The organism is Rhodanobacter sp. B05 (assembly GCF_002001085.1).
Classification (GTDB): domain Bacteria; phylum Pseudomonadota; class Gammaproteobacteria; order Xanthomonadales; family Rhodanobacteraceae; genus Rhodanobacter.
This window is the reverse complement of sequence record NZ_MUNU01000015.1, coordinates 287,402-345,072: the sequence shown is the minus strand read 5'-3', so window position 1 is coordinate 345,072 and position 57,671 is coordinate 287,402. Positions and strand designations below refer to the sequence as shown.

General features: G+C 63.1%; 48 protein-coding genes (2 of these 48 running past the window's edge). 22 read left to right on the top strand and 26 right to left on the bottom strand.

The features are described from left to right. On the top strand, positions 1-722 hold the 3' portion of the coding sequence (locus B0E47_RS10250; protein ID WP_254422890.1) for a M90 family metallopeptidase. Its footprint begins 136 nt before the window's first position; only the last 722 of its 858 coding nucleotides appear in the window; the start codon falls outside the window, past its left edge; the stop codon is at positions 720-722. Positions 723-894: 172 nt separating this feature from the next. On the opposite strand, the gene B0E47_RS10245 is transcribed toward B0E47_RS10250, so the two are convergent. Then, the gene (locus B0E47_RS10245; RefSeq protein WP_077514141.1) at positions 895-2,202 is read right to left on the bottom strand and encodes a hypothetical protein; all 1,308 of its coding nucleotides are present in this window, start codon (positions 2,200-2,202) and stop codon (positions 895-897) included. A 201-nt stretch (positions 2,203-2,403) separates the two neighbouring features. On the opposite strand from B0E47_RS10245, the gene B0E47_RS10240 reads away from it, so the two are divergent. Next, positions 2,404-3,081 (top strand): polymer-forming cytoskeletal protein, encoded by a 678-nt coding sequence (locus B0E47_RS10240; RefSeq protein WP_077514140.1) that lies wholly within the window; start codon positions 2,404-2,406, stop codon positions 3,079-3,081. 77 nt (positions 3,082-3,158) lie between these two features. On the opposite strand, the gene B0E47_RS10235 is transcribed toward B0E47_RS10240, so the two are convergent. From B0E47_RS10235 to B0E47_RS10215, 5 genes are all read right to left on the bottom strand, one after another. Next, positions 3,159-3,896, bottom strand: a complete 738-nt coding sequence (locus B0E47_RS10235) for an NAD(P)H-binding protein (RefSeq protein WP_254422889.1) — start codon at positions 3,894-3,896, stop codon at positions 3,159-3,161. Positions 3,897-4,143: 247 nt separating this feature from the next. After that, positions 4,144-4,752, bottom strand: a complete 609-nt coding sequence (locus tag B0E47_RS10230) for a hypothetical protein (protein WP_077514139.1) — start codon at positions 4,750-4,752, stop codon at positions 4,144-4,146. Continuing rightward, positions 4,749-5,366 carry an SCO family protein gene (locus B0E47_RS10225; protein WP_077514138.1) on the bottom strand — a complete coding sequence of 206 codons (618 nt, stop codon included), beginning with the start codon at positions 5,364-5,366 and terminating at the stop codon, positions 4,749-4,751. The genes B0E47_RS10230 and B0E47_RS10225 overlap by 4 nt, the downstream gene beginning before the upstream one ends. After that, positions 5,338-6,837: a cbb3-type cytochrome c oxidase subunit I gene (locus tag B0E47_RS10220; RefSeq protein WP_077514137.1), complete on the bottom strand. Its 1,500-nt coding sequence runs from the start codon at positions 6,835-6,837 to the stop codon at positions 5,338-5,340. The genes B0E47_RS10225 and B0E47_RS10220 overlap by 29 nt, the downstream gene beginning before the upstream one ends. 2 nt (positions 6,838-6,839) lie before the next feature. Continuing rightward, the gene (locus B0E47_RS10215) at positions 6,840-7,385 is read right to left on the bottom strand and encodes a cytochrome oxidase (RefSeq protein ID WP_077514136.1); all 546 of its coding nucleotides are present in this window, start codon (positions 7,383-7,385) and stop codon (positions 6,840-6,842) included. A gap of 519 nt (positions 7,386-7,904) precedes the next feature. On the opposite strand from B0E47_RS10215, the gene B0E47_RS10210 reads away from it, so the two are divergent. Beyond that, positions 7,905-8,795, top strand: a complete 891-nt coding sequence (locus tag B0E47_RS10210) for a hypothetical protein (RefSeq protein WP_254422888.1) — start codon at positions 7,905-7,907, stop codon at positions 8,793-8,795. Positions 8,796-9,020: 225 nt separating this feature from the next. Beyond that, positions 9,021-11,231, top strand: a complete 2,211-nt coding sequence (locus B0E47_RS10205) for a glucoamylase family protein (protein ID WP_139351422.1) — start codon at positions 9,021-9,023, stop codon at positions 11,229-11,231. 135 nt (positions 11,232-11,366) lie between these two features. On the opposite strand, the gene B0E47_RS10200 is transcribed toward B0E47_RS10205, so the two are convergent. The 4 genes from B0E47_RS10200 to B0E47_RS10185 all read right to left on the bottom strand — a co-directional run bounded on the left by B0E47_RS10200 (position 11,367) and on the right by B0E47_RS10185 (position 18,030). Next, positions 11,367-12,422: a 2-oxoacid:ferredoxin oxidoreductase subunit beta gene (locus B0E47_RS10200; RefSeq protein ID WP_077514134.1), complete on the bottom strand. Its 1,056-nt coding sequence runs from the start codon at positions 12,420-12,422 to the stop codon at positions 11,367-11,369. Between the two features lies 1 nt (position 12,423). After that, entirely contained in the window at positions 12,424-14,274 is a 1,851-nt protein-coding gene (locus B0E47_RS10195) for a 2-oxoacid:acceptor oxidoreductase subunit alpha (protein ID WP_077514133.1), read from the bottom strand. Between the two features lie 189 nt (positions 14,275-14,463). Next, positions 14,464-16,314 (bottom strand): FAD-dependent oxidoreductase, encoded by a 1,851-nt coding sequence (locus B0E47_RS10190; RefSeq protein ID WP_077514132.1) that lies wholly within the window; start codon positions 16,312-16,314, stop codon positions 14,464-14,466. Between the two features lie 477 nt (positions 16,315-16,791). Beyond that, positions 16,792-18,030, bottom strand: coding sequence for a GGDEF domain-containing protein (locus tag B0E47_RS10185; RefSeq protein ID WP_077514131.1), 1,239 nt, complete (start codon positions 18,028-18,030; stop codon positions 16,792-16,794). 39 nt (positions 18,031-18,069) lie between these two features. On the opposite strand from B0E47_RS10185, the gene B0E47_RS10180 reads away from it, so the two are divergent. Then, the gene (locus B0E47_RS10180) at positions 18,070-18,774 is read left to right on the top strand and encodes a transposase (protein WP_077514130.1); all 705 of its coding nucleotides are present in this window, start codon (positions 18,070-18,072) and stop codon (positions 18,772-18,774) included. Between the two features lie 162 nt (positions 18,775-18,936). Here the strand turns inward: B0E47_RS10180 and B0E47_RS17250 are convergent, their stop codons facing one another. The 5 genes from B0E47_RS17250 to B0E47_RS10165 form a co-directional block, all read right to left on the bottom strand. Next, positions 18,937-19,737 carry a transposase gene (locus tag B0E47_RS17250; protein WP_343124530.1) on the bottom strand — a complete coding sequence of 267 codons (801 nt, stop codon included), beginning with the start codon at positions 19,735-19,737 and terminating at the stop codon, positions 18,937-18,939. Positions 19,738-19,896: 159 nt separating this feature from the next. Beyond that, on the bottom strand, positions 19,897-20,610 hold the full coding sequence (locus B0E47_RS16860) for a hypothetical protein (RefSeq protein ID WP_139351421.1): 714 nt from the start codon (positions 20,608-20,610) through the stop codon (positions 19,897-19,899). A 398-nt stretch (positions 20,611-21,008) separates the two neighbouring features. After that, complete coding sequence (locus B0E47_RS16855; RefSeq protein ID WP_139351420.1) at positions 21,009-21,365, bottom strand: hypothetical protein; 357 nt, start codon at positions 21,363-21,365, stop codon at positions 21,009-21,011. Further along, positions 21,352-21,939 carry a hypothetical protein gene (locus B0E47_RS16850; RefSeq protein WP_139351419.1) on the bottom strand — a complete coding sequence of 196 codons (588 nt, stop codon included), beginning with the start codon at positions 21,937-21,939 and terminating at the stop codon, positions 21,352-21,354. Before B0E47_RS16850 ends, B0E47_RS16855 begins: the two co-directional genes overlap by 14 nt. A 47-nt stretch (positions 21,940-21,986) precedes the next feature. Then, positions 21,987-25,586 carry a methylmalonyl-CoA mutase family protein gene (locus tag B0E47_RS10165; protein WP_077514128.1) on the bottom strand — a complete coding sequence of 1,200 codons (3,600 nt, stop codon included), beginning with the start codon at positions 25,584-25,586 and terminating at the stop codon, positions 21,987-21,989. A gap of 178 nt (positions 25,587-25,764) precedes the next feature. Between B0E47_RS10165 and B0E47_RS10160 the strand changes: the two genes are divergently transcribed. From B0E47_RS10160 to B0E47_RS10145, 4 genes are all read left to right on the top strand, one after another. Beyond that, positions 25,765-26,100 carry a YXWGXW repeat-containing protein gene (locus B0E47_RS10160; RefSeq protein WP_077514127.1) on the top strand — a complete coding sequence of 112 codons (336 nt, stop codon included), beginning with the start codon at positions 25,765-25,767 and terminating at the stop codon, positions 26,098-26,100. A gap of 105 nt (positions 26,101-26,205) precedes the next feature. Next, on the top strand, positions 26,206-26,559 hold the full coding sequence (locus B0E47_RS10155) for a hypothetical protein (protein WP_254422887.1): 354 nt from the start codon (positions 26,206-26,208) through the stop codon (positions 26,557-26,559). Positions 26,560-26,803: 244 nt separating this feature from the next. After that, positions 26,804-27,907, top strand: coding sequence for a Glu/Leu/Phe/Val dehydrogenase dimerization domain-containing protein (locus B0E47_RS10150; RefSeq protein WP_077514126.1), 1,104 nt, complete (start codon positions 26,804-26,806; stop codon positions 27,905-27,907). Positions 27,908-28,030: 123 nt separating this feature from the next. Beyond that, positions 28,031-29,188 carry an isovaleryl-CoA dehydrogenase gene (locus B0E47_RS10145; protein ID WP_077514251.1) on the top strand — a complete coding sequence of 386 codons (1,158 nt, stop codon included), beginning with the start codon at positions 28,031-28,033 and terminating at the stop codon, positions 29,186-29,188. A gap of 163 nt (positions 29,189-29,351) precedes the next feature. Here B0E47_RS10145 and B0E47_RS10140 read toward each other — a convergent pair whose 3' ends face one another. After that, entirely contained in the window at positions 29,352-32,198 is a 2,847-nt protein-coding gene (locus B0E47_RS10140; protein WP_077514125.1) for an autotransporter serine protease, read from the bottom strand. 237 nt (positions 32,199-32,435) lie between these two features. On the opposite strand from B0E47_RS10140, the gene B0E47_RS10135 reads away from it, so the two are divergent. From B0E47_RS10135 to B0E47_RS10120, 4 genes are all read left to right on the top strand, one after another. Beyond that, positions 32,436-33,620: a thiolase family protein gene (locus B0E47_RS10135; RefSeq protein WP_077514124.1), complete on the top strand. Its 1,185-nt coding sequence runs from the start codon at positions 32,436-32,438 to the stop codon at positions 33,618-33,620. A 164-nt stretch (positions 33,621-33,784) separates the two neighbouring features. Further along, the gene (locus B0E47_RS10130; RefSeq protein WP_077514123.1) at positions 33,785-34,156 is read left to right on the top strand and encodes a hypothetical protein; all 372 of its coding nucleotides are present in this window, start codon (positions 33,785-33,787) and stop codon (positions 34,154-34,156) included. Between the two features lie 154 nt (positions 34,157-34,310). Further along, positions 34,311-35,918 carry a carboxyl transferase domain-containing protein gene (locus B0E47_RS10125; RefSeq protein WP_077514122.1) on the top strand — a complete coding sequence of 536 codons (1,608 nt, stop codon included), beginning with the start codon at positions 34,311-34,313 and terminating at the stop codon, positions 35,916-35,918. Between the two features lie 128 nt (positions 35,919-36,046). Beyond that, complete coding sequence (locus B0E47_RS10120; RefSeq protein ID WP_077514121.1) at positions 36,047-36,871, top strand: sel1 repeat family protein; 825 nt, start codon at positions 36,047-36,049, stop codon at positions 36,869-36,871. 105 nt (positions 36,872-36,976) lie between these two features. Here B0E47_RS10120 and cgtA read toward each other — a convergent pair whose 3' ends face one another. The 4 genes from cgtA to B0E47_RS10100 form a co-directional block, all read right to left on the bottom strand. Continuing rightward, positions 36,977-38,056, bottom strand: coding sequence for an Obg family GTPase CgtA (gene cgtA / locus B0E47_RS10115; RefSeq protein WP_077514120.1), 1,080 nt, complete (start codon positions 38,054-38,056; stop codon positions 36,977-36,979). A gap of 201 nt (positions 38,057-38,257) precedes the next feature. Further along, the gene (gene rpmA, locus B0E47_RS10110) at positions 38,258-38,515 is read right to left on the bottom strand and encodes a 50S ribosomal protein L27 (protein ID WP_077514119.1); all 258 of its coding nucleotides are present in this window, start codon (positions 38,513-38,515) and stop codon (positions 38,258-38,260) included. Positions 38,516-38,534: 19 nt separating this feature from the next. Continuing rightward, positions 38,535-38,849, bottom strand: a complete 315-nt coding sequence (gene rplU / locus B0E47_RS10105) for a 50S ribosomal protein L21 (RefSeq protein ID WP_077514118.1) — start codon at positions 38,847-38,849, stop codon at positions 38,535-38,537. Positions 38,850-38,995: 146 nt separating this feature from the next. After that, positions 38,996-39,508 (bottom strand): DUF2059 domain-containing protein, encoded by a 513-nt coding sequence (locus B0E47_RS10100; protein WP_077514117.1) that lies wholly within the window; start codon positions 39,506-39,508, stop codon positions 38,996-38,998. A gap of 178 nt (positions 39,509-39,686) precedes the next feature. Between B0E47_RS10100 and uvrA the strand changes: the two genes are divergently transcribed. Genes uvrA through B0E47_RS10085 form a run of 3 tightly spaced genes read left to right on the top strand, consistent with a single transcriptional unit; the run spans position 39,687 to position 43,741 of the window. Continuing rightward, on the top strand, positions 39,687-42,617 hold the full coding sequence (gene uvrA, locus B0E47_RS10095; protein ID WP_077514116.1) for an excinuclease ABC subunit UvrA: 2,931 nt from the start codon (positions 39,687-39,689) through the stop codon (positions 42,615-42,617). Further along, complete coding sequence (locus tag B0E47_RS10090; RefSeq protein WP_077514115.1) at positions 42,617-43,060, top strand: thioesterase family protein; 444 nt, start codon at positions 42,617-42,619, stop codon at positions 43,058-43,060. The genes uvrA and B0E47_RS10090 overlap by 1 nt, the downstream gene beginning before the upstream one ends. A gap of 6 nt (positions 43,061-43,066) precedes the next feature. Then, positions 43,067-43,741, top strand: coding sequence for an AraC family transcriptional regulator (locus B0E47_RS10085; RefSeq protein ID WP_077514114.1), 675 nt, complete (start codon positions 43,067-43,069; stop codon positions 43,739-43,741). Here the strand turns inward: B0E47_RS10085 and B0E47_RS10080 are convergent. Further along, positions 43,702-43,887, bottom strand: coding sequence for a hypothetical protein (locus B0E47_RS10080; RefSeq protein ID WP_077514113.1), 186 nt, complete (start codon positions 43,885-43,887; stop codon positions 43,702-43,704). The two genes, B0E47_RS10085 and B0E47_RS10080, sit on opposite strands and share 40 nt — an antisense overlap. 71 nt (positions 43,888-43,958) lie before the next feature. Beyond that, positions 43,959-45,350 (bottom strand): MBL fold metallo-hydrolase, encoded by a 1,392-nt coding sequence (locus tag B0E47_RS10075; protein WP_077514112.1) that lies wholly within the window; start codon positions 45,348-45,350, stop codon positions 43,959-43,961. 73 nt (positions 45,351-45,423) lie between these two features. Between B0E47_RS10075 and B0E47_RS16845 the strand changes: the two genes are divergently transcribed. The 3 genes from B0E47_RS16845 (at position 45,424) to B0E47_RS10065 (ending at position 50,870) form a co-directional block, all read left to right on the top strand. Beyond that, positions 45,424-45,639 carry a hypothetical protein gene (locus tag B0E47_RS16845; protein ID WP_139351417.1) on the top strand — a complete coding sequence of 72 codons (216 nt, stop codon included), beginning with the start codon at positions 45,424-45,426 and terminating at the stop codon, positions 45,637-45,639. Between the two features lie 13 nt (positions 45,640-45,652). Continuing rightward, positions 45,653-48,208, top strand: coding sequence for a magnesium-translocating P-type ATPase (gene mgtA, locus B0E47_RS10070; RefSeq protein ID WP_077514111.1), 2,556 nt, complete (start codon positions 45,653-45,655; stop codon positions 48,206-48,208). Between the two features lie 289 nt (positions 48,209-48,497). Beyond that, complete coding sequence (locus B0E47_RS10065) at positions 48,498-50,870, top strand: phosphoketolase family protein (RefSeq protein WP_077514110.1); 2,373 nt, start codon at positions 48,498-48,500, stop codon at positions 50,868-50,870. A 66-nt stretch (positions 50,871-50,936) separates the two neighbouring features. On the opposite strand, the gene B0E47_RS10060 is transcribed toward B0E47_RS10065, so the two are convergent. After that, complete coding sequence (locus B0E47_RS10060) at positions 50,937-51,269, bottom strand: high-potential iron-sulfur protein (protein WP_077514109.1); 333 nt, start codon at positions 51,267-51,269, stop codon at positions 50,937-50,939. Positions 51,270-51,498: 229 nt separating this feature from the next. Between B0E47_RS10060 and B0E47_RS10055 the strand changes: the two genes are divergently transcribed. After that, complete coding sequence (locus tag B0E47_RS10055) at positions 51,499-52,887, top strand: cytochrome C (protein WP_077514108.1); 1,389 nt, start codon at positions 51,499-51,501, stop codon at positions 52,885-52,887. Between the two features lie 25 nt (positions 52,888-52,912). On the opposite strand, the gene B0E47_RS17140 is transcribed toward B0E47_RS10055, so the two are convergent. The 3 genes from B0E47_RS17140 to B0E47_RS10045 form a co-directional block, all read right to left on the bottom strand. Next, positions 52,913-53,305 (bottom strand): hypothetical protein, encoded by a 393-nt coding sequence (locus B0E47_RS17140; protein ID WP_217318916.1) that lies wholly within the window; start codon positions 53,303-53,305, stop codon positions 52,913-52,915. A gap of 62 nt (positions 53,306-53,367) precedes the next feature. Continuing rightward, a complete protein-coding gene (locus B0E47_RS10050; protein WP_077514107.1) occupies positions 53,368-54,558 on the bottom strand; it encodes an acetate/propionate family kinase in 1,191 nt (396 codons plus the stop codon). Positions 54,559-54,561: 3 nt separating this feature from the next. Continuing rightward, positions 54,562-55,992: a bifunctional enoyl-CoA hydratase/phosphate acetyltransferase gene (locus B0E47_RS10045; protein ID WP_077514106.1), complete on the bottom strand. Its 1,431-nt coding sequence runs from the start codon at positions 55,990-55,992 to the stop codon at positions 54,562-54,564. A 236-nt stretch (positions 55,993-56,228) separates the two neighbouring features. On the opposite strand from B0E47_RS10045, the gene B0E47_RS10040 reads away from it, so the two are divergent. Together B0E47_RS10040 and B0E47_RS10035 are read left to right on the top strand one after the other, a co-directional pair. After that, positions 56,229-56,981, top strand: coding sequence for a response regulator transcription factor (locus B0E47_RS10040; protein ID WP_077514105.1), 753 nt, complete (start codon positions 56,229-56,231; stop codon positions 56,979-56,981). An 8-nt stretch (positions 56,982-56,989) separates the two neighbouring features. Further along, a protein-coding gene (locus tag B0E47_RS10035; RefSeq protein WP_077514104.1) for a PAS domain S-box protein crosses the window boundary here: on the top strand, positions 56,990-57,671 show its beginning. The gene runs 1,352 nt beyond the window's last position; only the first 682 of its 2,034 coding nucleotides appear in the window; it begins with the start codon at positions 56,990-56,992; its stop codon lies beyond the right edge, outside the window.

The window sequence follows — 57,671 nt, the reverse complement described above, 5'->3', positions numbered from 1 at the left end:
GCATCGTTGCTCGGCGCCCGATCGTCGAATCGCTCTGGCGGGACGCGCTGCGGCGCTGTGCCCCGGCGCGTCGGCTGGGCGCTTCCGACCAGGCCACGTTGCGTGTGCTCGCCACGCTGTTCCTGGAGAGCAAGTCGCTGGAACCGACCAAGGGCTTGCATCTCGACGACGCCGACCGTGTCTTGCTCGCGGCGCATGCCTGCGTGCCCATCCTGAAACTGGGCCTTGACTGGTACGACGGTTGGCACAGCGTCATCGTGTACCCGGATGCGTTCATTCCACGTCGCCAACAGATGGATTCAGCCGGCGTGGTTCACCAGACCAGCACCGTGATGGCCGGCGAAGCATGGGGGCGCGGGCCAGTGATTGTGTCTTGGGCAGACGTGCTGAATGGCGAGAAGAAACCGGGACACAACGTGGTCATCCACGAAATGGCGCACAAGCTCGACATGCTCAACGGGGACGCCAACGGCTTTCCGCCGCTGCACCGGCGCATGGATCGCCGCGTGTGGTCGAAGGTCTTCTCCAGCGCGTGGGATCAGCTGAAGGAAGAACAACGCAACGGGGACGAGTTGCCGATCGACCCGTATGCCCTGGAAAGCCCGGCCGAATTCTTTGCGGTGGCCAGTGAGCAATTCTTCGAGGGGCCGGCAACCTTGCGCCAGCATTTGCCGGACGTCTATCGGCAGCTCGAGCAGTTTTACCGGCAGCACCCGTTCTGAGCGCGCAGTGTTCAAGCGCGAACGTCAGAGGGTACGACAGGTAATCTGACGCCGCCCCAGCCCGCCAATCCGCCGCGCCCTGCCCATCAGGCGACGTCCTTTACCAGGTCAGCCAGCCCAAACCATGCGCGCAAGGGGCTCCGGCTGCGGCGATGGCTTGTTCGACGTTGCCTCAGTTTCCCCACTCCGGATAAACAGCGAGTGCGTCCAGATAGTTATGGATCACGTCGGTGTGCGCGTCTTCCTGCCAACCGCCCGGCGTTGCGTTCTTGATGAGATCGCGTGGACGGCCTTGTTCATCGATGGCGTATTCCGTGAAGTTCAGTGCTTCGCGCGCTTCCCGGGCAAGCAAGGCGGATTGGGTCGCCTTGGCATACATCGCGAGTACGGCGCCGTAGGTCGAATTGATGCCGCCCCACGCATCATGGTCTTCGTCCTGCTCGTGACACACGGTCACCCCGAATTCCTTGTGGGTGAAATTCCTGCGCACGAATTCAATCAGGGTTGACGCGTCTGCGCGCCAGTCCGGATCGATCGCCTCGCGTTTCTCCAGCAGGTAACGCGCCAGATTCAGCGGTGCCCAGGCATTGCGATTCGTCGGTGTGTCGTGATCTTCGAAAAATTGTGCGAAGCGCGCGCCATCCGTTTTTGCGCTCGGAATCTGCTGCGTCTTGATCCACCGCCACAGCGCGGCGCGCGACGGCTGGAACTCCGTGTAGCCGCGCGCAAGCAGCACGTCGTAGAGACGCAGGATGTACGTCATGTCGCTGGAGATGGGGCCGCGCGGGGCGCCGGTGCGATGGTCGGCCCGGAAAGGCCACGGCGAATGCGTGGCGTCACCGGTCCGCTGACTGGCCATCAATACGCGGGCATCGTGAAGCGCCTGGGCGAAGTACTTTGGCTCCTTCGTGGCATCGGAGAGCAGGACCAGGGCGTAGCCGGAGATACCGCCCTTGTCCGGTTCGATTTCGTAGGGGCGATCGGATTGCGAGCCGCTGTTCGCCGGCTGGGGGAACTGGTCGCGACGCCCTGTCGAATGTGGAAAGCGCGGGTATTTTCCGGAATCGGGCGTGAGACTTTCCTTGAGCAGGTAATCGCCCATCAAGCGTGCGATCGCCAGCGTCCGCGGATGGTGGCCGCTCCGAAACTCGTCGTATTTCAGGTACGAAATGATGCCCATGCCATTTTGCGTCGCCGGAATGGTATCGCTGCGTTCGGCAATCGGCTTCCAGTCGCCATCGACAAACGTGGTCGTGACAAAAATCGGATAGCCATGATCCGTGGGCGCGCTTTCGTAAAAGCGCATTTCGCGGTCGAGCGCCGTACGCCATGAAATCCAGGGAAGCAGGCGACCGTCGGCATCACGTTTTGCGGTGTGCCCGGCAATGATCTCCGGCTTTGCCGTCTGGCTGTATGCGGCCGGGGCGAACGCTGCGAAGGCAGCAAGGACAAGCGGGAGTCCACTGCGAAAACATTTCATCGGTCGCTCCACGGTTCTCTTCATTGGTCGGTCAGGCGTGCATGGCGCGAAACAGGGCACGATGTCACGTGCGCATTCTCGTGGAAAACCTCAGCCTCCGTCCTCTTTTCCGCCATGTCGAGAGGCCTATTGGCAAACCCCCGACATTGATGCACGATCATTCCGTCCAACGTTCCCCACCACCACGCGCACGAGGCTGCCATGCGCCACGCACGTCTTTGCACCTACATCATCGCCCTGTTGTTGCCACTCGCCATCACGGCTTGCGTGAACGGCGTCAATGGCTCCGTTGACGTCCCGGCAGGCACCAGTGTTTCCGACGCGACCACCGTGAACGGTTCGGTGAACCTGGAGGCCCAGGCCAGGGCCGACAAGGCCACCACTGTCAACGGCTCAATCCATCTCGCCAGCGGCGCACAGGCAGGTGCTGCCAAGACGGTCAATGGCGACATCACCCTCGAAAACGACGCCAAGGTCTCGGGTAACGCAACGACGGTCAATGGCGCGCTCAGCCTTGCGGCAGGGTCCGCCGTGAACGGTGCGCTGACCAACGTCAACGGCCGTATCGAGATCGATGGTGCCCACGTCGGCAATGGCATCGTCACGGTGAATGGCAACATCCACATTACGGGCAACGCCGTGGTCGATGGCGGCATCAAGGTGGAAAAACCCAACGGCAACGGGTTTTTCGGCATCCACTTCGGCAGCAGCAGCAACTACATGCCGCGTATCGTGATCGATGCGGGCGCGAGCGTGAATGGCCCGCTGACCTTCGAAAGACCGGTCAAACTTTACGTCAGCGATCAGGCCAAAGTCGCGGGGCCAATCAGCGGCGCCAACGCGGTGAAGTTTACCGGCGCGACGCCGCCGGCCTCGTAGAAAACGCTGTCCGGAGGTGTGGTCCTCCACACCTCTTTCGCTCCATTGCTCGACGCAGCGACATCGCACGCGTCGACTCAGCGCGACGCCAGCGCCTTCATGTCGACCCACTCGTGGATGCGCGCGCCCGTCGCGCCGTCCTTCGCCGCACGCAGCATCGCGCGCGCGACATCCGCACCCGCGATGCCGCGATACTTACGTGCGCCACCCACGAGGAGCCAGTCGATCAACGGCCACGCCGCGATGGTGAAGCGTTCGAGCGGCCGGTTCTCTTCGCGCTGCCCGAGCAGTTGCGACGGCCGGAAGATGTGCGTGCGCGCGATGCCCAGCGCGATGACGTCGCGCTCGGTCTCGCCCTTCGTGCGGAGGTAGAACACGGACGAACCCGCGTTCGCCCCGACGGCCGACACCAGGAACACACCCGTCGCGCCGCGCGCCTGCGCGACCGCGGCGGCCCGCACCGGGTAGTCGTGGTCGATGCGGTAGTAGCCAGCCTCGTCGGGCACCTTGGCCCTGGTCGTGCCGAGGGCGATGAAGACGTCGTCCGCGTCGATCCGTTCGGCCAGCGTGGGCAGCGAATCGAGGTCGCCGACAAGCGTCACCAGCTTCGCGTGCACCAGGCCCGGGTCGCGTCGGACGACGATGGTGATGCCGTCGTAGTCGGCGCTCGCTAGCAGCATCGGCAGCAGTTGCGAGCCGATGAACCCGGTGGCTCCGAAAAGAAGTGCTTTCTTCATGGCGACGACGCGAAGCGCGATGGTGGTGACGCGCCATTGTGCGCCTTGATCGCACGCAGCGCCCGAACGCGAGCGCATGCACTGCCCTGCGACCGTTTATGGGGCGAGCGATAAAGGAAAGGAGGAAGCCAGGCAAACCCGTTTGACTTCCTCCGTTCCAGCTTCCGTATCCGCAGCGGATCACCCGGATGATCGCGCCTGTCGCTGCGTTCTTCTCCGGCAAACAGCCTGATCACGGCGCGTCCCAGGAGGTGTGGTGGCGTGGGACTCACGCCACCACAGGATGTGACTGCAAGAGTGCAACGGATGATGCCGGCGTTGCCGGTCAGTCGCTCCCGATCCTGGCGTCCTCGCGGTCCGCGCGCCCGCTGTCGACATGCCCCCACACCAGCTTCCAGACGAGCACCAGCAGGATTGCGAAGCCGGCCACGAGCAGGATCTTGCCGAGTCGCTGCTGGTCGTCCAGCAGGTAGTTGCTGCACAGGCGTATCGGCGAAATCAGGTACAGCCAGCCGAGGCGCATCATGGTGGCAATCAGCTCGACCAGAACCACGCCACGCACCACGAACCCCGCACGCGGCCAGCTCAGTGCGATCGGCGCACCGATCAGCAGCGGCACGCTGAGGAATTTCGCCAGCCTGACCTGCGGATCGTCGAGCGCCGCATCCATCGCCAACGGCAGCATCCACACCATGCCGGTCAGCGAGGCCAGCAGCAGCCCGCTGATACCGCGATGGTTCCAGGCATGCAGGCGCCGAACGAGCCAGCCTGGCGCCCCCTGTGCCAGCCACCCGCCGGCCAGCGCCAGCAACGGAATCTGGATCAGCATCTGCAGGGTCATCGTCGATTCGAGCACGTGCCGCACAGCGGGAATGGCGAGCGCCGCCCACAGCATCGCGCCCACCAGGCACAGGCGACCGGACCGGTGCTTCATGGCGTCAACCGCTGCGTGACGTAGCGGGCGGCGGCGCGGGCATCGTTCCAGTCCAGTACCGCGACCAGCCGGCCAGCCGGATCGACCACCGCAATCGCGGCGTTGTGCACGAATCCGCCCCATCCGTCCGGTACGGCGACCACGCCGAATGCGTGCATCAGCGCCGTCAAATCGGCTTGATCGACCGGGCGTGCCGCAATCCAGCCGGCGCCGTGGTCGCCGTGTTGGCGCTGGTAATCGGCAAGCGCGACGGGATCATCGTGGGTCGGATCGAAGCTGACGCTCAGCAGCGCAACCTGGCCGGTGGCGAGGGGCTCGGCCAATGAGCCTTGCAGGCGCGCGAACTCGCTGCCCTGGACCGAGCAGTACGACATGCAGCGGGTATAAATGAAATCGACCAGCAGCCAGCGCCCGCGCAACTCCCCGAAGCTGGTGCGCCCGCCGGCGGCGGTCTGCAACGGCAGCGGCGGTACCAGCGGCGGATGTTCACGGACACGGATGCGGCGGGCGGTCTCGGTGGTGTAGGCGCGAAACCCGTCGGTGGCGGCGGCCAGTATCCCGAGGCCCGCCGCCAGCAAGACAAGACTAACCAGCAGTGTTCGCAGTACCGCCATGGGGCTCCCCTCGCGCGGGCGCCTTCAGCAGACCCACCGTGATGCGGATCGCAAAGTAGAGCATGCCCAGCACCACCAGGATCGCACCGATCGAACCGACCTCGTCGGTAGCGGTCCACGCCGGCAGGTGGGTCGCCATCCGCCGCGCCACACTGAGATGCCCGGCGTCGAGGAAGGCCAGCACGAAGATCAGGCCGCCGATCAGGTAGACGGGGAATCCCAACCGGTCGGCCGCGGTGTTCGGCGGCGCATCCGCACGCTGGCCGATCACGTGGAACATCAGGGCCAACGCCATCGGCAGCACTCCGAGCAGCAGGTAGAAGTGAAAGTGTCCGGGCACCCACTGGGTATTGTGCATCACCAGGTTGATGCGAACGGTGCCATCGAGGATGGCCGGCACGATGCCTGCCGCCCAGCCGAACATCGACAGGATCAGCAGCCGCGAGGGCATCGTCCAGCGCATGTTCGAGCGATAGATATTGGTGAGCGCACCGTACACGGTGACCAGGAACACCGGGAATCCCGCACCCCACGACACCACCTGGCCCATGACCACCAGCCACGGTGGCTCGGCATAGTCCATCATCAGGTGATGCGGGAACACGATGATCACGAACAGCGTGCTGACCGCCCACGACCACAGGAACGGCCGCGAGATCGGATACGGTTTGCCCGAATAGCGCGCCAGCAGTTCGTACACCGCGATCACGCCCATGTAGATCGTGGCGTTGATGTACATGTGGCCAAACCAGTAGATCAGGTTCTTGGCCACCAGCGCGTTCAACGCCATCTCGGGGTAATAGATATTGACCAGCCCCATCACTAGCACCACCGCGCCGGCCAGGATGCCCAGCGTGTTGGCGATGACCACCATGGTGCTGGCCACCACCGCCTTCGGATGATCCGGATCGATGGTGCCGCGGAACAGCCACTGCAGGCCAAGCGCACGCCCGAGGTTGCCGTGCACCCTGATGATGCCGGCGGCGGCATCCAGGTAGAACACCAGCATGCCCACGCCGATCAGCAGATAGCCCAGCATGAACAGCGCCGCGGCATTCGGGCTCCACAGCCCCATGCCGTGCACCGGCAGCGGATACAGAAACGTCCACAGTGCGCCGTAACCGTCGACGAAGATCGCGAAGATGATGCACAGCGCACCAAGCATGAACATCACATAGTTGGTGAGGAACGCCCACAGGTGCAGTCGGACGTACTTGCGCAGGAAGAACCACATCACCGCAGTGGTCGCCAGTGCCGCGGTGCCGACCATGCCGGCACCGTGCATCGACAGGATGCGGTAGAACAGGTCGGGCGGTACCGACAGCCAGGTGGCCTGCCCCAGGCGCATGGTCAGCCCGAGCAGCATCATCAGCACGAACAAGGTCACCGCCGTGATGATGTACAAGTTGAAGGCGACCCGGTTGCCGCCGTCGAGACGTTCGCTGTCCGGATACATCGTGAGAGCAGCCATGGTCAGCCTCCGCTCGCCGCGACGACCTTGATCTCGGAAGTCATCGGCGCATGTCCGATACCACAGTATTCAAGGCACATCACCTTGTAGGTGCCCGGCTGCGTGAACGTGTACACGATCTTGTTGGTGAAGCCCGGCATGGCCTGGGTCTGGGTCGCAATGCGGCCGTCCGGCGCGTAGACCGCAAAATCGTGGTTCACGTCCTTGCTGGTTACCCGGAATTCGACCGGAGAGCCGGCGTGCACCGTGTCCGGAGTGATCTGCCACGACCACTGCTGCCCCACCACGTCGACCACCTGGTGGATATCCAGCGGCGTGTGCTGCGGTGCAATCGGGAAACGGTGGAGGGTGGCATAGGTGCCGCCCACGAAGATGACCAGCAAGCTGCCGAACAGCCATCGTCGCAGCAGGTTGGAAGTGTGCGCGGCCTTGCGCGTCGCGGCATCGTCGGCAGGCTTTCCGGCCTGACGGATCACGTAGACGAAACCCAGCGCGACCAGGCCCATGCCAACCAGCGAGATGGTCCAGACGACGTTCTGAAGGATCATGACAGTCCCCATCCAGTCAAGGCTGGATGACTATGGGCTCACCCCATCAAGGCTGTCAAACGAAAAACGGGACGGAGGAAGTTTACGCGGCCATGAAACCCGGCGCGCACCTGCTTCCGCCGTCGCCCACTGTCGATGCCATCCGCCGCTCCCGACCCGGACACCAGAGATACCTCAGCCATCGACTCCATCCATGCGACGCCAAGCTGGTCAAAAGGGTCAGCTCAACCTGCCCCCTTTGTTGTGAGCCTCGCCATCAAGGGAACCCTGAAGGAAAGAACCTGTCTACCGCGGTTGCCCGCAACGCGCGCTGACGGTATGCGCAGGTTTCGTATGGTTAATTGGCTTGAATGAGGCAGTGTCATCGAACGTTCCGGGCAGGTCCGACATCAACAGGCGGGGGATCGTGCGCGCGGCCTGGTATGGCTCGACAGCGAGACGCGCGAGACCTTGGGTCGCGGGCGCTGGCGACAGCCACCGCTGACGCCCCCGGCGCTGGCGCCCGCGCTGGCTTTGGTAGTGCTACTGCACGCGCTGTTCGCGCTGGCGCTGTGGTACGAGATGCGGCTCAATCCGCCGCATCTGGCGGCGGCGCCCGTCGATCAGACGCTGATCGTGCGTCTGATCGATTCCAGCACGCCACGCGCCGCGCAGCCGCCTGCCCCACCCATGCCACCCAAGTTGGCGCCGCCGCGGCAAGCGGTGGCCCCCCGCGTTCGCCCCATGACGCACGAGAAGCCACGTCGTGATGCGATGGTCGTGCAGGATCATGAAGCGACACCTGCACCGGCGGCCTCCGTGGCCGCGCCGGGCGCCATCAGCTTCTCGGCGCGGCTGCCGTCCACGACGGAGACCTATGCCACAACAAGCGCCAAGGCCAAACCGGCCAAGCCCGCGGATGATCGCCAGATCATGCAGCACGACAGCAACCGGATGCAGTACAAGGCCACCCGTTTCGAAAAATATTTCCCGCCACCAAACGAGACGGCCGGCGGTGCGCTGGGTCGCCATATAGGCGATGCGATCAAGGCGATCGCCAAAGGCGCCTGCGATCCCAAAAAGAGCAGTACGGCTTCCAATTTGCTGTGCAGCGTGCCACCCATACCACCTTCGCCCAAGGAGGGCGACGAGCGCCTCAACCTGCCGCCGGCGGCGCTGACCGCCGATCCGCATCCGACCAGGCCGCCGCCACTGTCGAGCTGTATTGCCGAGTACAAGGCGACCAGGCCGCTGTCATACGGCTGCCCGCTGAACACGCCTGATCTGGCCTTCAAGGCCGAGATGCGTGTATGCATCGATCTGTTCCGTGCGGGCAAACGCCTCAAGACATGGTGCCCGCTTGATACACCCAAACGCGCGGCCGCCGAGTCGGTGACGCCGGCGGCTTCCCCGAGCGCGGGTTTGCACTGAGCACGCTCGACCGAACGTAGCAAAACCACGACGCAGAACGCTCTCCGTGGAGATCCTGGTCGTGGCGGCGACGTTACCGCCGGTCAAGACGGGCCGAAAAGCCGGCTATTCGAGGTGCCTGCTTCATTCGTATATAGTCGGCCGATGACGCGCATCCGCTGCGACATCCTGCAGGTGCCGGCGCGTCCACGATCCTGGCGATGAAAACGCAGCAAGGGGTACACCATGTCTTTTTCCCGGGCGATGCATACGCTTGTTGTCGGTGGCTTTTTGCTGGGCTTGTATCTGATTGCCACACCAGCGCGGGCCGATCAGCACTATTCGCGTGAGGTGTTCTTCGACAACAGCCTCGCGCCAGGCTCGTATCCGTACAGCGAAGGCAATGTGTCGTCGCCGAGCGCATTGACACTGATCGACGGCAAGTTGCCGGTGACCACGAAGCAGTTCATCAGCGGACCGAATGCGCTGATGCTGCAGTGGACGTCGACGCCGAAGGGCGGTTGGGATGCGCAGATCAAGATGTATCGCTGGCGCAACCGCGATATCGGATGGGCCGGCGACTCGCTGTACCTGTGGCTGTGGAGCGACGAAGGCATTGCCGCGAAGGACCTGCCGCAGATCGCCTTTTCCGACACGATGAAAGGTATGGACATGTTCGACGTCACTGTGGCGCATAGCCAGCGGCGTCCGTTATCGGATTTCGTCCAGGCGATTGCACCCAGGCACTGGACGCGCGTGCGCATTCCGCTCGATCAGTTCGTCAAGGATGCATTGCAACCGTTTGAGCCACGCCGGATCGGCACCATCGTGCTTTCGCAGGGTACGGGCGACGGTCGGCAGCACACGCTTTATCTGGACGACATCCGCATCCAGAACGATGCCGGCCCCACCGCCGCACCACAAGCACCGAGCAATCTGCGTGCACGCGGCTACGAACGGCATGTGCTGCTGCAATGGGACGCGCCGAGCGATCCGACGGTGGCGCAGTACGTGATCTACCGTTCGTTGAACGGCGGCGCGTGGAAACCTATCGGCGTGCAGCGTTACGGGGTGAATCTCTATTCGGATTACATCGGCGACCCGCATGCGAAGGCGGCATACAAGGTGTCGGCGCGCACGTCGAGCCTGGCCGAGTCGGCGTCGACGGCCGAAGCCGATGCGGCGACGCATCCGATGAGCGACGACGAACTGCTGACGATGGTGCAGGAGGCGAGCTTCCGTTATTACTGGGATGCCGCCGAGCCGATCTCGGGCATGGCGCGCGAATCGCAGCCCGGCGCCGACGACATGATCGCGACCGGCGCCAGCGGGTTCGGCATCATGTCGATGATTGTCGCGGCAGATCGCGGCTTCATCACCCGACAGCAGGCGGTCGAACGCATGCTGCGCATCACACGCTTCCTGGCGCGTGCCGACCGCTTCCACGGCGCGTGGCCGCATTTCATCAGTGGCCGCACCGGGCATGCAATCGCACTGTTCCAGATCTATGACGATGGCGCGGACCTGGTCGAGACTTCGTTCCTGATGCAGGGTCTGCTCGCCGCGCGCGGTTACTACACGGGCAACAATCCGCAGGAGCGCGAATTGCGCAAGAACATCACCGCGCTGTGGCGGGGCGTCGACTGGGATTGGTTCCGCGCCACGCCGAAGCGCGATGCGCTGTATTGGCACTGGTCGCCGAACTATGGCTTCCACATCGCCTTCCGGCTGGAAGGCTGGAACGAGGTGATGATCACCTACCTGCTGGCGATCGCCTCGCCGACGCACCCGGTGCCGCCGAGCACCTACTGGACCGGCTATGCACGCCTCGGTCATGACCAGTCCTATGGCGTGAAGCACGACTTCTACGGCATCACGCTTTCGCAGGTCTACCATTTGCCGACAGCGACGTCGCCGGGCTCACCCGGGCCACTGTTCTTCACCCACTACTCGTACATGGGCTACGACCCGCATGGCGTGCGCGATCGCTTCTCCAACTATTTCCGCAGCAATCGCAACCAGTCGCTGATCAGCCAGAAATACGCGGAAGCCAACCCCGGCCATTTCAAGGGCTACGGTGCCGACAGCTGGGGCCTCACCGCGGTGGATGGGCCGGACGACATGTATCACGAGTACAAGCCTTTCATGACCGACGACGGCACCATCGCGCCGACGGGCGCGGTGAGCGCGTATGCATACGCGCCCGAGGCATCGCTGCCGGCGATCAAGCACTGGTACCGGGACCTGGGTGCCCAACTGTGGGGCATCTACGGTTTCAGGGACGCGTTCAACCAGCAGCTCAACTGGTATTCCGGCATCACGGTCGGCCTCAACCAGGCACCGCAGGCGGTGATGATCGAGAACGGCCGCACCGGCCTGGTCTGGCGTGCCTTCATGTCGAACCCGGAGATCCGCAAGATGCAGAAGGCGATCGGGCTGGTGCCGGACAAGGATTGAGCCGTCCCGTGCACGCACTCATGCCTTACGCATGGAAGCGTGCCTTTCGGCACAAAGGGGCCATCGATCACCCTCACCCCGCAAGCCGGTCAGTGGTCAGCAATTGTCCCCGACACGTTTTTGCTACCGGGTCGATCAGCGCAGGTCGGCGTTGATCGCCTCCAGCGTCGCGGCACCCGGGCAAAGCTCGCCTTCGCCCAGGGTGTTGAATGCCACCGGCGTGGTATCCAGATGCGCATGCAGGTCGGCGGCATCGGGGTCGACGTACAGCAAGCCGGTAACGATCTCGCCGCGTGCCTGGCAAGCGTGCAGGTAATTCATCGCCCCCACGCGATCGCCGCTATCGTGGCCTTCCGGCAGCTTGCGCAGGCGCAACACGCTGCCGTCGTGCTGGTGTACCTCGCGTACCTCGCCGGGCGCGTAATCGACCGTGATCTCGGCATGCGACGAGATGAAGTCCATCCGGCACAGGGCGTGATTGTGCTCGCGCACATAGTCGTAACTCTTGGTGCTGCCCTCGTGATTGTTGAACGTGACGCACGGGCTGATCACATCCAGGAACGCGGCTCCCTTGTGCGTCATCGCCGCTTTCAGCAGCGGTACCAGTTGCGCCTTGTCGCCGGAGAAACTGCTGGCGACAAAGCTCGCGCCCAGTTGCAGCGCCATGCCTACCATGTCAACCGGTGCGTCGGTGTTGATCGCACCTTTTTTTGACTTGCTGCCCTGGTCGGCGGTCGCCGAGAACTGGCCTTTGGTCAAGCCGTATACGCCGTTGTTCTCGACGATGTAGACCATGTCCACGCCGCGGCGGATCGAGTGCACGAACTGCCCGATGCCGATCGAGGCCGAATCGCCATCGCCCGAGACGCCGAGGTAGAGCAACTCGCGGTTGGCGAGATTGGCGCCGGTCAGCACCGAAGGCATGCGCCCGTGCACGGCGTTGAAGCCGTGCGAGGCCGACAGGAAATAGGTCGGCGTCTTGCTGCTGCAACCGATGCCGGAGATCTTCGCCACGCGGTGCGGCTCGATGTCCAGCTCCCAGCACGCCTGGATGATCGCGGCGGAAATGGAATCGTGGCCGCAGCCGGCACACAAGGTCGAGACGGCACCTTCGTAGTCGCGCCGGATGAAACCGGCCGCGTTGCGCTGCAGCGAGGGATGGTGCAGCCTGGGTTTGGGGAGATAGGTCATCTCATGCCACCTTGTCGTCACGCAGTCGGGCGCCTTCGGCGGCATGCACGCGCTCGCCGATCGCCCGGACAATGAAGCGCGCGGTGATCGGCGTGCCGTCGTAATGCAGGATCGGAACCAGGCGCGCGGGGTCGATTTCGAACTGCTCGATCAGCAGCGCGCGCAACTGTGCGTCGCGGTTCTGCTCCACCACAAGAACCTGCTGATGCTGGTCGATGAAGGCCAGCACGGAATCGGCAAACGGATAACCGCGCACCCTCAATGCATCGATGGGCATGCCATCGGCATCGAGTTTCGCGATCGCCTCGTTCATCGCCGGCGCGGTGGAACCGAAATAGAGCACGCCGTGTTTCGCGGGTTTCGCCGCGCGATGCAGTACCGGTTGCGGCAGCAGCGCCTTGGCAGTCTCCAGCTTGCGCTGCAGGCGCTGCATGTTCTGCACGTAATCCTCGCCCTTCTCCGAATATTTTGCATCGGCGTTCTTGCTGGTGCCGCGGGTGAAGAAACTGCCACGGGTCGGGTGCGTTCCGGGATAGGTCCGGTACGGTATGCCGTCGCCGTCCACGTCGCGGTAACGACCGAACGCCGCACCGGCCTCCAGTTGCTCGGCGGTCAATACCTTGCCGCGGTCGTACTGGCGCGCCTCGTCCCATGCGAACGGTTCGCACAGGCGCTGATTCATGCCGATGTCGAGGTCGCTCAGCAGGAACACCGGCGTCTGCAGGCGATCGGCCAGATCCAGCGCGGCGGCAGCGAATTCGAAGCACTCGTGCGGGTCCTCGGGGAACAGCAGCACGTGGTTGGTGTCGCCGTGCGAGGCGTGCGCGCAGAACAGCACGTCCGATTGCTGGGTGCGGGTCGGCATCCCGGTGGACGGCCCACCCCGCTGCACGTCCACCACGGTCACCGGAATCTCGGCGAAATAGGCCAGACCGATGAACTCGTTCATCAGCGAGATGCCCGGGCCGGACGTTGTGGTGAACGCGCGCGCGCCGTTCCAGCCGGCGCCCGTGACGATGCCGATCGAGGCGATTTCGTCTTCGGCCTGCACGATCGCGTAGCGGTGCTTGCCGGTCTCGGGATCGACCCGCAACTTGGCGCAATATTTCTCGAACGCTTCGGCGAGCGAGGACGACGGCGTGATCGGGTACCACGCACATACCGTGGCGCCACCGTATACCAGGCCCAACGCGGCCGCGCTGTTGCCGTCCACAAAGATGCGCTTGCCCACGGCGTCGCGACGTTCGACGCGCAAGCCGATCGGCCCGAAATGCTGCTCGGCGTATGCCCGGCCGAGATCCAGCGCATGCAGGTTCGGCTCCAGCAGCGCCGGTTTGCGCTTGTACTGCTCGCCGATCAATTGCACGATCACGTCACGCTCGATGCCCATCAGCGCCGACAACGCGCCGAGATACATGACGTTCTTGAACAGCTGTCGCTGCCGCGGATCGTCCCAGTTCTGGTTGGCGATATCGGTCAATGGCACGCCGAGGGTGGTGACGTCGTCGCGGAATTTCGCCTTCGGCAGCGGTTTGCTGCTGTCGTAAAACAGATAGCCGCCGGGGGCGATGCCGGCAACATCGGCATCCCAGGTCTGGGGGTTCATCGCCACCATCAGATCGTAGCCACCGCGCCGGCCGAGCCAGCCGACCTCGCTGACCCGTACCTCGTACCAGGTCGGCAGCCCCTGGATATTGGACGGAAAAATGTTGCGCGGACTGACCGGCACACCCATGCGCAGGATGCACTTGGCGAACAGTTCGTTGGCGGACGCGGAACCGGAACCGTTGACGTTGGCGAACTTGACGACAAAGTCGTTGGTGGCGTTGATGGACATCAGGACCTGGTCCATGGATTCCTCATTCCGCGAAGGTGAAAAGCCGACTCGCCGTGCACGCCGGTGGATGCCGACGGGCTATCGCCTCGGCCCCGGCGGGGCGCCTGTAGCAGCGGCTGCTCCGCCATGCTGCCTGCGCCATCGAGCGCCGCCCGCTACTCGTCGGCGGGCGGACCCGACATGATGATGATGTGCATCCTCGATTCACGCCGGAGTCTTCTTCCGCGTGGCGACGGTGGCCGAGCCTTCGTCGTGTCCCGCGCAGGAATCCACGAACAGAAACTGCCGCATGTCCCACGCGCCGGTCGGGCAACGCTCGGCGCACAGGCCGCAATGCAGGCACACGTCTTCGTCCTTGACCATCACCCGGGCGGTCTTGAGGGGCTCCGACACATACAGGTCCTGCCCGGTGTTTTGCGCCGGTGCCGTGAGGCGCGTGCGCAGTTCCATCTCTTCACCGTTCGAGGTGAAGGTGATGCAATCCGTCGGACAGGCGTCCACGCAGGCGTCGCACTCGATGCAGATGTCCTTCGTGAATACGGTTTGCACGTCGCAATTGAGGCAGCGCTGCGCTTCCTTCCAAGCGGTTTGCACATCGAACCCGAGCTCGACTTCCTGATGGATGTTGGTGAGCGTCTTTTCCTTCGGTGCCCACGGCACCACGTAGCGCTCGTCCGGGGATATTTCGTTGTCGTAGCTCCACTCGTGGATCCCCATCTTCTGCGAGACGAGGTTGGTCAACGGCGGCGGCCGCTTGCGCACATCCTCATGCTGCAGCAGGTTGTGGATCGACACTGCGGCCTGGTGACCGTGTTCGACCGCCCAGATGATGTTCTTGGGCCCGAACGCCGCATCGCCACCGAAGAAGACCCCGGGCAATGACGATTGCATGGTCAGTTTGTCGAGTACCGGCATGCCCCATTCGTCGAAGGCCATGCCGAGATCGCGCTCGATCCACGGAAAGGCATTCTCCTGCCCCACCGCGATCAGCACTTCATCGCATTCGATGAGTCGATCCGGCTCGCCGTTCGGCACCAGCTTGCGCCTGCCGTTGGCGTCCACCTCGGCGCGCATCGGCGTGAACCACATGCCGGTCAGCTTGCCGTCCTCGTGCACGAAGGATTTCGGGTTCAGCCAGTTCAGGATCTCGACACCTTCGTGCTCCGCGTCTTCCTTCTCCCATGGGCTGGCCTTCATCTCCTCGTAGCCCGAACGCACGATCACCTTGACCTCTTCGCCACCGAGACGCCGCGCACTGCGGCAGCAGTCCATCGCAGTATTGCCACCACCCAGCACCAGCACCCGCCTGCCCACCTTCTTGACGTGCTCGAAGTACACCGAGGCCAGCCACTCGATGCCGAGGTGGATCCAGGTCGCAGCCTCGTCGCGCCCCGGCACATGCAGGTTGCGGCCGCGCGGCGCGCCGCAGCCGACGAAGACCGCATCGAAGTTTTCCGCGAGCAGCGATTTCATGGAATCGATCTTGTGGTTGCCCACGAATTCGACACCCAGGCCGAGGATATAGCCCACTTCTTCGTTGATCACCGCCTCCGGCAGGCGGAAGCGTGGCACCTGGGTCCGCATGAAGCCGCCGCCCTTGGCGTCGGTTTCGAAGATGGTGACGCGATAACCCAACGGCGCGAGATCGCGCGCCACGGTGAGCGAGGATGGTCCGCCGCCCACGCAGGCGATGCGGAAACGCTCGGCGCCCGGCACCGGCTCGGGAAGGCGCTCGCGCATGCGCTTTTCGATATCGACGCTGCGGTTGTCGGCGGCGACGCGCTTCAGCCGGCAGATCGCGACCGGCTCAGGTTTCTCCCCGTTGTTCTCTTCAACACGCCCGCGTCGGCATGCTGGCTCGCAGGGCCGGTCGCAAGTACGGCCGAGAATTCCGGGGAAGACGTTTGAATCCCAGTTGAGCAGGTACGCATCGTCAAAGCGCCCGGCGGCGATCATGCGGATGTAGCGGGGAACCTGGGTATGCGCAGGACAGGCCCACTGACAGTCCACGACCTTGTGGAAGTACTGCGGATTGCCAATATCGGTGGGTTGCATGCAAGCCCTCCAGCCAACCGCGGGACGCCGGCGATCTGCCGACGTGGGCCCGCCATCCGGAGTCTAATTGTTTCGCGCGGAAACGAAAGGGGCAGGTCAGGTAGCGAAAAGCGGGCTCGGCGCCCCGCCACTCTGGAACCTTGCGATTCGCTGGCAGCAGGCGCCCGAGTAACGAGTCCGCGCCTGCAGGGCAAGCGCCACTTTCATCGAAAGCCGGGGCGACATCATCTGTGCCAACCGGGCAAGGAGCTTTGAAATGGCCTGGTTTGCCTGCCGCGAACACGAGCGTATCGCACGGATGGTTCCCTCGCCGCAGTCAGGTCCCGGTTCATTCGCTGCGCTGCGATGAAGAGGGGTCGATGATAGCTGGCCACCCCCTGTCTTCGAGAGCCAATCTGCTGTCAGAAATTGCCCCCAGAAATTGTCTCTGACACCTTTTCCGATCCACTCCGTCCCGGTTTCCGCGTTGCCCCGTTTTTAAATGGCACGCTCTTTCACTGTTTCCAGGAAGCTTTCCGCACCATTGCGACCGGCGCGCTTGGCGGCATACAGTGCCGCATCGGCACGCTGCAGCAAGCTGTCGATGCTGTCGCCACTCCTGACGACCGTCGCTCCGCAACTGATCGTGACGAGGTGGCCATCGGACATCGGCTCCGCTGCCATATGCCGGCACAACCCGTTGGCCATGCGCAGCGCTTCCTCCGGGTCGACGCCCCGAACCAGCGCCACGAACTCGTCGCCTCCCCATCGGCCCAGGGTGTCCGTGCCGCGAAACACTTGCGCCGCGCGTGCCGTCAATGCCACCAGTACCTTGTCACCAGCACCATGCCCGAACTGATCGTTGACCGCCTTGAAGTGGTCGATGTCGAACAGCATCACCGCGAACTCGCCACCACGATCAGCGAAACCGGCAAGCTCGGCTCCGATCGCCGCGGCCATGCGGCGGCGATTGGGCAGCTTGGTAAGGTCATCCGTATTGGAAAGATGCGCCAGCCGGTTGACCGCCAATTGCGCAAGCAGGAGGCGATGCTGATAACTGGAAAAGAAATACAGCGCGGCGATCAGCACGGCGGACACAAGGTGCAACTGCAAGGTGAAGTTGGCATAGGGCGCCTCGATGTCGTGCACCAGGTAAGGCAGGCTGATACAGACGAACAGCGCCATGACACCCATCGAAATGGCCAGGCTGGTCTTGTGTCCCCCCAGCGTGAAGGCGAATACATACATGACCGGAATCCACAGATACAGCGGCTGCAGGTCGATGGCAGCACCGTATCTCGGCGAATACATGCGCAGCGCCATGCACGCCGCGCAGATGCCAACGCCAAACAGCAGGCAGCCTATCTCGATCGCGCGCTGCGGCAGCAACCTCCTCCACGCCACCAGGAACAGTGCCGAAAGGACAAACGTGCTCGTGCCGAGCACACCACTCAAGACGGGGGACAGCAAACCTCGCGCCCCCATGACCTCCCACGCGACGACCGTGCTGAGCAGGCTCAGCGCGATGATCGCCAGCAGCACGTTGCGTTTGAATTGGTCAACGGAAGGCGGCTTCAAGATCCTGTGCCTCATGGGCGGGGTGGCAGGCAAAATACCTTGCAAAACTTCCAAGCAAAACTGGTGCCAAAAAACGGAAAAAGGAAAAAGGGGACGTGGCCAATTAAGCCCATGCCCACCCGGCCCAGGCCTTCCCGCCGACAGATCCAGACGGGTCATCCGGGCAGAGTGACGGCAAGCTCTCCACCGACAACAACCATGCCACGACTGCCACGTCTTGAACTGCCAGGCATGCCACTGCACGTCACCCAGCGAGGCATCAACAAGGGTGCGATCTTCCTCGATGCGGAGGATCGTTACCACTTCAGGCACCTGCTGCGCAGGGCCTTCCGTGACCATGGCGTCGCCCTGCATGCGTTCATCCTGATGGACAACCACTTCCACCTGCTGCTCACGCCGGATACCGTTGGGACACTGTCACGCGCCATGGGCCGGGTTGGCCAATCCTATGTGCAGGCCTTCAACCTCCGGCACATGCGCTGCGGCGCGCTCTGGCAAGGGCGTTTCAAGTCCTGTCTGGTGCAGAGCGAACGCTACCTGCTGACGGTCATGCGCTATATCGAACTCAATCCGGTGCGCGCCGCCATGGTCGACGCGCCGGAAAACTACCGCTGGTCGAGCGTGCACACGCACCTGGCCCGCGCACGCGATCCTCTCATCACACCCCACCCGCTTTACCTCGCGATGGGACACGACCAAGCTGAACGCGCACACGCCTACAGACAATGGCTGGACGCAGGCATCGCGCCGGATGACCTGCAACACCTCCGCGCATATGCCCGTCAGGAGCGTGCGCTCAGCGATGAGCGCTTCCAGCGAATGGTGGAAACTACCCTGGGACGCCCTGCCACGTGCCGCCCGCGTGGGCGGCCAAGGCTGACCGGCGCGAGAGACGAGGCTTAATTAGCCACGTCCCCTTTATTTAGGGCTTTGCCTCACGGTTCGATGTGACCTGGATAACACTCGCACTTGACCTTGCCGTGCGATATCTCGCGGCATCCGTTGTCGGATTCGCCGACCACTTCCCGCTGCAAATTGCCGGACCACTCGAGCGAGACCTGGCTCTCATCCGGGCCTTGTTCGCGGAAACCGTCGACGAAACAGCGACACCTCGTTTTCAGTTGGTGATGCAGCCCAACACAACCTAAGGAGTGACATAGGCAAGGCAGTGCCACATCCGGTGCCGGCCGGGGAAGGTGTCAGGGACAATTTGAACGTCGCTTCAGCCCACGACCGAAACCGATCCGTCCCCAGCACCTTCTGCTGCTGCAAGTGGATGCGGATCTCTTTGACAAGTTCGTCGGGCAACACCTCGGCGAACAGCGCCCGATACGCCGAGGCGCGATTTGCCGGGTCGCTGCCAAGCCCAAGGTACTCGGGATGTGGAGTGAGCAGCGGATCCGTTCGCCCGTTCGCGTTGGCACCGTAGCTCGACCACGGGTGCTCGTCGGGCTGCGCCACCATCCAAGCGCGAACCGGATTGAGTTCGATGTAACGACTACAGGTCAGGAAATAGCGCCCCGAATCCACCAGGCAAGCCTTGTAGCGCCCTTCCCACAGCGTCCCTGTGCGTCCGTGCCGACCATTGAATGAGCCGACGTAGTTGCGCGCAAAAGTGTGCATCAGCCGCGACACCCCACCCGCCTCGTCAGGCGTCAGCAGCAAGTGCACATGGTTACTCATCAATACATAGGCATGCAGCCTGCAGCCAAACCGCAACAATGCTTGCCGCAGGCACTGCAGGTAGCGCTTGCGATCCTCATCGTCCAGAAAACACGGCAGACGGTTGTTGCCCCGCTGCACCACGTGCTGCGGAATGCCGGCGAGATCGAAGCGTGGAAGTCGGGCCATGTCCGACAGGATCACTCGCTGCCCGCTCCGCGACGATCAGTGCAAGTCGCGCCCCACACTCATCCCAGAAGCCAATGCGCTGTCAGAAATTGTCCCTGACACCTTTTTTTATCGGGAAACCTCAGCCTCCGTCCCGGTTTCCTGCCAATAATGTCTCTGACACTTTTTCTTCGATCATATTTCATCAAGATCATTCTTCAGCGCAGTCAATAATTTTTCTTTAGCATTGGCCAGGTTGCTACTACAAGAGTCTGATATCCTAAGAATTTCCTCCGGCACATCTCTAGATACCTGAAATTCTGGCCTCTGTATGTATTTGAGTATATCAACAAGATTTTTCTTTGACTTCTGTATCTCAAGCATCACCTCCTTCAAAAGAAAAGCGATTTCATCAGTAGATGACAGTTTAAAAGAATTCAATCTTGAGTATAGTTTGCTTTCTTGGCTTTCAAGATTGCTGATCTCAAACTGAGCCATCTTGTTGAATTTGACGGTTAACTCATCTCCTGATAGACCTGAAACACCGTGTTTGAATCCGTAAAATTCAAGCATCATATTTGAGAATTCAACATATAAGATCCTGGCTAGACATCCGTTAAATTCGTCTATCTCTTCCATAAATTGATAATACTGAGACTTCTTACTCTCATACCGGTATTTTCTTTTTTCAATATCTAGCTGATGATCTTTTTTAATATCTTCAATTTCCTTTTGATGCATTAATATTATTTTTTGTTTTTCCTCCTCAAGACTTTTGACATCTTCACGTAGCGCGCGTGACTTTCCTTTTTCTTTCAAATACGCAGTCACGTACAATGATACACAACCTATTAAAAGGCCAACAAAAAAGCTTGGTATACTTGATATCAACTCCAAGAGTATCTCCATCTGCACATCACAGCGAACGCCAGAGTTGAGCGGCAACGCCGCCTTTCGTCTCGAAAGATTTGTAACATTTGAGGTGCCGAAAACATACAATCTGGAGGCTTTTCGAAAAGGGGCCGAATGTCTCTGATCACTTTTTCTTCTCGCCCGTCCTTCACGTCGCCCGCTTTACACAAATTCAAACACTGTAAGTGAACCTGACCCCGCTTTTGCAAGCACTTTTGCAATACTTTGGTCGCGCGCATGGTGTGGTCTCCTCTGGCTTCGTAACCCGTGAGGAATGACCACATCATGCGCGCACCGCCCCCTCAGTCCGCACGCAACGTGTTGATTGAGCGAGAAGATTCGTGGGGAAACCTCAGAACCTGACCCCGTTTTTCGAAAAATCGCACAGCGAAAAATTAGTTATCAATGATTGACTTCAAAAAATCTAATCCCTTTTTAGTGACGCCGGAATTAATTGCATCGAAAAGCTTTTCTAGCACAGGTTTCGCTGAAGGTAATTCACCACTGTTAACCTGAAGCTGAGTTTCACCGCCATTATCTTTAGCTTGGAAGAGATAATTATTTACGCGCGCAGTAGCGCCTCCGGCCACGCGCGTCATCACAGGAACGATTTGCAAGATAATGTGACCGTTCTCACTACGATGAATGAAAGTCGCAGTATTAATCCTATCCCATGACATTTGACCGGAATTTATTTTTTTAATCATTGAATCAATCACGCCATTAAGGGTCTCCACATCAAGCGCTGGCATCGTTGTCTCCGGAGTTAATTGAGTACATTTCCAGCAGCCCCTGCAAGTCGGCCACCAGATTATTTATATTTGAAAAGTCAGCCTCAATACCATAGTAAACAGCACTTTCTATCTGACTCTCACCATTTTCCTTCAAAGGACGGACAGCCTTCAAAGACGTCCTCGTAGTCTCTATCGCATCACGCAACGCGGCGATCGCAGCTTTCAATTTTGCATCAGACTCGAACGGAGACGTAACTCGCCTTAACTTACGACTAATCTCAGCCAACAGATTCCTCGCATCCCCATATGAGATGTCAGGTTCAATGGCATCTATCTTCTGAGAGACTTCGCTCAGCTCTATTGCCACCGATTGTATTTTTAATGTTTTTCCTGCATCTAATGCTGCCGCCTTTGCTTGCAATGCTGCTTTCTTTGCTTGCTCTGCTTCTCTAAACGCAAGAATTGAAAAAACCAATCCCACACTTCCAATTACAGCACCAATCCAAAAGTCGATTTTGTACCAAAACGGCTCTTTGATTACGTTTAGTAGTTCGTTTAAAGATTGCTGTGCAGTAGGATCATTTAGTATCATTGCCTCCCCCTTGATTTAATGTCCCCCACCTTGTTTAGTGAGGTTTTTCACATATTCCGCCGATACTCCCCACCCACGTCATACAGCGCATGACTGATCTGCCCCAGCGAGTTGTACTTCACCGCCTCAATCAGCTGCTCGAACACATTCCTCCGATCGCGCGCCGTCACCTGCAGCACCTTGAGGCTGTCTGAGGCAAGCGCATTGCGCGCCTCGCCGTAGCGCTTCACGTTGGCGATCTGCTGGCCCTTCTCTTCTTCGGTGGATCGGATCAGCTCGATCTCGGTGGCGATCTCGCCGCCGTGGTCTTTCGGCAGGAAGGTGTTGACGCCGATCAGCGGCAGCGAGCCGTCGTGCTTCTTGTGCTCGTAGTACATCGACTCTTCCTGGATCTTGCCGCGCTGGTACATGGTGTCCATCGCGCCGAGCACGCCGCCGCGCTCGCTGATCGCCTCGAACTCCTTGTACACGGCTTCTTCCACCAGGTCGGTGAGTACGTCGACGACGTAGCTGCCCTGCCACGGGTTCTCGTTGAAATTGAGGCCGAGTTCCTTGTTGATGATCATCTGGATCGCCACCGCGCGGCGCACGCTTTCTTCCGTGGGCGTGGTGATGGCTTCGTCGTAGGCGTTGGTGTGCAGGCTGTTGCAGTTGTCGAACAGCGCGTACATCGCCTGCAGCGTGGTGCGGATGTCGTTGAACTGGATCTCCTGCGCGTGCAGCGAACGGCCAGATGTCTGGATGTGGTACTTCATCATCTGGCTTCTGCTGCTTGCGCCGTAGCGCTCGCGCATGGCGCGCGCCCAGATGCGGCGGGCGACGCGGCCGATGACGGTGTATTCCGGGTCCATGCCGTTGGAGAAGAAGAAGCTGAGGTTGGGCGCGAAGTCGTCCACGCTCATGCCGCGCGCGAGGTAGTACTCGACGATGGTGAAGCCGTTGCTCAGGGTGAAGGCGAGCTGGCTGATCGGGTTCGCGCCCGCTTCGGCGATGTGATATCCGGAGATCGACACCGAGTAGAAGTTGCGCACCTTGTTGTCGACGAAGTACTGCTGGATGTCGCCCATCATGCGCAGCGCGAATTCGGTGCTGAAGATGCAGGTGTTCTGCGCCTGGTCTTCCTTGAAGATGTCGGCCTGCACGGTGCCGCGCACCGCCTGCAGGGTTTCCGTCTTGATGCGCGCGTAGGTTTCCGCATCCACCAGTTCGTCGCCACAGACGCCGAGCAGGCCGAGGCCCAAGCCTTCGTTACCCTTGGGCAGCTCGCCGTGGTACTGCGGGCGCGGCACGTTCTTGTAGATCGCGGCGATCTTCTTTTCGGCGGCGGCCCAGCGGGCGTCGTCTGCGCGCAGGTACTTCTCGACGTTCTGGTCGATCGCGGTGTTCATGAACATCGCCAGGATCATCGGCGCGGGGCCGTTGATGGTCATGGAGACGGAGGTGCTGGGCGCGCTGAGGTCGAAGCCGGAGTACAGCTTCTTCATGTCGTCCAGGGTGGCGATGTTGACGCCGGAGTTGCCGATCTTGCCGAAGATGTCCGGGCGCGGCGCGGGGTCTTCGCCGTACAGCGTGACCGAGTCGAACGCGGTGGACAGGCGCGTGGCGGCGCCGCCCTGGCTGAGGTAATGGAAGCGGCGGTTGGTGCGCTCGGGCGTACCTTCGCCGGCGAACATGCGCGTGGGATCCTCGCCACTGCGGCGGTACGGATACACGCCGCCGGTGTACGGGTAATGGCCCGGCAGGTTCTCGCGACCGAGGAAACTGACCAGCTCGCCCCAGTCCTTCGACTTCGGCGGCGCCACTTTCGGAATCTTCTGGTGGCTCAGGGAGTCGCGGTAGTTGTCAACGCGGATGACCTTGTCGCGCACCTTGTATTCGTTGACGTCGGCGGTGACCGACTTGTACAGCGCCGGCCACTCGCGCAGCTGGTGGATGGCTTCGTGGCTGAGTTCCTTCAACGCGGCGTTGTAGCGTTGGCGGAGGATCAGCAGGGAGCGGTCGACGCTTTCTCCCCTCTCCCCGTGGGAGAGGGGTTGGGGGTGAGGGTTCGGGGCTTGCGTGGAGCTGCCTGCTCCGGACGAACCCTCTCCCTCGGTCCCTCTCCCGGAGGGAGAGGGATGCAAATCGACGTTACGGTACAGCTCCAGCGGACGCGGCAACTTGTCGTCGCCGAGTTCCTTCAACGCTTCGTAGTAATGCTGTGCCTTGCTGGCGAACTCGGCCTGGTGCTCGATGCTGCTGTTGACGCTGCGGCCCTGTTCCGCGATCTCGGCGAGGTAGCGCACGCGGCTGCCGGGAATCAGCACGGTGGCGCGCGGCGACTTCAGCGTGGTGTCGAGCTGCGGCGACCATTTCTCCTCTGGCAGCTTGAGCTTGTCGCGCATCAGGCGGCACAGGTTCGAGAACATCCAGGTCACGCCCGGATCGTTGAACTGGCTGGCGATGGTGGGATACACCGGCACGTCTTCGTCTTTCAGCGCGAAGGCGGTGCGGTTGCGCTTCCACTGCTTGCGCACGTCGCGCAGCGCGTCTTCGGCGCCGCGCTTGTCGAACTTGTTGAGCACGACCAGCTCGGCGAAGTCGATCATGTCGATCTTCTCGAGCTGGCTGGCGGCACCGTATTCGCTGGTCATCACGTAGACCGGGAAATCGACCAGGTCGACGATCTCCGAATCGCTCTGGCCAATGCCGGCGGTTTCGACGATGACGAGGTCGTACGGCTGGCTCTTCAGGAAATCGATGCAGTCGTGCAGCACGATGCTGGTGGCGGCGTGCTGGCGGCGCGTGGCCATCGAGCGCATGTAGACGCGATGGCTGCGCAGTGAGTTCATGCGGATGCGATCACCGAGCAGCGCGCCACCGGAGCGGCGGCGGGTGGGATCGACCGCGAGCACGGCGATGCGCATCTGCGGAAACGCATGCAGGAAGCGCAGCAGCAACTCATCCACCACCGACGACTTGCCGGCGCCGCCGGTGCCGGTGAGGCCGAGCACGGGAGTACGGGATTGGGGATTCGAGATTCGGGATTCGGCAGAGCCGGTGTGCCAATGCTTGCGTAGCGCGACCAATTCCGACTCGCTGTATGCCCCGCATTCGATTGCACTCAAAACCCGACCGATGCTGATTTCATCATCGATATCGGGTTTGGCGGTTTTGGACGAATCCCGAATCCCGAATCTCGAATCTCGCGCCGCGCTTGCGCGGCTCATCACGTCCTCGATCATCTCGGTGAGGCCGAGCTTCATGCCGTCGTTCGGGTGGTAGATGCGCTCGACGCCGTAGGCCTGCAGCTCCCTGATCTCTTCCGGCGTGATGGTGCCGCCGCCGCCGCCGAACACGCGGATGTGGCCGGCGCCGCGCTCGCGCAGCATGTCGACCATGTACTTGAAGTACTCGACGTGGCCGCCCTGGTAGGACGACAGCGCGATCGCATCGGCGTCTTCCTGTAGCGCGGCGCGCACCACGTCTTCCACCGAACGGTTGTGGCCGAGGTGGATCACCTCCGCGCCCTGCGACTGGATGATGCGGCGCATGATGTTGATCGCCGCGTCGTGGCCATCGAACAGGCTGGCGGCGGTAACGAAACGCAGCGGCGTGGCTTCGGCCTGCGTGGCGCCGGCAGTGACGTGCTTGGCGGGGGAACTCATGGCAACTCCGGACATCGTGTTTCAACTTGGTGATTCTAGTGGTGTTGCGCCGGCGGCGCTTGGAGGGGCACCGCCCGGGCAAACCTGAACGAACGTGGCGGAACCGGTAAACACCTCGCAACAAGATGCGTTCTTGTGGCTGCGTGCCGCATCGCGCGGCGCACCAAGGAGACCCACGATGAACAGCATGACTCTCAAACTGGCCTTGCTGGCCGGACTTGGCCTCGGCGCCGCGACGATGTATGCCCCGCCCGCGTTTGCGGCGCAGGTATCGGTTGGCGTGGGTATCGGCATTGGCGTGGCGCCACCGCCGCCGCGCTTCGAACGCGCGCCGCCGCCGCGCCGCGGCTATGCGTGGGCACCGGGCTACTGGCGCTGGAACGCGCGGGCGCATCGGCATGTCTGGGTCGGCGGCACCTGGGTGCGCGCGCGACCGGGTTATCGCTACCACCCCGCCTACTGGGTTCACCACGGCCGCAACTGGCGTTTCCATGACGGTTACTGGAGCCGCTGAACGCACCAGAACCCTCGCTGCATGCGGGTACGCGGTGATCCGCCGCGCGCCCGCACCATTCGGTCGCCATCCGACCTTCTTCTTCACTCCCAAGGAATCCATTCCATGATGTCACTTCGCAGCATTGCCCTGGTTTCGCTGGTTGGCGTCACCGCGCTGGCCAGCGGTTGCGTGGTCGAGCCGGCACGCCCGCGGCCCGTGGTGGTTGAACGACCGGTATATCGCGACACCGTGGAAGTGGTGGCGCCGCAACCACCCCCGGAATGGGTGGTGGCGCGCGTGCAGCCACGCCCCGGTTATCTGTGGGCACACGGCTACTGGCGTTGGGATGGCCGACGCTATGCGGCGGTGCAAGGCCACTGGGAGCGGGCGCGGCCCGGCTATCGCTACGTCCACCCGCATTGGGAACGGCGCGGCGACGGCTGGCATCTGCATGCCGGCGTATGGGTAAGCGGCTGATGTTTTACGGGCTGCGGCAGCGCGGATGCACAACATCGGGCGACTGCCATACGCCACCGATTTGACGCAACGCACCATCGCCTTGCGGGGCGACGTATTAAACTTCGCGTTTTGATCGATCGCCCCGGCCACGGCCGGGGCGATCAGTTTCCACTGTTTCCTCAAACCTGGCGGGCCGCTTCTGACCCCGCTGCTCATCCGACGTGGCCTTCGGGCGACGTCAATCCATGGAGTCACCGCTGCAATGATCTTTGAAACCATCGCCAAGACCGGTCACGAAGAAGTCGTGTTCTGCCACAACAAGGACGCCGGCCTGAAGGCCATCATCGCGATCCACAACACGGTGCTGGGCCCCGCGCTCGGCGGCCTGCGCATGTGGCCGTACAAGACCGAGCAGGAAGCGGTGAACGACGTGCTGCGCCTGTCGCGCGGCATGACCTTCAAGAACGCCGTGGCCGGCCTGAACCTGGGCGGCGGCAAGGCGGTGATCATCGGCGATCCGAGCAAGGACAAGTCCGAAGCGCTGTTCCGCGCGTTCGGCCGTTTCGTCAATTCGCTCAACGGCCGCTACATCACCGCCGAGGACGTCGGCATCGACGTCAACGACATGGAATACGTGTTCCGTGAAACCGAATACGTGACCGGCGTGCATCAGGTGCACGGCGGCTCGGGTGACCCGTCGCCGTTCACTGCCTACGGCACGCTGCAGGGCCTGATGGCCGCGCTGCAGTTCAAGCACGGCAATGAAGACGTGGGCAAGTACAGCTTCGCCGTGCAGGGCGCCGGCCACGTCGGCAGCGAGTTCATCAAGCTGCTGCGCGAACAGGGCGCCAAGGTGTTCGTCACCGACATCAACAAGGATGCCGTGCAGCGCTGCGTCGACGAGCTGGGTTGCGAGGCGGTGGGCCTGGACGAGATCTACGACGTCGACGCCGACGTGTACTCGCCGTGCGCGCTGGGTGGCACGGTGAACGCGCAGACGATCGACCGCATCAAGGCCAAGATCATCTGCGGCGCCGCCAACAACCAGCTGGCCACCGACGAGATCGGCGACGAGCTGCAGAAGCGCGGCGTGCTGTACGCGCCGGACTATGCGGTGAACGCTGGCGGCGTGATGAACGTGTCGCTGGAAATCGACGGCTACAACCGCGAGCGCGCGATGCGCATGATGCGCACGATCTATTACAACCTGGGCCGCATCTTCGAGATCAGCAAGACGCAGAACGTGCCGACCTACCTCGCCGCCGACCGTCTGGCCGAGGAGCGCATCAGCTCCATCGGCAAGATCAAGCTGCCGCACATGGGCAACGGCGGCACCCGCTTCCAGGGCCGCATGCGCGGGCAGTAATCGTCACGTCGATGCATCGAGGGCCGCCGGTGGCATCGGCGGCCCTTTTTGTTGCCCGGGCGACCGCCGGCACGGCCATCACGCGTAAGCTAATATCGTGTGCCTCTCAACAAGGAGTCCGTGATGCGTCCGTTTCCGCTCGGAGAAGACATCGACCTGCTGCGCGAATCCGTGCACGGGTTTGCGGAGAAGGAGATCGCCCCGCGCGCCGACAGGATCGACCGCGACAACCTGTTCCCCGCCGACCTGTGGAAGAAGTTCGGCGACATGGGACTGCTCGGGGTCACCATCCCGGAGGAATATGGCGGCAGCGGCCTGGGGTTCCTGGCGCACATGGTGGCGATGGAGGAGATCTCGCGCGCCTCGGGTTCGGTGGGGCTGTCCTACGGCGCGCACTCCAACCTCGCGGTGCAGAACATCTTCCACAACGGCAACGAGGCGCAGCGGCGCAAATACATTCCGAAGATGTGCAGCGGCGAATACGTCGGCGCGCTGGCGATGAGCGAACCGGGCGCCGGTTCCGACGTGGTCGGCTCGATGACCTGCAAGGCCGAAAAGAAGGGCGACGTGTGGGTCGCCAACGGCAACAAGATGTGGATCACCAACGGACCGGACGCCGACGTGCTGCTGGTCTACATGCGCACGGCACCGCGGGTGGCCGGCAGCCGCTGCATGACCGCCTTCATCGTCGAGAAGGGCATGAAGGGTTTCTCCACCGCGCAGAAGCTGGACAAGCTCGGCATGCGTGGTTCGAACACCTGCGAGCTGGTGTTCGAGGACTGCGAAATCCCGGCCGAGAACATCGTCGGCGAAGTCAACGAAGGCGTACGCGTGCTGATGAGTGGCCTCGACACCGAGCGGCTGGTGTTGTCCGGCGGTCCGCTCGGTCTGATGCAGGCGGCGCTGGATCTCGCGCTGCCCTACGTGCGCGAGCGCAAGCAGTTCAACGCGCCGATCGGCACGTTCGGCGTGATGCAGGCGAAGATCGCCGACATGTATACGCGACTGCAGTCCTCGCGCGGCTTTGCCTACATGGTGGCGCAGCAGTTCGACAACGGTGTGAAGTCGCGCATCGACCCCGCTGCCTGCCTGCTCAACGCCTCGGTCAATGCGGTGCAGGTGGCGCTGGAAGCAATCCAGACGCTGGGCGGCAACGGCTACATCAACGAGTTCCCCGCCGGCCGCCTGCTGCGCGACGCCAAGCTGTACGAGATCGGCGCCGGCACGAATGAAATCCGCCGCATGCTGATCGGCCGCGAGCTGTTCCACGGCAAGGCCTGACGCGAGACGCCGATCAAGAGCATCGGCGCCGGCACGCCAAACCGACTTCCGCCGCATGAAGATCGGCCGCGAGCTGTTCCACGGCAAGGCCTGAGCAGCAGACGCCCGTAACGAAAAGGCCCGTGATATGCGGGCCTTTTCGTTGCGTCACGCCGCGTCGCGCTCAGAACATCCAGTTGTAGCTCAATGTGCCCACCTGGCCCTGCTGGCGCTGGCCGAAGTAACGGTCGTAACCGAGCTGCAGGCTGGCATGTGGGCTCATCGTCCAGTCCAGCGTGGTGCCGGCCACGCCACCGTAACGGGACAGGCCGATGCCGCCGACGGGTGCGAACTGGTTGATCCCGCTGAAGCTGGCATCGAGCAGTTCGCCACGCACGCCGAACGACTGCTGCCACAACATGCGTGCCTGCAGGCTCAGGCTGCCACCGCGAGGTAGCATCCACTCGCGGGTGGCACGCAGCCCCGCCCCCGCCTGCCACAGCGCGGTGGTCTGCTCCGAAGACTTCAGACCGAAGCCGTAGGCACCCAGTTCATCGAAGCCGTCGCGCTGCAACTGCGCATACTGCAGATTGATGTAGGGCGTCACCTGGGTACGGCCAAGCGACAGCCGGTAGCCGCTCTCGCCGTAGGCCACGCCGTAGCGGCCGTTCGAATCGCTGGCCACCCCGGCGAACTGGTCGCCGAGCTGCAACTGGCGGCGCATGTTCTCCCGGTACGTGCCCACGCCGAAACGGCCCATCGTGTACCACGAACCGCGGATCACGCCGCCGTAAAACATGCCTTCCAGCGCATGGCTGCGGCCTTGATCGGCGCTGTCGGCCAGCCGGCCCAGGCCCTGGCTCTGGCTGATCGCGTAACCGGCCACGCCATTGCCGCCGATCCGGTAGTCCTGCCCCACCAGCCAGCCGCTGAGGTCGACGCCGACATTGCTGTAGCCGCTGCGTGACAGGTCGCCGTGGTAACCCAGGTTCTGCGTCCAGCCACCCGCTTGCGGATGGTCGAGCAGGTTGTCGAAGCGATCGGACAGGGCGCGCGTGCCCGCATCGATGGCCTCGAGTGTCATCGCTGCACTGGCTGCATGAAGCTGGCCGGACAGGCTCTGCAACGAATCCTGCACGCTGGCAAGGCTGGATGAATGTTGCAGGCTGCCCGCAGCCTGGATGAAGCTGCTCGATGCCGGCGTGATGCCTGCCGGCGCAGCCGGACCCAGCTGGGTGTTGATCTGGTCGAACGCGGTCTGCACCCGCTGCGCCGCGCCGAAGGATGCCGGTGTGTAGCTCATGCCTTGCACGGCGGTGACGTTGACCTGCGACACGTTGAGCCAGGCACTGGTGGCATCGTAGTTGAGCGTTGCCGTGAGCAACACGTTGGAGGCGGCGTTCAATGCCGAGAACGTGCCGGCAAGCCCACCGGTTGCACTCAGCACGTCGGTATGCGAACTCACCACGTAACCGGTGTTGGCGCCGGTGACGTAGAGATCGCCACCGCTCAGCGTGGCGCTGCCGCTGACATTCAGCGCCGAGCCCAATGACACGGCCAGCCGGCCGTTGCCCTGCTGGACATAGTTGCCACCGACCGTGACATTGCTGCCGCTGACCCCGAGCACGCCGGCATTGGTCACGCTGCCGCCGATGGTTGGCGTGTTGCTGACGGTGGCGCCGGCGCTGATCGTCACGCTGGAGGCCAGCGATTTGGCGGTCAGCACGCCACCCTGCACCTGGGTCATGCCTGCGTAGGTCGACGGCTGGGTCAGATTGAGTGTGCCGCTGCCCTGCTTGATCAGGCCACCCGCGCCGGAAATGGGGTTGTTCCAGCTGGAGCTGCCGCTGAAGTTGACGGTGACGTCACCCCAGTCGAACTTCGCCGGGCCGTTCACCGCCTTGCCCACGTCCAGCTCGCCATAGCCGAATACCGGATCCGGTCCCGGCGCGCCGAGGTCGTCGGCGGTGCCAAGCAGGGTCTGCCGCACCAGGTCGTTGTTGAAGTACGGATACGCCTGCCACACCAGGGCCGCTGCGCCGGAGACCTGTGGCGCGGCGAACGAGGTGCCGCTTACCTGCCAGTAGGTGGGGGCGGCGGTGCTGGCGACGGTGTCCTTGTCCAGCACGATCACGTCGCCCGGCGCGGCCAGGCAGTAGTTCATCGCGACGCCGCAGGCATTGGAGTAGCTCGCCAGCTTGGTTGGATTGTTGCTGTCCACCGCCACCGCGACCAGCCAGCCCTTTTCCAGGTTCAGCGTCGGCGCGTAGCTCGGCAATGCCGCGATGTCGCTGGGATCGCTCTTCGAATCGTTGCCGGCGGCGAACACCACCAGGCCACCGTGCTGCACGACGAACGGCACGTAGGCGTTGCCGAACGCCTGGTTGATCGAGGCGTTGGTGGTATCCCAGTAGATGCCGCCCCAGGAGTTGTTCATCACCTGCACGCCGGCGCTGATCAGTGCCGGATTGAGGGTCTGCCCGAAGAAATCCGCATCGGAGGCAGTGACCGGGTTGCCGTTGCCCGAACCGTCATCTTTCGGCTCGACATCGCTGATGATGCGCGCCGAGACCAGAGTGGCGCCCGATGCGATGCCGCCGGGGAACTTGCCAAACGAGCTGCCGGCGGCGATCTCCGAAACCCAGGTGCCATGACCGACCACGTCATCGATGGAGGTGTTGTTGACGCTTGGGTCGACGTAAATCAGCTCCTGCGAGACCCGCCCGGCTACGGTCGGATTGCTGCGCATGATGCCGCTGTCGACGATGCCGATGGTAACGCCGGTACCAGAGAATCCCTGGGTGTGGGCCGCATAGGTGTTGGTAATCGCGAGCTGGGCGTCCACAGGCGGCGGTGGCGACGCGGGTGGCGGTGCGGGTGGTGGTGCCGGTGGCGGTGCGGGTGGCCCGGACGGAGTCACCGGTGGCGCTTTGATCATGCCACCACCACCGCCGCACGCGCTCAGCGCTACTGCCATTGCCGCCACCAGCGCCACGTTGCAGCGGCGCAACCCAGCTTCGATCCCGTTCATGCTGCTTTCTCCTCCCAGATTGAACGCCGGCGCAGCGGCCCCCCGACCTGATTCTCTGCGCTTTACTGGTGCATCTTGGCACAACGGAAACCCAATGAAACACGCGCCGATGCCGATTTATCCACCCGACGACCGCATTTGCCGCCATTCCCGCCGGACTGCGATAATCGGGCGGTCGCTTCCCGGCGTTCGCACCTTCCAGCCCCTCAGTGTCTCAGTACCCAGCGGAGTATCTCCATGTCCGATCCCAGCATCGTCATCGTCGGTTCCAAGCGCACCGCCATTGGCTCGTTCCTCGGTCAGTTCACCGGCGTCCCCACGCCGAAGCTGGGCGCCACGGCGATCCGCGCCGCCCTGGAGCAATCCGGTGTGGCTCCGGCCGATGTCAGTGAGGTGATCATGGGCTGCGTGCTGCCGGCCAACCTGGGCCAGGCACCGGCCCGTCAGGCGGCCCTGGCTGCCGACCTGCCCACCGGCGCTGGTTGCACCACCATCAACAAGGTGTGCGGCTCGGGCATGAAGGCGATCATGCTCGGCCACGACCTGATCAAGGCCGGTTCGGCCAGCGTGGTGGTGGCCGGCGGCATGGAGTCGATGACCAACGCCCCGCACATGGTCAACGCGCGCACCGGCATCCGCTATGGCGACGGCCAGCTGGTCGACCACATGGCGTGGGACGGCCTGACCAATCCCTACGACGGCAAGTCGATGGGCGTGTTCGCGGAGTCGTGTGCCGACAAGTACCACTTCAGCCGCGAAGACCAGGACGCCTACACGATCGAATCGGTCAACCGGGCCAAGGCGGCCCAGGCCAGCGGCGCTTTTGCCGGCGAGATCGTGCCGGTCACGGTCAGCGGTCGCAAGGGCGATGTGCAGGTCGATACCGACGAGCAGCCAGGTCGTTCCGACGTGACCAAGATACCGACGCTGCGCCCCGCCTTCCGCAAGGAAAACGGCACCGTCACCGCCGCCAGTTCCTCCAGCATCTCCGACGGTGCAGCCGCCGTGGTCTTGCTGTCGGCCGATGACGCGACCAAGCGCGGCCTGAAGCCACTGGCGCGCATCGTGGCGCACGCCACCCATTCGCAGGAGCCGGAGTGGTTCACCACCGCGCCGGTCGGGGCGATCCAGAAGGTACTGGACAAGGCCGGCTGGAAAGTCGGCGAGGTGGACCTGTTCGAGATCAACGAGGCTTTCGCGGTGGTCGCGATGACGCCGATGAAAGAACTGGGCATCCCGCACGACAAGCTCAATGTCAATGGCGGCGCCTGCGCACTGGGACACCCGATCGGCGCCAGCGGTGCCCGGCTGGTGGTGACCCTGCTCAACGCCTTGAAAACACGGGGCCTGCGGCGCGGCGTGGCGGCGCTGTGCATCGGCGGTGGCGAGGCGACCGCGATTGCACTGGAGTGCATGGACTGACGCCACGACCGGTGGATTCGACCTTGTCCAGGGTTTTCACCTGACGTTTGCGTAAATCGGTTTTCAATACGCGACAGGCCAGTTACATAAAGATGTGGCGCAATTTCCACGAAAGCGTTATTAATACACGGCCACACGGCATTCCACGGCAAAGGAGATTCACCATGAAGTTTACGCGTACCCTACTCGCCGCCGCGCTCGTCGCGCTGTTGGCGGCATGCAGCAATGGCGCGCAGGATTCCGCGCAAGACGCCCAGAAGTCGGCTGACACTGCTCAGCAGGCTGCTGATCAGGCGCAGCAGGCTGCGGCGGCGGCAACTGCTGCAACCCCGGCTGCGGCTCCGGCTGCTGCTCCGGCCTCCACCGCTGCTGCTCCGGCTTCCACCGCGGCTGCTCCGGCCGCTGCCGGCACTGCCCCGAGCGCTGCCGACGCCATGAAGAGCGCCGCCAGCAAGGCTGCTGACACCACCGGCAAGGCTGCCGATGCAGTCAAGAGTGCTGCCGACAAGGCCAAGGACGCGATGAAGGGTCACTGAGCCTTCAGCGACGTGCACAAAAAACAGCCGCCTTGTGCGGCTGTTTTTTTGCCTGGTGTCCGCCGCCCCACCGCCGATTTTGGTGGCTGGCGCCTGCCGGCTATCATGCCTGCTCCGGCAGTCACCGCCGCCCTGTCTCCATGAGACCGTTTCCATGAGCGTCATTGCATCGCAGATCGATCCACGTTCACCCGAGTTCCAGGCCAGCAGCAGGCAACTGCGCGCCGTGGTGGAAGACCTGCAGCGCGAACTGGCACGCAGCGCCGAAGGTGGTGGCGCCAGGGCACGCGACAAGCACGTGGCCCGCGGCAAGCTGCTGCCGCGCGAGCGCATCCGCGCCTTGCTCGACCCGGGCTCGCCCTTCCTCGAACTGTCGGCACTCGCCGCGCACGGCATGTACGACGATGCCGCGCCGGCCGCCGGACTGATCACCGGCATCGGCCGGGTCAGCGGCATCGAGGTGGTGGTGGTTGCCAACGACGCCACGGTCAAGGGTGGTACCTATTTCCCGATGACGGTGAAGAAGCACCTGCGCGCGCAGGAAGTGGCGCTGGAGAATCGCCTGCCCTGCGTCTACCTGGTCGACTCCGGCGGCGCTTTCCTGCCGTTGCAGGACGAGGTGTTTCCGGACCGGGAACACTTTGGCCGGATCTTCTACAACCAGGCGCGGATGTCGGCGCTGAACATTCCGCAGATCGCGGTGGTGATGGGTTCGTGCACCGCCGGCGGCGCCTATGTGCCGGCGATGAGCGACGAAACCATCATCGTGCGCGAACAGGGCACGATCTTCCTCGGCGGCCCGCCGCTGGTGAAGGCCGCCACCGGTGAGGTGGTGGACGCCGAAACGCTGGGCGGCGCCGACGTGCACACCTCGATCTCCGGCGTGGCCGATCACTTTGCCGAGAACGACGCGCATGCGCTGGCGATCGCGCGCAACATCGTCGGTCACCTCAACCGCAGGAAAGACATGCCGCTGGCGCTGCGCACGCCGGTCGAACCGAAGTATCCCGCCGAGGAGCTGTATGGCGTGATCCCCGCCGACACCCGCCGCCCGTTCGACATCCGCGAGGTGATCGCGCGCATCGTCGACGGCTCCGAGTTCCATGAATTCAAGGCGCGCTACGGCAAGACCCTGGTCTGCGGCTTCGCGCATATCCATGGCTACCCGGTGGGCATCGTCGCCAACAACGGCATCCTGTTCGCCGAAAGCGCGCTCAAGGGCGCGCACTTCATCGAGTTGTGCAACCAGCGCAACGTGCCGCTGGTGTTCCTGCAGAACATCACCGGCTTCATGGTCGGCAAGAAATACGAGCAGGCCGGCATCGCCAAGGACGGCGCGAAGATGGTCACCGCGGTGGCCTGCTCGCACGTGCCGAAATTCACCGTGGTGATCGGCGGCAGCTTCGGTGCCGGCAACTACGCGATGTGCGGCCGCGCCTACGGCGCCCGCTTCCTGTGGATGTGGCCGAATGCACGGATCAGCGTGATGGGCGGCGAGCAGGCCGCAAGCGTGCTGGCGACGGTGAAGCGCGACGGCATCGAGGCGAAGGGCGGCGAATGGTCGGCCGAGGAGGAGGAAGCGTTCAAGGCCCCGCTGCGCGAACAGTACGAACGCCAAGGCCACCCCTACTACGCCAGCGCGCGGCTATGGGACGACGGCATCATCGACCCGATCGACACCCGCCGCGTGCTGGGGCTGGCCATCTCCGCCTCGATGAACGCGCCGATCGAGCCGCAGCGCTATGGCGTGTTCCGCATGTGAGTCACGACTCCTGGATCGGCCTGCGCGCCAAGTTGCGGCAGGGCACCCCCCGGATGTAGCGTTTCATGCGCCACATGAGGGTGACCACCATGAACCAAGCCAGATTTTTCGCCCTGTGCCTGTTCTGCATGTCGCTGGCATGGAGTGTGCCGGCGGCTGCCCAAGACGGCAACGAAGCATCCGTCGACGGCGCAACCTCCTCCGCGGAGCGCATGCCGGCCTATGTGCCAAATACCCCGGAGGCCGATGGCCGGCCAGGCCAGTACTACTACATTCTTGGCGCACAGGCTTTCCAGAAACGCGAATACTCGTTTGCCGTCAACATGTACCAGGTTGCCGCCTCGTGGGCCTACAAGCCCGCGGAATTCAACCTCGGCGTGATGTACGCCCGCGGCCAGGGCATCCCGGTCGACCTTCCACGCGCCATGGCCTGGATGACGCTGGCCGCCGAACGCAACGATCCCAGCTATGTGAGGGCGCGGGAACTGGTTCGTGCGAACCTGAACCCTGCGCAGCTTGCCGAGTCCGAGACCATCCTGCAGCAGTTGACTCCACGCTACGGCGACAAGGTTGCGTTGCGCCGGGCCAAGGATCGCTGGGCCCAGGTTCGCGCCTCGATGACTGGATCGCGGGTGGGGAGCATGGCGGGCAATATGGTGTCCGGCACACCGCAGGCAGGCCCGTCGAGTCATAATCCCAAATATTCAAACAAGAAATCAACCGGAGGCATTGTTGCCGTGACTGGGGCCGCCGTGACCGGTGGCCAGAATACCGATGGATCGGTGGCCTACCGGCAGCTGGTCGCCAGCAACAACCCGTACGACCCGAAATTCATGACACCGGTCGAAACGGTCACCGTGGGACCACTCACCCCGGCAAAGACCGGTGACGCGACCCACGAAACCCACGATGCACCGAAGCCACCCAAGGCCGATACCGGCAACCCACCTTGACCGGACATCAATTCAGGCAGTGTCGTGTATCGCGTGCGGGCCTGACCTGGATCAGCGGCACCCCGGCTGGCCACGGCACCCCGGGCTCACGCTCACGGGTGCGGGTCAGTCCGGCGTGGGCTCGCCACGCAGCCTGACGTCGCCCTGTTGCAGGTCGGTCCGTTCGGCATCGGCGTCGCGCTGCGACTCGAAGAAGCGCTGCACCTGCTGACATACCGCCATGGTGTTGTCGCGGGCGATCGCCGAGACGAGGAACCACGGCTGGCTCCAGCCCAGTTCGGCGACGATCTTCCGCGCCACCTCGTCGCGCTCGCCCTCGGCCAGCATGTCGGCCTTGTTCAACACCAGCCAGCGCGGACGCTCAAGCAGCTCCGGATTGAATTTCTCAAGCTCCAGCTCGATCGCGCGGACCTGGTCGGCGACGTTGGAGCCGTCGATCGGCGCGATGTCGACCAGATGCAGCAGCAGGCTGGTACGGGCCACGTGGCGCAGGAACTGGATACCCAGGCCGGCGCCCTCGGAGGCGCCCTCGATCAGGCCGGGGATGTCGGCGATCACGAAGCTCGAATCGGTGCCCAGGCTGACCACACCCAGGTTCGGATGCAGCGTGGTGAACGGGTAATCCGCCACCCGCGGTGTCGCGGCGGACACCGCGCGAATGAAGGTGGACTTGCCGGCATTCGGAAAACCGAGCAGGCCGACATCGGCCAGCAGGCGCAGCTCCAGCTTCAGTTCGCGCACGTCGCCCGGCGTACCCGGCGTGGCCTTGCGCGGTGCCCGGTTGACCGAGGTCTTGAAATGGATGTTGCCCAGGCCGCCCTTGCCGCCCTGCGCCACCAGCATGCGCTGGCCGTGGGCGGTGAGGTCGCCGATCACTTCATCGGTATCGACATTGGTGATCATGGTGCCCACCGGCACCCGGATCGTGTGATCGTCGCCACCCTTGCCGTACATCTGGCTGCCCATGCCATTCTGGCCGCGCTGCGCCTTGAAGCTGCGCTGATGGCGGAAATCGACCAGGGTATTGAGGCCTTCGTCGGCCACCAGCCACACCGAACCGCCCGAGCCGCCGTCACCGCCATCGGGGCCGCCGAACGGGATGAACTTCTCGCGGCGAAAGCTGATGCAGCCGTTGCCGCCATCGCCGGCGTGGACTTTGATGTTTGCTTCGTCGACGAATTTCATGGGAGAGCCGGGATACGGGATTGGGGATACGGGATTGGATAAAGCGGGTAATCGTGGACATGGTACGGGACGTGGAGCGACTTGGCTTTTACGAATCCCGGTTTTCAACAGGCGGATGTCTGGCCATCCCCAATCCCGAATTCCCGCTACAAACGAAAAGCCCCGCCGAAGCGGGGCCTTCGCTATCGCATCGCGAAAGGCTTACGCCTGCACGACGTCGACGAATCGGCGGTTCTTGTCGCCGCGGACGGCGAAGTGAACCTTGCCGTCGACCAGTGCAAACAGCGTGTGGTCACGACCCAGGCCCACGCCGGTACCCGGATGGAACTGGGTGCCGCGCTGGCGAACGATGATGTTGCCGGCTTCGATGGCCTGGCCACCGTAAACCTTGACGCCGAGGTATTTCGGGTTCGAATCGCGACCGTTGCGGCTGGAACCTACGCCTTTTTTATGTGCCATGACTCAGTGCTCCGGTTGCTCAGGCGTTGATGCCCGTGATCTCGATTTCGGTGAAGTGCTGCCGATGGCCCTGCTGGCGCTTGTAGTGCTTGCGGCGGCGGAACTTGATGATGCGGATCTTGTCGGCACGGCCGTGCATGCGCACGGTGGCGCTGACGGTGGCGCCTTCGACGACCGGCGCACCGATGGTGACCGACTCGCCCGTGCCGACCAGCAACACCTGATCGAAGCTCACGGTGGCGCCTTCATCGGCGGTCAACAGCTCCACGCGCAGCACGTCGCCCTGCTGCACACGGTACTGCTTGCCACCGGTCTTGATGACTGCATAACTCATGGGAATGCCCTTCTGTCGTTATTCTCTTGGGTATCGTCATGACCCATTCGGGACTGACGAACCGCGGATTATAGCGAGCGAAGTCCGGGCTGGTCAAATACTGACCAGTCCGGTTTCACGATCCCGCTCCGGGCAGCCGCCGGGGCTCAGTGGCCGGTACCCGGCACGGTGGACGGCAGCTTGGCCTCCGGGCTGGCCGGACAGCGGCCATTGGCATCCAGTGTGCCCTTCTGCTGCAGATCCTTGATCATCGCCTCGCCGCGCTCGCGCCCCCACTGCTGGCCGATTTTCATGCCTTCGGCCATGGTCACCGGCATCTGGGTGATCACCTTCTGGCCCAGCGGGGACTTGTAGAACTTCAGCAGGCCGGCCACGTCCTCGGCCGTGAAGTGCTCCTGGTAGACCGGAACCATCTTGCCCAGCAATTGCTCGGTACCGCTGGCGTCGATGAAGTTCTGCCAGTAGGACGCGGGCACGCAGGGCACGGCCTGCCCCATGATGCCGGCCATCTGCGAGTTCATCTGGCCGAACATCTGGCTCAGGTGCATGACCTCGAACAGCTGGCGCACCTGATGGTTGCTGGGCGGCGCCGCCATCGCCTGGCCGCTTGCCCCCAGGGCGAAAGACACTCCCGCCACGATCCCGATCCATTTGCGCATGGCTCTCCTCTCCTGCCTCGGTTGACCGATGGAAACCGCCCGGAAGGCGGCGAGCGTCCATTTAGCCACAGCCACGCACGGCAGGGGAGCCCGAATTGCGGCAGGCGTTGGCGCGAGGATTCAATGAACTACCAGAACTACTTGGTATAGTAATAAATCCCCCCCATATCCGGCGTCCATGGACACCATACGCATCCGCGGCGCTCGCACGCACAACCTCAAGAACATCGACCTCGACCTGCCGCGCGACAAGCTGATCGTGATCACCGGCCTGTCCGGCTCCGGCAAATCCTCGCTGGCGTTCGACACGATCTACGCCGAAGGTCAGCGCCGCTACGTCGAATCGCTGTCGGCGTACGCGCGGCAGTTCCTGTCGATGATGGAGAAGCCCGACGTCGATCATATCGAAGGCCTGTCGCCGGCGATCTCGATCGAGCAGAAATCCACCTCGCACAACCCGCGCTCCACCGTGGGCACGATCACCGAGGTATACGACTACCTGCGCCTGCTGTACGCCCGCGTGGGCACGCCGCGCTGCCCCGACCACGGCATCCCGCTGGAGGCGCAGACGGTGAGCCAGATGGTCGACAGCACGCTGGCGCTGGATCCGGAAAAACGCTACATGCTGCTGGCACCGGTGATCCGCGAACGCAAGGGCGAGCACATGCAGGTGTTCGAGCAGATGCGCGCGCAGGGTTTCGTGCGCGCCCGCGTCGACGGCACGGTATACGACCTCGATGCGGTGCCGCCGCTGACGCTGCGCCAGAAGCACACGATCGAGGTGGTAATTGACCGCTTCCGTCCGCGTGATGACATCAAGCAGCGGCTGGCCGAGTCGTTCGAGACGGCGCTGCGGCTGGGCGACGGACTGGTGATCATCGCCAACATGGATGATGCAAAGACACCGGAACAGATGCTGTCCTCGCGCTACTCCTGCCCGGTCTGCGACTACTCGCTGCCCGAGCTGGAACCGCGGCTGTTTTCGTTCAACTCGCCGGTCGGTGCCTGCCCATCCTGCGACGGCCTCGGCGTGACCCAGGTGTTCGATGCGTCGCGCGTGGTCGGGCATCCCGAACTGTCGCTGGCGAATGGCGCGGTGCGCGGCTGGGATCGGCGCAACGCCCACTATTTCCAGTTGATCCTGTCGCTGGCGGCGCACTACGGCTTTGCCGTGGAGACGCCTTGGCAGAAGCTGCCGACGGACGTCCAGAAGGCCGTCCTGTACGGCAGCGGCAAGGACAGGATCGCGTTCAAGTACATTACCGAGCGCGGCGGCAAGGTCACCCGCGAGCACGCGTTCGAAGGCATCCTGCCGAACCTCGAGCGGCGCTACAAGGAAACCGAATCCGCCGCCGTGCGCGAGGAACTGGCCAAGTACATCAGCGACCAGCCCTGCCCCGCCTGCGAAGGCCAGCGGCTGAACCGCTCGGCGCGCAACGTGTTCGTCGCCGATCATGCGCTGCCTTCGCTCACGCATCGTTCGATCGACGACGCACTGTCGTTCTTCGAGGAACTCAAGCTCAGCGGTTGGCGCGGCGAGATCGCGGTGAAGATCGTCAAGGAGATCCGCGAACGGCTGACCTTCCTCAACGATGTCGGCCTCAACTACCTCACGCTGGATCGGCAGGCGGACAGCCTCTCCGGCGGCGAGGCGCAACGCATCCGGCTCGCCTCGCAGATCGGCGCCGGCCTGGTCGGCGTGATGTACGTGCTGGACGAACCGTCGATCGGCCTGCACCAGCGCGACAACGAACGCCTGCTCGGCACGCTGACGCGCCTGCGCGATCTCGGCAACACGGTGATCGTGGTCGAGCATGACGAGGACGCGATCCGCATGGCCGATCACGTGCTCGACATCGGACCCGGTGCCGGCGTGCACGGTGGCGAGATCGTGGCGCAAGGCAGCGTGCAGGACATGCTTGATTCGCCGCGCTCGGTCACCGGCCAGTTTCTGTCCGGCGAACGCGCGATCGAGGTGCCGAAGGAGCGCCGCCAGCCGATCGACGACGACGCCTGGCTGCACCTGAAAGGCGCCAGCGGCAACAACCTGAAAAATGTCGACCTGGCGATTCCGGCCGGCCTGTTCACCTGCATCACCGGCGTCTCCGGTTCGGGCAAGTCGACCCTGGTCAACGACACCTTGTTCCGCCTCGCCGCGATCGAATTGAATGGTGCGAGCACGCAGCCGGCGCCGTACAAATCCGTCGCCGGCATGGCGCTGTTCGACAAGGTGGTCGACATCGACCAGTCGCCGATCGGCCGCACGCCGCGTTCCAATCCCGCCACCTACACCGGCCTGTTCACGCCGCTGCGCGACATGTTCTCGCAAGTGCCCGAGGCGCGCTCGCGCGGCTACACACCGGGCCGCTTCAGTTTCAACGTGCGTGGCGGCCGCTGCGAGGCCTGCGAGGGCGACGGCATGATCAAGGTGGAAATGCACTTCCTGCCCGACGTCTACGTGCCCTGCGACCTCTGCCACGGCAAGCGCTACAACCGCGAGACGCTGGAAGTGCTGTACAAGGGACACACGATTGCCGATGTGCTCGACATGACGGTGGAGGACGCACTGAAACTGTTCGAGAACGTGCCGACCATCGCACGCAAGCTCGACACTCTGCGCGCGGTAGGCCTGGACTACATCAAGCTCGGCCAGAGCGCGACCACGCTGTCCGGTGGCGAGGCACAGCGTGTGAAGCTGTCCAAGGAGCTGTCCAAGCGCGACACCGGTCGCACCCTGTACATCCTCGACGAGCCGACCACCGGCCTGCACTTCCACGATATCGAGCAACTGCTCGATGTGCTGCACCAACTGGTCGACCAGGGCAACACGGTGGTGGTGATCGAGCACAACCTCGACGTGATCAAGACCGCCGACTGGGTCGTCGATCTCGGCCCCGAAGGTGGTGCTGGCGGCGGCCGCATCCTGGTCGCCGGCACCCCGGAAACCGTGACGGCCACGCCCGCATCGCACACCGGCCACTTTCTCGCGCCGCACCTGAAACCCGCCAAGCCGAAAAAGCCCGGTGCCGCCAAACGGGTCAAGGCCGCCACCAAACACATCGCCTCGGCCGACAAGTACAAGCCGATGCGCGGCAGGAAAAAATCCTGATGCATGCGCAACCCGCCAGCCGGTCCGGGATAGTGCTCACCGAGCCCGTCGATGAGCCCCTGTTCGTCGCCTCCGTCAACGTGCGCTGGCGCGACATGGACGCGTTCAACCACGTGAACAATTCGGTTTACCTCACTTACCTGGAGGAAGCCCGCCTGCAATGGCTGCAGCATCTGGTCATCGTCATCACCGACCACTCGGCGCCGGTGCTGGCCGCCAGCAACCTGCAATACCTGCGCCCCATCGAATGGCCTGCTGGGCTGCGCATCGAACTGCGCTGCGCGCGCCTGGGCAATAGTTCGATAACGCTGGCGCATCGCATCATCGAGGCCGACGATGCCGATACCGTGTACTGCGAGGGCGAGGTGGTGATGGTGTGGATCGATCCGTCCGCCGGCAAGTCGGTGCCTTTACCCGAAGCGATCCGCAGCGCCGCCGGTTAGCCTCCGATGCAAGCCGTGACGACCCGCACCTTGTTCACGGTCACTTCGACCGCCTCCGGCGCGACCGAAACCATCGCCGGCGCATGCCATCGCTGGCGCTTCCGGCCGCACTTCCACGCTGGCGACGAACTCGTGCAGATACTGGCCGGCCGTGCGCGGCTGCGTCTTCCCGATACCTGCCGCGAGGTCGCTGCCGGCGATATCGTCAGGGTGCCGGCAGGTGTGATCCATCGTTTCGAGCCGGCGGACGGCAGCGGCTGGGCTTTCCGTTCGCGTTTCGTGCCAGCCGCGACCAGGAGCATGTCGATAGATGAGCCCCTCCGGAAACTGCGCACGAGAGTCCGCGCCCTGCTGCGCGGACGTTCTTCGCTGCACACCGATGTGGCAGCGATCGCACAAGCCTGCGCCGTTTCCGCCGGTCACCTCGCCCGTGCGTTCCGTCGCGAGACCGGCACCAGCCTGCACAACTTCCACGTGCTGCTGGCGCTGCACCGGGCCAAGGCATTGCTGCGCGAGGGTGTACCGATCGTCGTGGCGGCACTGGACGCGGGCTTCTACGATCAGGCCCACCTCAATCGCGAATTCGTGAGGACTTTCGGCATGACTCCCGCCGCCTTTCGCGCTGGCTGGGCAGCGATCGGTCAACTCACAGCGGGCTGCTCCAGATCGAGCGCCAGATAGGCCGTGCCGGGCATCGGGTTGTCGTAATACGATGCCACCGGCAGGAAACCAAGCTCGGCATAGAGTCGCCCCGCCTGCATCGAGGCCAGCGTATCCAGCAGCGAGCGCTGATAGCCTGCACGCGCGGCCCAGTCGATCACCGCCACGGACCAGTCAGCAAGAGGATCATGATTCTTGCAAGCCGATGCTTCCCGGCCCGAAAGACAGCATGACAGCCTCAGTCGATCTTGATCGGCTCGTGCAGGCCGGGCAGCTGACAGGTGACGCCGCGCGCGGTCAGCACGTCCTCCATCACCCGCATGCCGCGGACGTATTCACCGTGCACTAGAAAAACCTTGCGCCGTGGCGCATCGCCCAGCCATGCCAGCAGTGACGGCTGGTCGGCGTGGGCCGAGAAGCCGTTGATTGTCCAGATCTTCGCGCGTACCGTGATCTCCTCGTTGAACACGCGTACGGTCGGTGCGCCATCGATGATCCGCCGCGCCAGCGTGCCCTCGGCGGCATAACCGACGAAGACCACGCTGCTGCGCTCGCGCCACAGGTTGTGCTTGAGGTGGTGGCGCACGCGCCCGCCGTTGCACATACCCGAGCCTGCGAGGATGATCGCGCCGCCCTCGATATTGTTGATCGCCATCGACTCGCTGGTTTCGCGGGTGAAGTGCAGGCCGGGCATGGCGAACGGGTCACCGTGCTGCAGCTCGTCCAGGAAGTCCTTGTCGAAGCATTCCGGGTGACGGCGGAAGATCTCGGTAGCGGAGATCGCCATCGGCGAATCCAGGAATACCTGCACGTGCGGGGGGATTGCGCCGTCGCGAATACCGCGATGCAGGTAGTAGAGAATTTCCTGGGTGCGCTCCAGCGCGAAAGTGGGGATCACCACGTTGCCGCGCCGCGTCACGGTGTCCCGGATCGCCTGGTACATCTCCTCGATCGAGTCGGGCACCGAGCGGTGCGGACGGTCGCCATAGGTACTTTCCATCACCACATAGTCGGCGGTCGGCGCCGGCGTCGGATCGCGCAGGATGGGGCGACCCGGATTGCCCAGGTCACCGGAAAACAGCATGCTGCGCTGCTGCTTGCCGTCATCCAGGTCCAGCAGGATCGAGGCCGAACCCAGGATATGGCCGGCGTCCAGGAAACGTGCACGGATGCCGTCGGCAACCTGCGCGGTTTCGTCGTAACCGACATCGGGGCCGAAGAAATCCAGTGCATGCAGGGCATCGTCCAGCGTGTACAGCGGCGGTGCGACCGACTTGCCCTGGCGGTTGCTGCGTTGTGCCCGGCGCGCGTCCTCTTCCTGGATGCCTGCCGAATCGAGCATCACCACCCGCGCCAGTTCACGGGTGGCGGCGGTGGCGAGGATGCGGCCGCGAAAACCCTGCCGCACCAGCAGCGGAATCCGCCCGCAGTGATCGAGATGCGCATGGGTCAGCAGCAATACATCGATGCTGGCCGGGTCGAAGCCGAACGGCTCGGCGTTCGCCCGTTCGGTTTCTTCATTGCCCTGGTACAGGCCGCAGTCGATCAGCACGCGCCGATCGTTGCAGGTGATCAGGTGGCAGGAGCCGGTGACCTGCTTGGCAGCCCCGTGACAGCTGTAGATGATCATGCTTTTCTTCGTCTGTCGTTGCGCAAATTGAGCGAATGCATGATCGGACTATTGCACGGCGCACACAGGGGCCATGTTGACCAATGTCAATCCGGCCGCCGCCCCGCTGGCATCGGCAGGGCTCGCCGATGGCTCGGTGTCGCCGGTGCCGAGCGTGGCCGACGGCAAGGTGCCGGCCATCGCATGGGCTATCGGGCATGTTGCGACGGATAGAACGGAAAGCACCCCACCGGGCGTAATCGCGGTTGCATTGACGAGCATCAATATGCGGGCACCGCTTGTTCCTTAGCGTTGCAGGCACCATGCATGACGCCACCACATCCACCCCTCCTCCGCAGAACTTGACCGGTAGATCGGCAGACGCGCGGCCTGGTGTGCCTGCAAGCCAGGCAGAAGGGCTGTCAGAACGCGAAGCTCGGAATCGACAGGCTCAGTATGGGCCGAATGAAGCACGTCCTGTCGGCCATGGCGGCCCTGTTGCGGCCCTGCTCTTGCTGTTCACCAATCCACTGGTAGTCATCTTGTTGCTGGCGGCCGGCGTCTCCGGATTCCTCGGGGATAAAGTCGGCGCCACCATTATCGCGGCCATGGTGATCCTCAGTGTTGCCCTCAATTTCGCACTGAGCTATCGCTCCCAGCGCGCAGCCAATCGTCTGCGTGACGAGATCGCCCCCATGGCCACCGTCTGCCGTGATGGCCGCTGGCAGGAACGGCCCCGCCGTGACCTGGTGCCGGGCGACCTGATTCGGCTGGCTGCGGGAGATCGGGTGCCCGCTGATTCGCGCCTGATCACCGCGCGCGACTTGCATGTGCTGCAAGCCGCGCTCACTGGCGAGTCGATACCGGTGGAAAAGGAAGTGGTCGATGAACCAGATGGCCCGGATCGAAGCGCCGATGCGCGGCATCTGGTCTTTCTCGGCACGTCGGTGGTCGCCGGTACGGCGACTGCACTCGTCTTTGCCACCGGCCGCCACACCGCTTTCGGTGACGTCGCCGAGGCGCTGGCCGAGCGTCCGCCGCCCACGGAATTCGAGCGCGGTCTGAGCGCCTTTTCCCGGCTCATCATGTACACGATGGTGTTCCTGCTGCTCGCCGTGCTGCTGATCGGCATCGCCATGCATCGGCCACCGCTGCAAACCCTGCTGTTCGCACTGGCCCTGGCGGTCGGCCTCACGCCCGAGTTCATGCCGATGATCACCACGGTCACCCTGGCGCGGGGGGCCATGCGCATGGCGAGCCAGCGGGTCATCGTGAAGCATCTCGCTGCCATTGAAGACTTTGGCAGCATGACGGTACTTCTGAGCGACAAGACCGGCACGCTGACCAGCGGCGAAACGTCACTGGCTTCAACGGTGGATCCATTCGGCGACGCGTCCGAACGACCGCACCTTCTGGCTTATCTGAACGCGTCGTTCGAAACCGGTATCCGCAGTCCGCTCGACACGGCGATATTGAGCCTTCAAACCCTCGCGGTGAACGAGTACCGCAAGCTGGACGAGATTCCGTTCGATTTCGAGCGGCGCCGGCTATCCGTGGTCGTCGAGCACGACGAGGAACGACTGCTCATCGTCAAGGGGGCGCCGGAGTCGGTGATCACCCAATGCACGCGGTATGAGGTGGAAGGGGTTGTACGTCGGATCAATGCCGCATCGATGGAGCGCTGCATGCGTACCCACGAGTCATTTGGCGAGCAGGGGTTGCGCGTGCTTGCCGTGGCCTATCGCAACGTTCCAGCACAGGAGCGCTACACCACTGGCGACGAAACCGAGCTGACGCTTGCCGGGTTCGCACTGTTCTCCGACCCCGTCATACCCGGCGTGGCGGAATGTCTGCACGCGCTGGCCGACGACGGCGTAACGGTGAAGATCCTGACCGGCGACAACGAGCGCGTGGCGCGCCATGTCTGCGCGCAGGTCGGGATCGACGTCGACCGGGTGGTCACCGGTACGGAGATCGAGAGCCTGGGCGAAACCGCACTCGGCATTCTGGCCGAGCGGACCAGCATCTTCGCCAGAGTCAACCCGGCGCAGAAGCACCGCATCGTGCTTGCCCTCAAGGCACGCAATTGCGTGGTCGGTTTCCTTGGGGACGGCATCAACGATGCGCCTTCGCTGCATGCCGCTGATGTCGGCATTTCCGTCGCCAGCGCCGTGGACGTTGCCAGGGAAGCCGCGGATATCGTGCTGCGCGACCGCGACCTCAAGGCACTGCATGCCGGTGTCATCGAAGGGCGAAGAGCGTTCACGAATGTCATGAAGTACCTGCTCATGGGCACGAGCTCGAACTTCGGCAACATGTTCAGCATGGCGGCGGGTGCCCTGTTTCTGCCATTCCTGCCCATGCTTCCGACCCAGATCCTGCTGAACAATTTCCTGTACGACATGGCGCAGACCACCATCCCGACAGACAATGTGGACAGCGCGCAACTGCGTCGACCGCGACGCTGGAGCGTCGCCCTCATTCGGCGCTTCATGCTCGGTATCGGACCGATCAGCTCGCTCTACGACTTCCTTACCTTCTACGTCCTGCTGCACTGGCTGCATGCATCGGAAGCGGCGTTTCATACCGGCTGGTTCATCGAGTCGCTCGCCACCCAGACGCTGGTGCTGTTCGTTATCCGCACCGCACGCAATCCGTTGCGAAGCCGGCCAAGCAAGGCCATGATCATTAGCGTGCTGCTGGCTATTGCCATCGGCATTCTTCTTCCCATGACGCCGCTGGCGACCGACCTCGGCTTTGTTCTTCTGCCACCCGCGTTCTTTGGGTTCCTGACGGCGGCGACGGCGACTTACCTGCTGCTGGTCGAAATGGCCAAGCGGCGATTCATGCGCTCCGATGACGACATTTCGAACGCGTAGGTTCGCTCGACGAAACCGGGATGTGGTCAGCACGCTCCTTCTGACGGGACTTCGCACGCGAATCAAGGCGACTGCGGCAAGCGCGCTGACAGACGGTGCGCCGCAGGCCGCCGTCCCGGGTAGCGATGGTTTCCATCCATCGAAAAGGTGGACGATCAGCCGTTCGGCAACCGGGTGATGAGTCCGCATTCCCTTGATGCAGATCAAACCCGCCCTTTTCGTCCGCATGAATATAAGGCCATTGGTGACGCGTGGAGGTAGCCATGCCGCCCACCCATTCGGAGGCACCATGCCAAACCCACTGTCACTCAAACAGCTGCAGAAGATGGACGCTTATTGGCGCGCCGCCAATTACCTCTCCGTCGGCCAGATCTACCTGCGCGGCAACCCGCTGCTGGAAGAGCCGCTGAAGCGCGAGCACATCAAGCCGCGCCTGCTCGGTCACTGGGGCACCACGCCGGGCCTGAACATGCTGTATGTGCATGCAAACCGGCTGATCAAGCAGCACGACCTGAACATGATCTTCATCACCGGCCCGGGCCATGGCGGACCGGGGCTGGTGGCGCAGACCTATCTGGAAGGCTCCTACACCGAACGCTATCCGGCGATCGAGCGCAACCAGGACGGCATGCGGCGCTTGTTCCGCCAATTTTCCTGGCCATATGGCGTGCCCAGCCATGTTTCTCCGGATACCCCCGGCTCGATCCACGAAGGTGGAGAACTGGGTTACTCGCTGGCGCATGCGTTCGGCGCGGCGTTCGACAATCCGGATCTGATCGTCACCTGCGTGGTGGGTGACGGCGAGGCGGAAACCGGAGCGCTGGCGACCAGCTGGCACTCGAACAAGTTTCTCAATCCGGCACGCGACGGTGCGGTGCTGCCGATTCTTCATCTGAACGGTTTCAAGATCGCCAACCCAACCATTCTCTCGCGCATCAGTCGCGAGGAACTGCTGGACCTGTTCCGCGGCTATGGCTACGAGCCCTTTTTCGTCGAAGGCAGCGACCCGGCTGCCGTTCATCAGGATCTTGCTGCCACGCTCGACGAGATCCTCGCCAGGATCCGGAGCATTCAGCAGACGGCGCGCGCGAAAAACGCAACAATCGAGCGCCCGCGTTGGCCGATGCTGATCTTCCGCACGCCGAAAGGCTGGACCGGACCGAAGACCGTCGATGGACTGCCGGTCGAAGGCACCTGGCGTGCGCATCAGGTGCCGATCGCGCAGTTCGACAAACCCGAGCACGTCGCACAGCTCGAAGCCTGGATGAAGAGTTATCAGCCGGAAGAACTCTTCGACGGTACCGGCCAGTTCCGCCATGAACTGGCCGCCATCGCACCGACCGGGCATCGTCGCATGGGCTCCAATCCTCACGCCAATGGCGGGGAACTGCTGAAGCCGCTGCTGATGCCGCATTTTCGCGACCATGCCGTGATGGTCGACACGCCAGGGGCGGTCGAAGCCGAGTCGACACGCGTGCTCGGCGGCTTTCTGCGCGAAGTCATGCGCCTCAACCTGGACAACCGGAATTTCCGCCTGTTCGGGCCGGACGAAACCGCGTCCAACCGACTGGATGCGGTGTATGAAGTCACAGGCAAGGAATGGATGGGTGACATCGACCCGGTCGATGACCATCTCAGCGCCGATGGCCGCGTCATGGAAGTTCTTAGCGAGCATCTATGCGAGGGTTGGCTGGAGGGCTATCTGCTCACCGGCCGCCATGGTTTCTTTTCCTGCTATGAAGCGTTCATTCACATCATCGATTCGATGTTCAACCAGCATGCCAAGTGGCTGAAGGTCACGCGCCATATTCCGTGGCGCTCGCCGGTGGCGTCATTGAATTACCTGCTCACCTCGCACGTCTGGCGGCAGGACCATAACGGCACGTCGCACCAGGATCCCGGCTTCCTCGATATCGTCGCGAACAAGAAGTCGGAAGTCGTGCGCATCTACCTGCCGCCCGACGCCAACTGCCTGCTGTCGGTGGCCGATCATTGCCTGCGCAGCCGCGACTACATCAACCTGATCGTGGCCGGCAAGCAGCCGGAATGGCAGTGGCTGGACATCGACGCCGCCGCGAAGCACTGCGCCGCCGGCGCCGGCATCTGGGAATGGGCAAGCAACGATGGCGGCGACCCGGATGTCGTGATGGCCTGCGCGGGCGACGTGCCGACGCTCGAATGCCTGGCGGCCGTGACCCTATTGCGCGGCTTCATTCCGGACATCCGTATCCGCGTCGTCAACGTGGTGGACCTGATGGTGCTGCAACCGCAATCGGAACATCCGCACGGGTTGTCGGACCCTGATTTCGACGCACTGTTCACCGCGGACAGGCCGGTGATCTTCGCCTTCCATGGCTACCCCTCGCTGATTCACAAGCTGGCTTATCGCCGGCGCAATCACGACAACATCCATGTCCGTGGTTACAAGGACGAAGGTACCACCACCACGCCGTTCGACATGGTGGTGTTGAACAATCTCGATCGTTACCAACTGGCACTGGATGCCATCACGCGCGTGCACCGCTTCGGCGCCTATGTCGAGCAGGCCACCGAGCGGTACTGGGCAATCATGGAACGGCACAAGCTCTATATCAGCGAGCATGGTGAGGATATGCCGGAGGTAGCTTCGTGGCATTGGCCGGCACACGGCCCCGCGTGCTGATCGCCCTTCTGTAGCCCAGTTGATGTGCACATCCCATGCCGATGTGCACGTCACACGCGGTTCGTCTCAGGATTTCTTCTGTGTATACGAACTGCACCAGCCTTTCGCATTGACGGCCTTGCCCGGGAACAACTGGCAGGGGCCATAGCCGTCCGCTGCACCTGTGTAGAACTGACAGTTGGCGCAAGTACTCCCGGCTTTATACAAGGGGTTCCTGGTTGTACTGGCATCCTCGACATAGCCAAGCGCCTTGGCGGTGGGGTCGGAATCGGTCAGGTGCAGCATGTCGGCAGCACGCACAAGCCCTGCGATGCTTGCCAGGGCGGCCGTTGCGGACATGGCCACTGCCATCTTCAGAAATTGACGGCGGGACTCCAGATTTTTCTCACGATGTGTCATGGGTGTTCTCCATCAGTACTCGGTTGACCCGGGCTCGCGCGCACGAGGCTGACCCACGTTTGCGATGGGCTCGATGGCCACGATATTTGCGTTGTACCCGCGCTTGATTGATCCAGATCAAACGACTCGCCTTTGGTCGGGGCAGACTTCCATGCGACTGCTTCCACACCGTGCCCGGCACTCCGGACACGCCGTATTGCACCGAACTTTAAACGCATAGGGGAAGAACATGGCCGTCGACAGCACATCCCTTCGTGAATCATTCGGCCGAACTGGCCGCATCATGCTGGCGTTCGCTCTTTGTGTGCTTGTGGTGCTGATTTTCTTTTCGACGCGCGTCCGTGCCGTGCCTGCTTTTGCCAGGCAGACGCATCAGGCCTGTGTAGCCTGTCACGTGGGCGGCTTCGGACCGCAGCTGACCCCGTTCGGGCGCCAGTTCAAGTTGCTCGGCTACACTCTGAAAGTGGGCAATGACGCCAAAGTGCCCCTGTCGTTGATGCTGATCGAGTCGTTCACACATACGCAAAAGGCCCAGGTTGCGCCACCTGCGAGCGGCTTTGGCACGAATGACAACACCGAGCTGCAGCAGGTATCGCTCTTTTTCGCAGGCCCTCTCACAGATCACCTCGGTGCGCTTGCGCAGGCAACCTATTCGCAGAACGGCGGGCTGCTCGGATGGGACAACTCCGACCTGCGTTATGCGCGCACGCTGACCGCGGGTGGCCATACCACCATCTGGGGCGTGTCGCTCAACAACAATCCGAGCCTTACGGATGTGTTCAACACCGCGCCTGCCTGGCAATTTCCTTATACGGCGCCGGATCTGGCGCCCGGTGCACCTGCGGCGCCGATCTTGATGGGCGGCCTTGCGCAGCAAGTGGTGGGTATAAACGGCTACGCGCAGATCGATAGTGCGCTGTATGTCGAAGCGGGCGCCTATCGCTCGCTGTCGCCGTCCTTCCTGCGCATCGTCAATGGCGACTTCAATGGACGTCTGGCCGGCATTACGCCTTATGCGCGCGTCGCCTACACCTGGAACCTCCCCAACGGAAATCTCGAACTGGGTGGCTTTGCCTTGGACGCGCGGCGAGGCTTGCCTGGCACCAATGCCGCCGGCGACGCCATAGCGACCCCCGGTCCGACAGACAGGTTTCGGGACTTTGGCATTGATGCCAACTATCAGTTCTTGAACGGCGGCCATCACCTCTTCACGGTCAATGCGCTCTACCTTGGCGAGCACCAGCGACTGGATGCCACCTATGCGGCGGGAGGATCGTCCAATCTGGACAATACCTTGCGTGCCCTCAACATCAACGGCAGCTACTGGTACAAGAACACCTGGGGTGCAACGCTCGGTGCGTTCAGCAACGACGGCAGCCGTGACGTCACGCTGTACGGCAACAACGGCAGCCCCGATACCAACGGCGGTGTCTTCGAATTGAACTGGAACCCGTACGGCCAGGCCAGCTCCTGGGCCGAGCCCTTCGTCAATGTCCGCTTCGGCCTCCAGTACACCTTCTACACGCGCTTCAGTGGGCTTGTTCACAACGTGGACGGCGCAGGTCGAACAGCGGCCGACAACAATACGCTCTACCTCTATACCTGGTTGGCGTTCTGAGTGATTGACCGCCGTTTAGCACAGTTCAATGAGCGACGACGAGCTGGAAACGCTTCATCGTGAAGCAGACGCCGCGATGCTGTCCAAGCCGAAGCGGCACGCTTTCCGATTGGTCGACATCGAGGGCAGGGAGCTGCCAGCCAACCGGACTATTCACATCCAGCGAGGAGAGATGACGTGAGAGACATCCTGGCCTACGCCGATGATTTCGAATCCTGGTCACCTGGCCTGGAGTACGCGGCACGTCTCGCCGCCACCTTCGACAGGCGACCTGGGTGATGATGTGCGCTTCCGCGCCAAAACCGTAGGGACCGATACATTTCGCCCACCCTGTCTTCAGCAGGCAACGCCAGCCGATCAGACCGGCGCACAACAACGGGGCGACGGCGACGGGATCGGTATCGTTGGGCAGCGGCATGCAGTAATCCGTGCGTGCGACGATATGGCCGGCGAATCCGCCTGCGCCAGGCGCATCACGCATTACTCCCGAGAAACCGCCAATGCATGAGCCGTGTGCGCGGCAATCATGGCCTCTTCGTCCGTGGCGATGATGAAGACGCGCACGCGGCTGCGTGAGGTGCTGATCAGGGTATCGTGCCGGGCATTGGCCGCTGGATCACATTCGATACCGAGCCAGGCCAGTCGTTCGCAGACCGCCGCACGGACACTGGCCGCATGCTCGCCGATGCCGGCGGAAAAAATCAGCGCGTCCAGTCCACCCAGGGCCGATGTCAGCGCTCCGAGTTCCTTGACGAGGCGATACACGAACAGCTCGATCGCCTCCCTGGCACGCGGGTCCTCGCTGACCTGCAGGATGCGCATGTCGCTGCTGATGCCGGAAACACCCAGCAGGCCACTCTCGTGATAAAGCATGTACTCGACGTCGACGGCACGCAGGTCATGCACCTGCTGCAGATAGAGCAGCGCTCCCGGATCGATGCTGCCGCAGCGCGTTCCCATCACCAGCCCATCGAGCGCAGTGAAACCCATGGTGGTATCGATGCTGCGGCCGTTGCGCATCGCGCACAGGCTCGCGCCATTGCCCAGATGCGCGGCAACGACACGGCCGCCCGCCAGATCAGGCGACAGTTCGCGCAGCCGTGCGATGAGGTATTCATAGGAAAGGCCGTGGAAGCCGTAACGGCGTACGCCCTCCTCCGTGTAGGTCTGCGGTAGCGCCAGGCGTGTCGCCACCGGCGGCATATCGTGGTGAAAGGCAGTATCGAAGCAGGCAACCTGCAACAGGTCTGGGCGCAGGCTACTGATCGCCTTGACCGCGGCAATGTTGTGCGGCTGATGCAGGGGCGCCAGCGGCACGAGCTTTTCCAGTGCAGCCAGGACGGCATCGTCGATGCGTGTCGGCCGATGGAAGTCGCTTCCTCCATGCACGATGCGATGTCCCACCGCAACGAGGCTCTCCTGCCCGAGATGGGAGGTCACCCAGGTCAGCAACGGCTTGAGCAGGTCTTCGTGACCAAGCTGAATTCCCGCCGCCCAGCGATAGTCCTCCAGCACCGTGCCATCCGGTGCGCGCACGGTGAACCTCGGCGCCGTGCCGATACCTTCGATGACGCCATGTGAAACCAGGCGCTGCCTGCCTGGGACGCATTCGTACAGCGCGAACTTGATGCTCGACGAACCGGCATTGAGGGTCAGGATGGCCTTGGGCATCGCTCAGCCATCCACGGCGGTCACGACACTGTTCCTGGCCGCCTGCGCAAGCAGCACCGCCACGGCACAGGAAGCGATGCGTGCACGCGGCGCATCGGCCCGACTGGTCAGGATGATCGGCACCTGCGCCCCCATCACCACGCCGGCCGCATCGGCACCGGCCAGAAAGGTCAGCTGTTTCGCCAGCATGTTGCCGGATTCCAGGTCCGGCACGACCAGGATGTCGGCCATGCCGGCAACCTCGGAGTTGATGCCCTTCTCGCGTGCGGCCAGCGTGCTGACTGCATTGTCGAAGGCGAGCGGGCCATCGACGACGCCACCGGTGATCTGCCCGCGCTCGGCCATCTTGCAGAGCGCGGCCGCGTCGATCGTGGAGGGCATCGCGGGGTTCACCGTTTCCACCGCCGACAGCACCGCCACCTTGGGCACGGCGACCCCCAGCATATGCGCCAGGTCGATGGCGTTCTGGATGATGTCGCGTTTTTCGTCCAGGGTCGGCGCGATGTTGATGGCGGCATCCGTGACCAGCAGCAGGCGGGTATGACTGGGGACGTCCATCAGATAGACATGGCTCAGGCGACGCCCGGTGCGCAACCCGTTTTCGGCAACGACAGCGTGCATAAACTCGTCGGTATGCAGCGAGCCTTTCATGAGCAGCTTCGCTTCCCCGCTCTTCACCAGAGCAACCCCCTGTGCCGCCGCCGCGTGGCTGTGTGGCGTGTCGACCAGACGGTATGGCGTGATATCGACACCGGCATGTTTCGCCACCGCCATCATCCTGGCGGCGGGACCGACCAGAATGGGTTCGATCAGGCCGGCATTGGCCGCCTCGATGGCGGCGACGATCGCGTTGTCGTCGCAGGGATGAACAACCGCCGTGGGCATGGCCGGGCGCCCCTTTACCTGCGCCAGCAGTTGCCGGAAGCGCCGATGGTCGGCGATCTGTACATCGGGCAAGTCGGCCCGCGAGCAACAAACCTTTTCGGTTGGCGACTGCACCTCGGCGGTACCCAGGATCACGTCCACACCGTACTGGTTGCGCACGCAGCAATGGAACGTGACGCGATGCTGCAACGAGTCCTTGGCGGCGACCGTCACGATCACATCGATGGTATCGCCCACGTTTATCGGCGCCTGGAAATGCAGATCCTGCGAAAGATAGATGGTGCCCGGACCCGGCAACTGCATGCCGAGCACGGCAGATATCAGCGAACCGCCCCACATGCCGTGCGCCACTACATGATGAAACAGGGTATTGCGCGCATAGTCCGGGTCCATCTCCAGCGGATTCATGTCGCCGGACATCGCCGCGAACAGCTCGATATCCCGCTGCGACAGCGTGCGCGTTGTGCGCGCGCTGTCGCCCACCTCGATTTCATCGAAAGTACGGTTCTCGATACAGGCCGGTGTGGCCACAGTGGATGCGGAGTTCATGGAGAGGGCCTTCGGTGCATGTGCTGGCCGCGGCATTGATGCCGATTGGATAGCGACGTTATCCCATGAGGCAGACTTTAGGCCGCCTCCCTTGCCTCGGTTTGAGCGAAATCAACTGAACATGCATTCGATGTCGCCTGCCGTTCCGGCGGTTTGCTGAAAGCCGACACGCGCTGGCGTATGCTCCGGCTGGACCGCCCTCTTCGACTGGGCACCGCCGCAGATCGGAAGTTCAGATGGCTGTCTCGCCCCCTCCAGCGTCACCAACAACGGCGCCGGCACATCTGCTGGTGGTGGATGACGATGGCGAGATCACCCAGATCCTCAGCCGCTACTTCGGCAGCCAGGGCTTTCGCGTCAGCACCGCCGGCGACGGCATCCGCATGCGCCAGGTTCTTGACAACGAACCGGTCGACATCGTGATGATGGACATCGGCCTGCCCGGCGAAGACGGCTTCAGCCTGACCCGCAACCTGCGCGAGCACTGGCATGGTCCGGTGATCATCGTGAGCGGGCGCGGCGAGTCGGTGGATCGGGTCGTGGGGCTGGAACTGGGTGCGGACGACTACGTCACCAAGCCGTTCGATCTGCGCGAGTTGCTGGCCCGCGTGCGCAGTGTCTTGCGTCGCACCGCGCCGCCAGCCAGGGCCGACCGCAAAGCGGATGCCCCCCGATGCCTGTCGTTCGACGGTTGCGTGCTCGATCCCCAGGCGCACACCTTGTCCGGGCCGCAAGGCGAGCCGATTCCGCTGACCAGCGGCGAATTCGCCTTGCTGCGGGTGTTCGTCGAACACGCCAATCAGGTGCTTACGCGCGACCAGCTGATGACGCATATCCATGGCCGCGATGCGGGGCCGTTCGATCGCTCGATCGACGTGCAGATCGGGCGCCTGCGCCGCAAGATCGAGCCCGATCCCGCTCATCCGCAACGGATCAAGTCGATTCGTGGCACCGGCTATCTGTTCTCGCCCACGGTCCGGCGGATATAGACAGCGACATGTTCAGCACACAAGCCCCCGATGCTCAGCTGTTCCGCGCGTTATTCGAGGCGGCGCCGGATGCAATGATCGTGGTCGATCGGCAGGGTGTCATCGTGCTGACCAATGCGCATGCGGAGCGCCTGTTCGGCTACGCAGCGGGTACGCTCGTCGGCTTGCAGGTGGAGGCGCTGCTGCCGGTTGCTCTGCAGCAGGCCCATATCGCTCATCGCGCCCATTACACGGCCCACCCGCGTGAGCGTGCGATGGGCGCCGGCTACGAATTGACCGGCGTACGCGCCGGTGGCCAATCGTTTCCGGTGGAAATCGGGCTGAGTCCGATCGTCGCTGCGCAGGGAACGCTGTATGCGGCGGCGATCCGCGACATTTCCGAAACGCAGCGTGCACGCCAGGCTCAGGACCGCGCCCGCTTCGATGTTGCCATGGCCCAGATGGGCCGGCGTCTGCTCGAGGCCACATATCACGAAAAAGCCATCGACGAGATTCCCGGTCTGGTGGCAACCACCCTCGACATTCCTGCGACGGCGATCATCCTCAATCACCCATACCATCCCGGCTTGCGGGCCATCGCGTCGACGGGTCTGCCGCAAGCCGTACTGGAAAGCTTGTCGGGCAACTCCGCCTTGCTGGACATAACACGCAACCAGACGCTGGAGGTCGATGAGCAGCCACCGATGCAAG

Excerpts from the sequence above, each read along its gene's own strand:
- B0E47_RS10130 (WP_077514123.1), top strand. The coding sequence starts at position 33,785 with ATGAAGTTTACGCGTACCCTACTCGCCGCCGCGCTCGTCGCGCTGTTG.
- B0E47_RS10090 (WP_077514115.1), top strand. The coding sequence starts at position 42,617 with ATGCATGCGCAACCCGCCAGCCGGTCCGGGATAGTGCTCACCGAGCCC.
- rpmA (WP_077514119.1), bottom strand. The coding sequence starts at position 38,515 with ATGGCACATAAAAAAGGCGTAGGTTCCAGCCGCAACGGTCGCGATTCG.
- B0E47_RS17140 (WP_217318916.1), bottom strand. The coding sequence starts at position 53,305 with ATGCCGCTGCCCAACGATACCGATCCCGTCGCCGTCGCCCCGTTGTTG.
- B0E47_RS10165 (WP_077514128.1), bottom strand. The coding sequence starts at position 25,586 with ATGAGTTCCCCCGCCAAGCACGTCACTGCCGGCGCCACGCAGGCCGAA.
- B0E47_RS10150 (WP_077514126.1), top strand. The coding sequence starts at position 26,804 with ATGATCTTTGAAACCATCGCCAAGACCGGTCACGAAGAAGTCGTGTTC.
- B0E47_RS10205 (WP_139351422.1), top strand. The coding sequence starts at position 9,021 with ATGTCTTTTTCCCGGGCGATGCATACGCTTGTTGTCGGTGGCTTTTTG.
- B0E47_RS10125 (WP_077514122.1), top strand. The coding sequence starts at position 34,311 with ATGAGCGTCATTGCATCGCAGATCGATCCACGTTCACCCGAGTTCCAG.
- B0E47_RS10055 (WP_077514108.1), top strand. The coding sequence starts at position 51,499 with ATGGCCGTCGACAGCACATCCCTTCGTGAATCATTCGGCCGAACTGGC.
- B0E47_RS10155 (WP_254422887.1), top strand. The coding sequence starts at position 26,206 with ATGATGTCACTTCGCAGCATTGCCCTGGTTTCGCTGGTTGGCGTCACC.
- B0E47_RS10190 (WP_077514132.1), bottom strand. The coding sequence starts at position 16,314 with ATGCAACCCACCGATATTGGCAATCCGCAGTACTTCCACAAGGTCGTG.
- uvrA (WP_077514116.1), top strand. The coding sequence starts at position 39,687 with ATGGACACCATACGCATCCGCGGCGCTCGCACGCACAACCTCAAGAAC.
- B0E47_RS10050 (WP_077514107.1), bottom strand. The coding sequence starts at position 54,558 with ATGCCCAAGGCCATCCTGACCCTCAATGCCGGTTCGTCGAGCATCAAG.
- mgtA (WP_077514111.1), top strand. The coding sequence starts at position 45,653 with ATGCATGACGCCACCACATCCACCCCTCCTCCGCAGAACTTGACCGGT.
- B0E47_RS16860 (WP_139351421.1), bottom strand. The coding sequence starts at position 20,610 with ATGGAGATACTCTTGGAGTTGATATCAAGTATACCAAGCTTTTTTGTT.
- B0E47_RS10160 (WP_077514127.1), top strand. The coding sequence starts at position 25,765 with ATGAACAGCATGACTCTCAAACTGGCCTTGCTGGCCGGACTTGGCCTC.
- B0E47_RS10180 (WP_077514130.1), top strand. The coding sequence starts at position 18,070 with ATGCCACGACTGCCACGTCTTGAACTGCCAGGCATGCCACTGCACGTC.
- B0E47_RS16855 (WP_139351420.1), bottom strand. The coding sequence starts at position 21,365 with ATGCCAGCGCTTGATGTGGAGACCCTTAATGGCGTGATTGATTCAATG.
- cgtA (WP_077514120.1), bottom strand. The coding sequence starts at position 38,056 with ATGAAATTCGTCGACGAAGCAAACATCAAAGTCCACGCCGGCGATGGC.
- B0E47_RS10040 (WP_077514105.1), top strand. The coding sequence starts at position 56,229 with ATGGCTGTCTCGCCCCCTCCAGCGTCACCAACAACGGCGCCGGCACAT.
- B0E47_RS10145 (WP_077514251.1), top strand. The coding sequence starts at position 28,031 with ATGCGTCCGTTTCCGCTCGGAGAAGACATCGACCTGCTGCGCGAATCC.
- rplU (WP_077514118.1), bottom strand. The coding sequence starts at position 38,849 with ATGAGTTATGCAGTCATCAAGACCGGTGGCAAGCAGTACCGTGTGCAG.
- B0E47_RS10245 (WP_077514141.1), bottom strand. The coding sequence starts at position 2,202 with ATGAAATGTTTTCGCAGTGGACTCCCGCTTGTCCTTGCTGCCTTCGCA.
- B0E47_RS10225 (WP_077514138.1), bottom strand. The coding sequence starts at position 5,366 with ATGGCGGTACTGCGAACACTGCTGGTTAGTCTTGTCTTGCTGGCGGCG.
- B0E47_RS10120 (WP_077514121.1), top strand. The coding sequence starts at position 36,047 with ATGTCGCTGGCATGGAGTGTGCCGGCGGCTGCCCAAGACGGCAACGAA.
- B0E47_RS10185 (WP_077514131.1), bottom strand. The coding sequence starts at position 18,030 with ATGACCCGTCTGGATCTGTCGGCGGGAAGGCCTGGGCCGGGTGGGCAT.
- B0E47_RS10215 (WP_077514136.1), bottom strand. The coding sequence starts at position 7,385 with ATGATCCTTCAGAACGTCGTCTGGACCATCTCGCTGGTTGGCATGGGC.
- B0E47_RS10085 (WP_077514114.1), top strand. The coding sequence starts at position 43,067 with ATGCAAGCCGTGACGACCCGCACCTTGTTCACGGTCACTTCGACCGCC.
- B0E47_RS10045 (WP_077514106.1), bottom strand. The coding sequence starts at position 55,992 with ATGAACTCCGCATCCACTGTGGCCACACCGGCCTGTATCGAGAACCGT.
- B0E47_RS10140 (WP_077514125.1), bottom strand. The coding sequence starts at position 32,198 with ATGAACGGGATCGAAGCTGGGTTGCGCCGCTGCAACGTGGCGCTGGTG.
- B0E47_RS10240 (WP_077514140.1), top strand. The coding sequence starts at position 2,404 with ATGCGCCACGCACGTCTTTGCACCTACATCATCGCCCTGTTGTTGCCA.
- B0E47_RS10100 (WP_077514117.1), bottom strand. The coding sequence starts at position 39,508 with ATGCGCAAATGGATCGGGATCGTGGCGGGAGTGTCTTTCGCCCTGGGG.
- B0E47_RS10135 (WP_077514124.1), top strand. The coding sequence starts at position 32,436 with ATGTCCGATCCCAGCATCGTCATCGTCGGTTCCAAGCGCACCGCCATT.
- B0E47_RS10060 (WP_077514109.1), bottom strand. The coding sequence starts at position 51,269 with ATGACACATCGTGAGAAAAATCTGGAGTCCCGCCGTCAATTTCTGAAG.
- B0E47_RS10075 (WP_077514112.1), bottom strand. The coding sequence starts at position 45,350 with ATGATCATCTACAGCTGTCACGGGGCTGCCAAGCAGGTCACCGGCTCC.
- B0E47_RS10220 (WP_077514137.1), bottom strand. The coding sequence starts at position 6,837 with ATGGCTGCTCTCACGATGTATCCGGACAGCGAACGTCTCGACGGCGGC.
- B0E47_RS10200 (WP_077514134.1), bottom strand. The coding sequence starts at position 12,422 with ATGACCTATCTCCCCAAACCCAGGCTGCACCATCCCTCGCTGCAGCGC.
- B0E47_RS10230 (WP_077514139.1), bottom strand. The coding sequence starts at position 4,752 with ATGAAGCACCGGTCCGGTCGCCTGTGCCTGGTGGGCGCGATGCTGTGG.
- B0E47_RS16850 (WP_139351419.1), bottom strand. The coding sequence starts at position 21,939 with ATGATACTAAATGATCCTACTGCACAGCAATCTTTAAACGAACTACTA.
- B0E47_RS10235 (WP_254422889.1), bottom strand. The coding sequence starts at position 3,896 with ATGCGCTCGCGTTCGGGCGCTGCGTGCGATCAAGGCGCACAATGGCGC.
- B0E47_RS16845 (WP_139351417.1), top strand. The coding sequence starts at position 45,424 with ATGTTGACCAATGTCAATCCGGCCGCCGCCCCGCTGGCATCGGCAGGG.
- B0E47_RS10065 (WP_077514110.1), top strand. The coding sequence starts at position 48,498 with ATGCCAAACCCACTGTCACTCAAACAGCTGCAGAAGATGGACGCTTAT.
- B0E47_RS10195 (WP_077514133.1), bottom strand. The coding sequence starts at position 14,274 with ATGGACCAGGTCCTGATGTCCATCAACGCCACCAACGACTTTGTCGTC.